Annotated in this window: 57 protein-coding genes (1 of these 57 running past the window's edge); 19 read left to right on the forward strand and 38 right to left on the reverse strand. The window is 65.5% G+C overall.

Going from position 1 to position 54128, the window contains the following annotated elements:
- Positions 1-104 precede the first annotated feature (104 nt).
- The 3 genes from KYK29_RS20005 (at position 105) to KYK29_RS20015 (ending at position 1882) form a co-directional block, all read left to right on the forward strand.
- On the forward strand, positions 105-1241 hold the full coding sequence (locus KYK29_RS20005) for a TraB/TrbI/VirB10 family type IV secretion system protein (RefSeq protein WP_208632925.1): 1137 nt from the start codon (positions 105-107) through the stop codon (positions 1239-1241).
- Positions 1242-1243: 2 nt separating this feature from the next.
- Complete coding sequence (locus KYK29_RS20010; RefSeq protein WP_254692668.1) at positions 1244-1465, forward strand: DUF2274 domain-containing protein; 222 nt, start codon at positions 1244-1246, stop codon at positions 1463-1465.
- A gap of 144 nt (positions 1466-1609) precedes the next feature.
- On the forward strand, positions 1610-1882 hold the full coding sequence (locus tag KYK29_RS20015) for a helix-turn-helix transcriptional regulator (protein WP_100652463.1): 273 nt from the start codon (positions 1610-1612) through the stop codon (positions 1880-1882).
- Here KYK29_RS20015 and KYK29_RS20020 read toward each other — a convergent pair.
- From KYK29_RS20020 to KYK29_RS20080, 13 genes are all read right to left on the reverse strand, one after another.
- A complete protein-coding gene (locus KYK29_RS20020; protein ID WP_254692669.1) occupies positions 1872-3128 on the reverse strand; it encodes a tyrosine-type recombinase/integrase in 1257 nt (418 codons plus the stop codon). The two genes, KYK29_RS20015 and KYK29_RS20020, sit on opposite strands and share 11 nt — an antisense overlap.
- Before the next feature lie 319 nt (positions 3129-3447).
- Positions 3448-5010, reverse strand: a complete 1563-nt coding sequence (gene guaA / locus KYK29_RS20025) for a glutamine-hydrolyzing GMP synthase (RefSeq protein ID WP_254692670.1) — start codon at positions 5008-5010, stop codon at positions 3448-3450.
- Between the two features lie 54 nt (positions 5011-5064).
- On the reverse strand, positions 5065-5709 hold the full coding sequence (locus KYK29_RS20030) for a 5'-methylthioadenosine/S-adenosylhomocysteine nucleosidase (RefSeq protein WP_254692671.1): 645 nt from the start codon (positions 5707-5709) through the stop codon (positions 5065-5067).
- The gene (locus KYK29_RS20035; protein WP_254692672.1) at positions 5706-6155 is read right to left on the reverse strand and encodes a PaaI family thioesterase; all 450 of its coding nucleotides are present in this window, start codon (positions 6153-6155) and stop codon (positions 5706-5708) included. The genes KYK29_RS20030 and KYK29_RS20035 overlap by 4 nt, the downstream gene beginning before the upstream one ends.
- A gap of 135 nt (positions 6156-6290) precedes the next feature.
- A complete protein-coding gene (locus KYK29_RS20040; RefSeq protein ID WP_254692673.1) occupies positions 6291-7439 on the reverse strand; it encodes a DUF1513 domain-containing protein in 1149 nt (382 codons plus the stop codon).
- Entirely contained in the window at positions 7439-8566 is a 1128-nt protein-coding gene (locus KYK29_RS20045; RefSeq protein WP_254692674.1) for an imelysin family protein, read from the reverse strand. The genes KYK29_RS20040 and KYK29_RS20045 overlap by 1 nt, the downstream gene beginning before the upstream one ends.
- The gene (locus KYK29_RS20050; RefSeq protein WP_254692675.1) at positions 8566-10101 is read right to left on the reverse strand and encodes a di-heme oxidoreductase family protein; all 1536 of its coding nucleotides are present in this window, start codon (positions 10099-10101) and stop codon (positions 8566-8568) included. Before KYK29_RS20050 ends, KYK29_RS20045 begins: the two co-directional genes overlap by 1 nt.
- 47 nt (positions 10102-10148) lie before the next feature.
- Entirely contained in the window at positions 10149-11429 is a 1281-nt protein-coding gene (locus tag KYK29_RS20055; RefSeq protein WP_254692676.1) for an imelysin family protein, read from the reverse strand.
- 196 nt (positions 11430-11625) lie between these two features.
- Entirely contained in the window at positions 11626-12915 is a 1290-nt protein-coding gene (locus KYK29_RS20060) for an RsmB/NOP family class I SAM-dependent RNA methyltransferase (RefSeq protein ID WP_254692677.1), read from the reverse strand.
- A gap of 75 nt (positions 12916-12990) precedes the next feature.
- Positions 12991-13353 carry a septal ring lytic transglycosylase RlpA family protein gene (locus KYK29_RS20065; RefSeq protein WP_254692678.1) on the reverse strand — a complete coding sequence of 121 codons (363 nt, stop codon included), beginning with the start codon at positions 13351-13353 and terminating at the stop codon, positions 12991-12993.
- Between the two features lie 360 nt (positions 13354-13713).
- Positions 13714-14589, reverse strand: a complete 876-nt coding sequence (locus tag KYK29_RS20070) for an SDR family oxidoreductase (RefSeq protein ID WP_254692679.1) — start codon at positions 14587-14589, stop codon at positions 13714-13716.
- Complete coding sequence (gene queG, locus KYK29_RS20075) at positions 14586-15734, reverse strand: tRNA epoxyqueuosine(34) reductase QueG (RefSeq protein WP_254692680.1); 1149 nt, start codon at positions 15732-15734, stop codon at positions 14586-14588. The genes KYK29_RS20070 and queG overlap by 4 nt, the downstream gene beginning before the upstream one ends.
- Before the next feature lie 9 nt (positions 15735-15743).
- Positions 15744-16436, reverse strand: a complete 693-nt coding sequence (locus KYK29_RS20080) for a glutathione S-transferase family protein (RefSeq protein WP_254692681.1) — start codon at positions 16434-16436, stop codon at positions 15744-15746.
- 185 nt (positions 16437-16621) lie between these two features.
- Between KYK29_RS20080 and KYK29_RS20085 the strand changes: the two genes are divergently transcribed.
- A complete protein-coding gene (locus KYK29_RS20085) occupies positions 16622-17428 on the forward strand; it encodes an undecaprenyl-diphosphate phosphatase (RefSeq protein ID WP_254692682.1) in 807 nt (268 codons plus the stop codon).
- 83 nt (positions 17429-17511) lie between these two features.
- On the opposite strand, the gene KYK29_RS20090 is transcribed toward KYK29_RS20085, so the two are convergent.
- The 7 genes from KYK29_RS20090 to dnaN form a co-directional block, all read right to left on the reverse strand.
- Positions 17512-17661: a hypothetical protein gene (locus KYK29_RS20090; protein ID WP_254692683.1), complete on the reverse strand. Its 150-nt coding sequence runs from the start codon at positions 17659-17661 to the stop codon at positions 17512-17514.
- A 236-nt stretch (positions 17662-17897) separates the two neighbouring features.
- Positions 17898-18878: a complex I NDUFA9 subunit family protein gene (locus tag KYK29_RS20095; protein ID WP_254692684.1), complete on the reverse strand. Its 981-nt coding sequence runs from the start codon at positions 18876-18878 to the stop codon at positions 17898-17900.
- 115 nt (positions 18879-18993) lie between these two features.
- Positions 18994-19281, reverse strand: a complete 288-nt coding sequence (locus tag KYK29_RS20100; protein ID WP_254692685.1) for a DUF1330 domain-containing protein — start codon at positions 19279-19281, stop codon at positions 18994-18996.
- 25 nt (positions 19282-19306) lie between these two features.
- Positions 19307-20008, reverse strand: a complete 702-nt coding sequence (gene pyrF / locus KYK29_RS20105) for an orotidine-5'-phosphate decarboxylase (protein ID WP_254692686.1) — start codon at positions 20006-20008, stop codon at positions 19307-19309.
- A gap of 1 nt (position 20009) precedes the next feature.
- Complete coding sequence (locus KYK29_RS20110) at positions 20010-20591, reverse strand: histidine phosphatase family protein (RefSeq protein ID WP_254692687.1); 582 nt, start codon at positions 20589-20591, stop codon at positions 20010-20012.
- A gap of 12 nt (positions 20592-20603) precedes the next feature.
- Positions 20604-21206: a phospholipid N-methyltransferase PmtA gene (pmtA, locus tag KYK29_RS20115; protein ID WP_254692688.1), complete on the reverse strand. Its 603-nt coding sequence runs from the start codon at positions 21204-21206 to the stop codon at positions 20604-20606.
- Between the two features lie 259 nt (positions 21207-21465).
- Entirely contained in the window at positions 21466-22584 is a 1119-nt protein-coding gene (dnaN, locus tag KYK29_RS20120; RefSeq protein ID WP_254692689.1) for a DNA polymerase III subunit beta, read from the reverse strand.
- Between the two features lie 238 nt (positions 22585-22822).
- Here dnaN and rsmI point away from each other — a divergent pair, with 238 nt between their 5' ends.
- The 5 genes from rsmI (at position 22823) to KYK29_RS20145 (ending at position 27499) form a co-directional block, all read left to right on the forward strand.
- Complete coding sequence (gene rsmI / locus KYK29_RS20125) at positions 22823-23746, forward strand: 16S rRNA (cytidine(1402)-2'-O)-methyltransferase (protein ID WP_254692690.1); 924 nt, start codon at positions 22823-22825, stop codon at positions 23744-23746.
- Positions 23739-24107 (forward strand): YraN family protein, encoded by a 369-nt coding sequence (locus KYK29_RS20130; RefSeq protein ID WP_254692691.1) that lies wholly within the window; start codon positions 23739-23741, stop codon positions 24105-24107. The genes rsmI and KYK29_RS20130 overlap by 8 nt, the downstream gene beginning before the upstream one ends.
- Positions 24108-24198: 91 nt before the next feature.
- Positions 24199-24705 (forward strand): cupin domain-containing protein, encoded by a 507-nt coding sequence (locus KYK29_RS20135; protein WP_254692692.1) that lies wholly within the window; start codon positions 24199-24201, stop codon positions 24703-24705.
- A gap of 101 nt (positions 24706-24806) precedes the next feature.
- Positions 24807-25751 (forward strand): glutathione synthase, encoded by a 945-nt coding sequence (gene gshB / locus KYK29_RS20140; RefSeq protein ID WP_254692693.1) that lies wholly within the window; start codon positions 24807-24809, stop codon positions 25749-25751.
- Positions 25752-25966: 215 nt separating this feature from the next.
- On the forward strand, positions 25967-27499 hold the full coding sequence (locus KYK29_RS20145; RefSeq protein ID WP_254692749.1) for a YifB family Mg chelatase-like AAA ATPase: 1533 nt from the start codon (positions 25967-25969) through the stop codon (positions 27497-27499).
- A gap of 72 nt (positions 27500-27571) precedes the next feature.
- Here the strand turns inward: KYK29_RS20145 and cysK are convergent, their stop codons facing one another.
- The 3 genes from cysK to dut form a co-directional block, all read right to left on the reverse strand.
- Positions 27572-28540: a cysteine synthase A gene (cysK, locus tag KYK29_RS20150; RefSeq protein WP_254692694.1), complete on the reverse strand. Its 969-nt coding sequence runs from the start codon at positions 28538-28540 to the stop codon at positions 27572-27574.
- A gap of 104 nt (positions 28541-28644) precedes the next feature.
- A complete protein-coding gene (locus KYK29_RS20155) occupies positions 28645-29532 on the reverse strand; it encodes a GNAT family N-acetyltransferase (protein ID WP_254692695.1) in 888 nt (295 codons plus the stop codon).
- Positions 29533-29535: 3 nt separating this feature from the next.
- Entirely contained in the window at positions 29536-29994 is a 459-nt protein-coding gene (dut, locus tag KYK29_RS20160; RefSeq protein ID WP_254692696.1) for a dUTP diphosphatase, read from the reverse strand.
- A 92-nt stretch (positions 29995-30086) separates the two neighbouring features.
- Here dut and KYK29_RS20165 point away from each other — a divergent pair, with 92 nt between their 5' ends.
- Positions 30087-31667 carry a peptide chain release factor 3 gene (locus KYK29_RS20165; RefSeq protein ID WP_254692697.1) on the forward strand — a complete coding sequence of 527 codons (1581 nt, stop codon included), beginning with the start codon at positions 30087-30089 and terminating at the stop codon, positions 31665-31667.
- A 13-nt stretch (positions 31668-31680) separates the two neighbouring features.
- Here the strand turns inward: KYK29_RS20165 and KYK29_RS20170 are convergent, their stop codons facing one another.
- On the reverse strand, positions 31681-32085 hold the full coding sequence (locus KYK29_RS20170) for a GFA family protein (protein WP_254692698.1): 405 nt from the start codon (positions 32083-32085) through the stop codon (positions 31681-31683).
- 137 nt (positions 32086-32222) lie between these two features.
- Here KYK29_RS20170 and KYK29_RS20175 point away from each other — a divergent pair, with 137 nt between their 5' ends.
- Entirely contained in the window at positions 32223-33041 is an 819-nt protein-coding gene (locus KYK29_RS20175) for a class II glutamine amidotransferase (RefSeq protein WP_254692699.1), read from the forward strand.
- Between the two features lie 21 nt (positions 33042-33062).
- Here KYK29_RS20175 and coaBC read toward each other — a convergent pair whose 3' ends face one another.
- The 4 genes from coaBC to ubiE form a co-directional block, all read right to left on the reverse strand.
- Complete coding sequence (coaBC, locus tag KYK29_RS20180) at positions 33063-34268, reverse strand: bifunctional phosphopantothenoylcysteine decarboxylase/phosphopantothenate--cysteine ligase CoaBC (RefSeq protein ID WP_254692700.1); 1206 nt, start codon at positions 34266-34268, stop codon at positions 33063-33065.
- Between the two features lie 74 nt (positions 34269-34342).
- Positions 34343-35152 (reverse strand): ion channel, encoded by an 810-nt coding sequence (locus KYK29_RS20185; protein ID WP_254692701.1) that lies wholly within the window; start codon positions 35150-35152, stop codon positions 34343-34345.
- Positions 35153-35208: 56 nt separating this feature from the next.
- Positions 35209-36783, reverse strand: coding sequence for a 2-polyprenylphenol 6-hydroxylase (ubiB, locus tag KYK29_RS20190; protein ID WP_254692702.1), 1575 nt, complete (start codon positions 36781-36783; stop codon positions 35209-35211).
- Between the two features lie 68 nt (positions 36784-36851).
- Positions 36852-37628: a bifunctional demethylmenaquinone methyltransferase/2-methoxy-6-polyprenyl-1,4-benzoquinol methylase UbiE gene (gene ubiE, locus KYK29_RS20195; RefSeq protein ID WP_254692703.1), complete on the reverse strand. Its 777-nt coding sequence runs from the start codon at positions 37626-37628 to the stop codon at positions 36852-36854.
- Between the two features lie 199 nt (positions 37629-37827).
- Here ubiE and mutM point away from each other — a divergent pair, with 199 nt between their 5' ends.
- The 5 genes from mutM to KYK29_RS20220 all read left to right on the forward strand — a co-directional run bounded on the left by mutM (position 37828) and on the right by KYK29_RS20220 (position 42961).
- Positions 37828-38721 carry a bifunctional DNA-formamidopyrimidine glycosylase/DNA-(apurinic or apyrimidinic site) lyase gene (gene mutM / locus KYK29_RS20200; protein WP_254692704.1) on the forward strand — a complete coding sequence of 298 codons (894 nt, stop codon included), beginning with the start codon at positions 37828-37830 and terminating at the stop codon, positions 38719-38721.
- A 20-nt stretch (positions 38722-38741) separates the two neighbouring features.
- On the forward strand, positions 38742-39515 hold the full coding sequence (locus KYK29_RS20205) for an enoyl-CoA hydratase (protein WP_254692705.1): 774 nt from the start codon (positions 38742-38744) through the stop codon (positions 39513-39515).
- 181 nt (positions 39516-39696) lie between these two features.
- Complete coding sequence (rpsT, locus tag KYK29_RS20210; protein ID WP_254692706.1) at positions 39697-39963, forward strand: 30S ribosomal protein S20; 267 nt, start codon at positions 39697-39699, stop codon at positions 39961-39963.
- Positions 39964-40893: 930 nt separating this feature from the next.
- Complete coding sequence (gene dnaA, locus KYK29_RS20215; protein ID WP_254692707.1) at positions 40894-42342, forward strand: chromosomal replication initiator protein DnaA; 1449 nt, start codon at positions 40894-40896, stop codon at positions 42340-42342.
- Between the two features lie 121 nt (positions 42343-42463).
- On the forward strand, positions 42464-42961 hold the full coding sequence (locus tag KYK29_RS20220) for a GNAT family N-acetyltransferase (RefSeq protein WP_254692708.1): 498 nt from the start codon (positions 42464-42466) through the stop codon (positions 42959-42961).
- 19 nt (positions 42962-42980) lie between these two features.
- Here the strand turns inward: KYK29_RS20220 and hemW are convergent, their stop codons facing one another.
- The 4 genes from hemW to rph are packed head-to-tail and all read right to left on the reverse strand — an operon-like array spanning position 42981 to position 45986.
- Entirely contained in the window at positions 42981-44174 is a 1194-nt protein-coding gene (hemW, locus tag KYK29_RS20225) for a radical SAM family heme chaperone HemW (RefSeq protein ID WP_254692709.1), read from the reverse strand.
- Between the two features lie 4 nt (positions 44175-44178).
- Positions 44179-44823, reverse strand: coding sequence for an RdgB/HAM1 family non-canonical purine NTP pyrophosphatase (gene rdgB, locus KYK29_RS20230; RefSeq protein ID WP_254692710.1), 645 nt, complete (start codon positions 44821-44823; stop codon positions 44179-44181).
- 17 nt (positions 44824-44840) lie between these two features.
- Entirely contained in the window at positions 44841-45257 is a 417-nt protein-coding gene (locus KYK29_RS20235) for a VOC family protein (protein ID WP_254692711.1), read from the reverse strand.
- Between the two features lie 12 nt (positions 45258-45269).
- A complete protein-coding gene (gene rph / locus KYK29_RS20240; RefSeq protein ID WP_254692712.1) occupies positions 45270-45986 on the reverse strand; it encodes a ribonuclease PH in 717 nt (238 codons plus the stop codon).
- Positions 45987-46138: 152 nt separating this feature from the next.
- Here rph and hrcA point away from each other — a divergent pair, with 152 nt between their 5' ends.
- Both hrcA and grpE read left to right on the forward strand, forming a co-directional pair.
- Positions 46139-47215 carry a heat-inducible transcriptional repressor HrcA gene (hrcA, locus tag KYK29_RS20245; protein ID WP_437437282.1) on the forward strand — a complete coding sequence of 359 codons (1077 nt, stop codon included), beginning with the start codon at positions 46139-46141 and terminating at the stop codon, positions 47213-47215.
- A gap of 99 nt (positions 47216-47314) precedes the next feature.
- Positions 47315-47932, forward strand: a complete 618-nt coding sequence (gene grpE, locus KYK29_RS20250; protein WP_254692714.1) for a nucleotide exchange factor GrpE — start codon at positions 47315-47317, stop codon at positions 47930-47932.
- Between the two features lie 81 nt (positions 47933-48013).
- On the opposite strand, the gene ptsN is transcribed toward grpE, so the two are convergent.
- The 6 genes from ptsN to lptC form a co-directional block, all read right to left on the reverse strand.
- Positions 48014-48475 carry a PTS IIA-like nitrogen regulatory protein PtsN gene (gene ptsN / locus KYK29_RS20255; RefSeq protein ID WP_254692715.1) on the reverse strand — a complete coding sequence of 154 codons (462 nt, stop codon included), beginning with the start codon at positions 48473-48475 and terminating at the stop codon, positions 48014-48016.
- A gap of 76 nt (positions 48476-48551) precedes the next feature.
- Positions 48552-49127, reverse strand: coding sequence for a ribosome hibernation-promoting factor, HPF/YfiA family (hpf, locus tag KYK29_RS20260; RefSeq protein WP_254692716.1), 576 nt, complete (start codon positions 49125-49127; stop codon positions 48552-48554).
- A 247-nt stretch (positions 49128-49374) separates the two neighbouring features.
- Positions 49375-50931 (reverse strand): RNA polymerase factor sigma-54, encoded by a 1557-nt coding sequence (gene rpoN, locus KYK29_RS20265; protein WP_254692717.1) that lies wholly within the window; start codon positions 50929-50931, stop codon positions 49375-49377.
- A gap of 176 nt (positions 50932-51107) precedes the next feature.
- Positions 51108-51896: an LPS export ABC transporter ATP-binding protein gene (gene lptB, locus KYK29_RS20270; protein ID WP_254692750.1), complete on the reverse strand. Its 789-nt coding sequence runs from the start codon at positions 51894-51896 to the stop codon at positions 51108-51110.
- 37 nt (positions 51897-51933) lie between these two features.
- Positions 51934-52425 (reverse strand): LptA/OstA family protein, encoded by a 492-nt coding sequence (locus KYK29_RS20275; protein WP_254692751.1) that lies wholly within the window; start codon positions 52423-52425, stop codon positions 51934-51936.
- Positions 52426-52497: 72 nt separating this feature from the next.
- Positions 52498-53157 carry an LPS export ABC transporter periplasmic protein LptC gene (gene lptC / locus KYK29_RS20280; RefSeq protein ID WP_254692718.1) on the reverse strand — a complete coding sequence of 220 codons (660 nt, stop codon included), beginning with the start codon at positions 53155-53157 and terminating at the stop codon, positions 52498-52500.
- 214 nt (positions 53158-53371) lie between these two features.
- On the opposite strand from lptC, the gene sppA reads away from it, so the two are divergent.
- A protein-coding gene (sppA, locus tag KYK29_RS20285) for a signal peptide peptidase SppA (RefSeq protein ID WP_254692719.1) crosses the window boundary here: on the forward strand, positions 53372-54128 show its 5' portion. It continues 182 nt past the right edge of the window; only the first 757 of its 939 coding nucleotides appear in the window; the start codon lies at positions 53372-53374; its stop codon lies off the right edge, out of view.

The following is a 54128-nucleotide window of genomic DNA, read 5'->3' on the forward strand; positions in this document are numbered from 1 at the left end:
CGCCTTGGCAGCGGCAACCGCCAGCAGGTCGTCAGGATCGTTCGCATCAACCCGACGCAGGCCGCCGCCGCGCGGCCCGCCAACGCGACCGGAGACTCCCCGTCATGACAGACAACACCATCACCGATACCGCCGCGCCCATGCGGCTGCGCGCCGAAACGCCCCGTGTCACGCGCCTATCGCGCAAGATGCTGGCAGGCGTCGGCGCTGTCGCCTTGCTCGGCATCGGCGGCGCGCTGATCTACGCACTCCAGACCCGCGACGCAGGGCCGGGAGGCGAAGAACTCTATTCGACCAACAACCGGCAAACTGCCGATGGGCTGGCGGGCCTGCCGAGCGACTATAGCGGGCCGGTCCTCGGGCCGGCATTGCCGGGCGACCTCGGCCGCCCGATCCTCGACGCGCAGAACCGGGGACAACCAGTCGTGCCGCCCGTCATGGCGACGCCCGCCGTCGATCCAGAGGAAGAACGCCGCCGCGCCGAGGAAGAAGCCGCGCGCTTGAGCAATGTGTTCTTCCAATCCGGCCCGCGCACGGGAGCGCCGGCAGGGACGGCCATCCCCAGCCTTGCCAGTCTCGGCCTCGGCGGACAGCCCGCGACGCAGGATCGGCACACGGCTTTCCTCAATGGACCCGTGGACCGGCAGACGGTCGCGGCGGATCGGGTGACGCCACCGGCCTCGCCCTGGATATTGCAAGCCGGAGCCGTGATCCCGGCCGCGCTCATCACCGGCATCCGCTCGGACCTGCCGGGCCAGATCACCGCGCAGGTGACGGAGAATGTCTATGACAGCCCCACCGGCAGCCTGCTCCTGATCCCGCAGGGAACGCGCATCATCGGCCAGTATGATGACGGCGTGACCTTCGGCCAGCGCCGCGTCCTGCTGGTGTGGAATCGCCTGATCCTGCCGGGCGGCCGTTCCATCGTCCTTGAGCGCCTGCCGGGTGCGGACGCCAGCGGCTACGCCGGGCTTGAGGATGGCGTCGATTATCATTGGTGGGATCTGATGAAGGCCGCAGGGCTGTCCACGCTGCTCGCGGTCGGAACCGAACTTGCCACCAGCGACGAGGACCGGCTTATCCGGGCTATCCGAGACGGGGCGCAGGATACCGTCAATCAGGCGGGCCAGCAGATCGTCCAGCGTCAGTTGCAGGTCGCGCCCACGCTGACCATCCGGCCGGGCTTCCCGGTCAGGATCATCGTTACCCGCGACCTTGTATTCGAGCCGGCAGGAGGTTGACCATGACCAAGCTGAAACTCGGCCCGCTGCCCGACGACAAGCCCGTGAAGATCACCATGGAGCTGCCCGCGCCGCTCCACCGCGATCTGGCCGCCTATGCCGAGGTGCTGGCCCGCCAGAGCGGCCAGCCCGTCGCCGATCCCGTCAGGCTCATCGTGCCCATGCTGGAGCGGTTCATCGCCACGGATCGCGGCTTCGCCAAGGCACGGCGAGCCGCCAACTGAATCCCATCCCGGCAGGGGTGCCGCCAGCGCATAGGCGCAAATGCGGCACGCTACAGGCCGGCGACCTCACTCCATGGTTCGCATAGTTTCGGGGACCTCCAGTTGCCCGGAATCCCGTCGAACATGGCAAGCGAGGTTATGAATATGAGTGATCCGACATACGCGCTGGGTAAACGGACGATTCGCAGGCATCAGCTTCGGGAACTCGTTCCCCTTGCCGACACGACAATCTACGACATGGAGCAACGGGGCGAATTTCCCCAGCGGTTCTATTTGACGGCCCGGTGTGTGGTTTGGGACCTCGCCGAAGTGGAGGCTTGGCTTGAAGAACGTCGCCAAGCTTCCAGAGAGAAAGCTATCAGGCGCGCGCCGTCGCCCGATGTGAAGCTCAGGAAATTCCGGCCCGTCAAACGCTAGGTTCAGGCACCAACAGGTCCATTGACGGCGGATACAGCGTCGGCGCGTATTTCTGGCCCGCCACCCAAGCGTCCACAAGGTTCGCCCATTCCTGCATCATATGGCGGCGCTGGTGCTCGTATTCCGCCTTGTTGTAGATGCCACGGGACGAGCGGCCATCCTCATGTGCCAAACACTTTTCGATCCAGTCACTATTGAAGCCCAGCTCGTTCAGGAGCGTAGAGCCTGTTCGGCGCAGATCGTGAACAGTGAAAGGTTCGAGCGGCAAGCCCTCCTTCTTCGCCCGCGCCACGACAGCGGTGGTTATACGGTTGAAGGTCGCCCTCGACATGGGAGCATCCGCATCGTAGCGCGATGGCAGCAGATATTTGGAATTGCCGGCGCAGGTCTTGAGCGCAATGAGAATGTCGATTGCTTGCTGCGCGAGATAGACGTTGTGCGCTTTGGATCGCTTCATCCGCTCCTTCGGGATCGACCAGACTGCGTTCTCGAAATCGACCTCATCCCAAGTCGCGTCCTGCAACTCGCTCTTTCTGACCATGGTGAGCAGGAACAGCTTCATTCCGAGCCGGATTGTCGGCAGCGTTGGCACATGCTCAAGCTGGCCCAACATGACCCGGATTTCAGCAGGCGATAGTGAGCGGTCTTTGGGAACAAAGGTTGCGATAGATGCAGGCCCGACCTCATCGGCCGGATTTGCCACCTTTTCCCCGTGCAGGATTGCGAAGGCATAAACGAGCTTCACAATGTCGCGGACGTGAACGGCGGTGGCCGGTGCTCCACGCCCCTTCACCTTTGCACACATCGCGCGCAGATCGTCGGAGCTGATTTCCGTCAGCAGCCGGTTCCGAAAGGTCGGCAGAATGTCCCGCTCATAGATCGAGCGACGCATCGCACGGGTGCTGTCCGCCATCCGCGCCTCCTGCAACCAGCGTTCGCCGAACTCGCCGAAGCTCTTTGCCTCCTTGATACGGCGCTTCTCACGTTGCTTCTCGCGCGCGGGCGACCGCCCTTCCGCGATAGCCCGCTGCGCATCGATCAACTGCTCGCGCGCCCGCGCCAGAGATAGGCCGGCTGCACCGTATCGACCCAGCGTCAACGTTTCCCGCCGCCCATTGAGGCGGTAGTCATACCGGAACACGACCGCCCCCGAGGGATTGACCGCGACATACATACCGTCACGGTCAGCGACCTTATACAATTTATCCTTTGGTTTCAGAGCTTTGATGCCCGCGTCAGTCAGCATTTTGACCCTCCAAGACCGTCCAAAAACGTCAGAGAGCAGCCAATTATACCGTCAGGCCAAAATCAGCCTTCCTGATCGGTAAATTCACCTTTATTCTCAATGGAATAAGGTCAAAAAATATACCGTCAGAAGCTCTCTTGCCCCTGACGGTATATGTGATTTCCGAATGTGACAAGTTTCGCCATACCGTCACCTATACCGTCATTTGCGAGGCTTACACGACAATAGACCGCGATAGATGGTGACAAAATTATATAATGATTTCAGTTGTTTGTGTGCGGGGATCGGCGGTAATCGGCGGCGTTCGGATAGGCCCGAATTATTCCCACTCGATCGTGCCCGGTGGTTTCGAAGTGACGTCGTAGACGACGCGGTTGATGCCGCGGACCTCGTTGATGATGCGGGTGGCGGCGCGGCCGAGGAAATTCATGTCGTAGTGGTAGAAATCGGCGGTCATCCCGTCGACGGAAGTGACGGCGCGCAGCGCGCAGACGAATTCGTAGGTGCGTCCGTCACCCATCACGCCGACCGTCTGCACCGGCAGCAGCACGGCGAAGGCCTGCCAGATCTTGTCGTAGAGGCCGGCCTTGCGAATCTCGTCGAGATAGATGGCGTCCGCTTCGCGCAGGATTTCGAGCTTGTCGCGGGAAATGCCGCCCGGGCAGCGGATGGCGAGCCCCGGTCCGGGGAAGGGATGGCGGCCGATGAAGCTGTCCGGCAGGCCGAGTTCGCGGCCGAGCACGCGCACCTCGTCCTTGAAGAGCTCGCGCAGGGGTTCCACGAGCTGCATGTTCATGCGTTCGGGCAGGCCGCCCACGTTGTGATGCGACTTGATGGTGACCGAAGGGCCGCCGGTAAACGAAACGCTTTCGATGACGTCGGGATAAAGCGTGCCCTGGGCGAGAAATTCCGCGCCGCCGAGCTTCTTCGCCTCTTCCTCGAACACCTCGATGAACAGCCGGCCGATGATCTTGCGCTTGGTTTCGGGATCGGAGACCCCTTCCAGCTCGCCGATGAAGCGGTCGACGGCGTCGACGTGGATGAGATGCAGGTTGTAGTGCTCGCGGAACATGGCGACGACGTCGGCCGCCTCGTTCTTGCGCATCAGCCCGTGGTCGACGAGGATGCAGGTGAGCTGCTCGCCGACGGCTTCGTGGATGAGAAGTGCGGCCACGGAACTGTCGACCCCGCCCGAAAGCGCGCAGATGACGCGCTTGTCGCCCACCTGCTCGCGGATGGCCTCCACGGCGCGGGCGCGATAGGCCGACATCGACCAGTCGCCGGCGATGCCGGTGATGTTCCGCACGAAATTGGAAATGAGCCGGGCTCCGTCGGGCGTGTGCACCACTTCCGGATGGAACATCGTGGTGTAGTAGCGCTTCGCCTCGTTGACGCAAATGGCGAAAGGCGCGTTCGGCGAGGTGCCGACGACCTCGAAGCCGTCCGGGGCGACGGTGACGCGGTCGCCATGGCTCATCCACACCGGATATTTGCCGCCGACCTCCCAGACGCCGTCAAAGAGCGGGCTGGCTTTCAGGATCTCGACGTCGGCGCGGCCGAATTCGCGGGCATGCCCGCCTTCGACCTTGCCGCCAAGCTGGAGGCTGAGCGTCTGCTGGCCGTAGCAGATGGCGAGGATCGGCAGGCCCGAATCGAAGACGACCTGCGGTGCGCGGGGGCTTTGCCTGTCCAGCACGGAGGCGGGGCCGCCGGAGAAGATGATCGCCTTCGGCCGCATGCGGTGAAAGGCTTCTTCCGCCGACTGGAAGGGGATGATCTCGCAATAGACGCCTGCTTCGCGCACGCGCCGGCCGATGAGCTGGGTCACCTGGCTGCCGAAATCGATGATGAGGACGCTGTCGGAATGGGCTGTCTGGGTCATGGCGAGCCTTTAATGAAAATCGCCGTGCGACGCAACGGGGGAAGTGCCGGAATCTCAGCCTTTCAACGGGATCGTGCCATCAGCCACGGCCATCTCCAGCCGATCGACCGCATCGGCCAGCTTCTCGTCGATGACATGCAGGTATTCCGTCCAGTCGTTGACATGGCTGATCTCCGCCCTGCCGTCGGAAATTCCGCGCAGGCCGATAAGCGGAATATCATGGACCTGACAGGCGCGCAGCACCGCGAAGGTCTCCATGTCGACCATATCCGCGCCGATCGCCGCATAGGCCGGACCGGAGACGACATTGGCGCCGGTGGAAAGCCGGGCCTCGGCAAGGCCGGGAACGCGCAGCGGCAGGGGAACCTCGACGGGCAAATCGAGAAGGGGGGTCGCGCCGCGGGCAAAACCCAGGGCAGAAGCGTCCATGTCTCGATAGGAGACGGCGGCGACCTGATAGACCGCCGTGTGCTCCAGCCTCGCCGAACCGGCGGAACCGAGCGATACGACAAGATCGGGAAGGTTGTCGGCGGCGGCGCGTTCCGCGAGCAGGCGGGTGAGCTGCACCGCCGCCTCGACGGGGCCGATGCCGGTCATCAGCGGTGTGAAGCGCCTCTTCAGGTGCGATCCGTATTCGGCCGGCGCCGCCATCACGTAGAGAATGCGGTGCGTGCCCACGGCCTTGAACCCGTCCTTCATCCGGCGATGCCTTCCCGGTCGCGCACGACCATCATGGTCCCGGTCATCGAGGCGATCAGCTTGGCCGGCCCGTCGCCGACCGCATAGGCGCGGCCATCGGCGACGATGATGGTGGAGCCGGGTTTCGTCACCTCGCCGCGGAAGAGGAAGCGCTCGCCGCGTCCCTGCGACAGGAGGTTGACCTTGAATTCGATGGTGAGGATCGAGGCGCAGGCATCGATCACCGAATAGGCGGCATAGCCGCAGGCCGTATCCAGGGCGGCCGAGATGATGCCAGCATGGAGAATGCCGTGCTGCTGTGTCAGTTTCTCGTCGAAGGGCAGTTCGATTTCCACCGTGCCGTGTTCGACACGGGTGAGTTCGGCCCCGATGAGCCGCATGGCGGCCTGCCGGGCGAAGCTTCGCGTGATGCGCCCGGAAAAATCCGGCGGGGGGAATTCGGTCATGGCTGCATACCGGATCTGCCGGTCGCGCCGGCCTTTTGTCAGACGCCGGCGAAGGTGGCACGGGCGTTGCCGCACTGCAAGGGCGCGATATTTCTATACGCAGCCAAGAGTGAAGCGCGTCCCGCAAACGGTGGGCTACCCGGCATCCGGCCGGCTGTCCGCTCCAAGCCTTGCGATATGCTGGTCCCAGGCGACCGCCTCGCGCCGGCCGGCCGGCGGTCTTCCGGGGGGAGCGGAGACCGTGAAACGGCCGTCATAGGCGGAAACGGCAAAGCCGCCCGGCGCGGCGGCGATGCCGGCGGCGTCCGTGATGCCCTCCTGTCGCAGCACGCGGCCGCTTGCCGCGTCGAGCACGACGAAGCTTGCGCCCCTGGGGGAGGTGAGGCCGACGAGGTGGTGATGCCGGTTGACGGCGATGGCGCCGACATAATTGGCAAGAGCGGCGGTCGTCTCCTCGGGCAGATCGATGAAGCGGAGGTCCTCGCCCCGTGAAAAATGGCCGACCAGCGGCGGCAGGTCGTTGCGCGCTCCCTCGTACTGGCAGGCAAACCAGATGCGGCCCTTCGCATCCAGATCGACATGGCGGGTGGAGAGCTGGCGAAGGTGGCCCGGCAGTCCGTGGCGCTCGACAAGCGCGCCGCTTGCCGCATCGATCAGCGCCAGCGACGGCTCCATGTGATCGAGATTGAGCTTGGTGCGGCCGAAATCCGGATGGGTCTCGATGCCGCCGTTGGCCGCGATCAGCAGGCGTCCGTCGTCGCTGACCGACAGGTCGTGCGTCCCGATGCCGTAGGTCGGATATTCGCCGACGCGGCGATAGCCGTCTCCGGCGTCGTAAAGGCCGATCACGCCGCGGTTGGCGTTGAAATCGTTCTCGCTGGCATAGAGCAGCCGGCCGTCCGGCGAAAAGCAGCCATGGCCGAAGAAGTGCCGGTCGTCTGCCGCGGCAAGGGTCAGGCAGGCGGTTTTCCCGGAACGGTCGATGACCAGCGCGAAGGTGCCGGGCCTTCTGGCGAAGGCGACGAGATGGCCGGTCGCCGGAGAAAAGGCCATGCCGTGGCTGCGTGCCGGCAGCGGCGTGCGGTCGATCACCGTGCCGTCCTCGGCAAGCACGGCGATGCCGAAGGCGCCGCTGCGGTCCATGAAACCGGATGCATAGACGGCCTCGGCGCGCGAAAGCGCAAAGGCGGAAGGCCCGCCGAGCGTCGCCGCCCAGGCGGCTCCGGCCATCCGCAGGAAGGCGCGGCGGTCGATGAGCGGGCTTGCTCCGGGCGCGCGCGTCATCAGTCGCCGTCCGCGAAGGAAAAGCCGGCATTGAGCCCGATCGCGCCGCCATATTCGCCGTCGAGGCGCGTGATCAGGTCGCGTGAATTGACGAGCAGGAAGTCGATCTTCTGCCGCTGGTCGGGATCGCTCACCGCCCGGGCGATGTCCGGATCGAGGGTCGGAAGAACGCGGCGCAGCGATTTCGTCACGAAATCGATATCGCCGGCGATGGACGCGAAGCCTGGATCGACGAAGGACGCCATGCCGGCCTTGTCGAACAGCGTCCTTAATCCTTCGATATTCGCGTCGATCGATGCCCAGGTGTTGCCGGACCGCCAGTAGATGGCGGATTTCGGCCTCGGCGTCTCGCCGTTGCGATAGAAGGTCTCGATGCGCTGGTCGCGCACCGTCTCCGCCCCATGCACGAGAATGCCGAGCAGTTCGGTCATGGCCTCCTTGCCGGTGCGGAAGACGGGATTGTCCGGGCCGGGCCTGATCCAGGCCTGCCGCAGTTCCGGCGCGTCCCAGGCGGCGGCGATTTCCGCGGCCGTTGCCTCTATATTGGCGGCGACCGCCGCGCCGTAGCGGCAGCGGAAACTGCCCGGCTGCGCAAGCAGCGCGTCGGCGCCGGTGCCGTAGAGCACATATTCGAGCGCGCCGAGGCCCTGCACCGCCACGCTCTTTCCGGGCATGGCGGCCGGGGATGCGTCGGCCTCGTCGTTGCGCTGCAGGACGGCCTGGACCTGTTTCAGGCCGGTGCCCTTGCGGTCGGGATAAAACAGCACGCGCTCGAAGCGGTTCTTCTCCAGAACCGAGCCGGTGCGGACGATTTCGATGCGGGACCAATCGGCGATGGCCTGCCGGAACGCGGCATCGACGGCGGTGCGTGTTTCCGTCGAGGGCGTATCGCAGAATTCGGCGGTTCTTTCGGCCAATGCGCCGGCGGATCGCCGGAACGCCTGGTAGCCGGGCCGGATGACCGCATCGACGGCGCGCGTCATGATGGGGGCGACGTCGTCGGTGGTCAGTTGCGGCGGGACGGGCGCGCTGCCTTCCTGCGCGACCGCTGCCGGCGCGGTGAGGCACAACAGGCCGGCGACGAGCAGGGCGGAAAGAGGCGGGAACGGTGGGGATAGTGGCAGCATCACAGGCTCTCCAGAAAGGCCAGAAGGGCGTCGCGTTCCGATTTCTCCAGCGCGGCGAAGCGGTCGCGGGCGTTTCTCGCCTCGCCGCCATGCCAGAGGATGGCCTCCGTCAGGTTGCGGGCGCGCCCGTCATGGAGGAAGAAGCTGTGGCCGCTGACGACCGGGGTCAGCCCTATGCCCCACAGCGGCGGCGTGCGCCATTCCCGCCCCGTCGCGGTGCCGACGGCCTGACCGTCGGCAAGCCCGTCGCCCATGTCGTGCAGCAGGAAGTCCGAATAGGGCCAGATGAGCTGGAAGGCGAGCGTCTCGTCGGCGGCGTCGCGCCGTGTCACGAATTTCGGGTGATGGCAGGCGGGGCAGCCCGTCTCGTAGAAGACGCGCTTGCCGGCAAGCGTCGTTGCGGCGTCGACATCGCGGCGGGCCGGCACGGCGAGATGAGCGGCGTAGAAGGCGACGAGATCGAGCACCGGGGCGGGGGCCTCGGTGTCGCCGAGACGCGGCTGCACGCCCGTCGCACGGGTCAGGCAATCGGCCTGCGCCATGGTGCAGTCGCCGTGATGCAGCGGCAGATCGGGCGTCGACAGGCCGAGGTCATGGGCGAAGGCGTCGGCGCTCTGCTGGCGGATCGTGGCATTCTGCGCCTTCCATCCGAAACGGCCCAGCACCAGCCGCCCGGTTGCGGGATCGCGCGTCAGGGCCGCCTTGCCGCTGATGCCGTCGCCGTCGGTATCCTGCGGATCGGCGAGCGCGTGGATATCCGCCTCATGGATCGCCTCGATCAGGCCGAGACCGATCATCGGCGAGGCGATGCGCGGCGACAGCGTCGTCGACGAACCGAGATCGCCATAGGCAAGAGCGACGGCGGAATAGGAGGGATGGCGAAGCCTGACGATCTCGCCGCCGGAAAGCGTCACGGTCTCCTCCCGGTAGACGATCCGCATGCGGCCCTCGGACGTGAGGCCGGGCACGGCGAGATCCTGAAGCTGCCGGCCGTAGACGGGATCGGGCAGGCTCATCTCCCGGAAGTCCGCAAGGGCTGCGGCCTCGTCGTCGTTGGCGGCCGGCCGCGCCAGACGCAGGAACATCGATGTGGCGTCGGTCCGGCTTTCCGGCGGACGGCCACGTCCGTCGCGTATATGGCAGGACTGGCAGGCGCGCGCGTTGTAGAGCGGCCCCAGTCCGTCGGACGCCTGCGTGGAGGAGGGAGACGAGACCCAGAGCTTCTGGAACAGCGCATTGCCCAGATGGAAGCGTTCTTGCGTCTCGAAGGGAAGATTGGCCGAGGCATGGGAAAAACTGTCGGCGCTGACGGGCCGCGACGAGGTGGCCGCGCCGCCGGGCATCGGCTCGTAGCGTTCCGCAGCGGAAAAATCCGTTGCCGGCCGCGTAACGGCGATCACGCGTTTGCGATCCCCGGCCGAAAGATCGTCGCGGCTGCTTTCGGCGGAAAAGGCTGCCCCGCAACAGATAAACGCCGCCGCCGCGACAAGCGCGGCGAAAGCCGCAGGCAGGCGACAGACGGGACGTTCGGTCATAGGCGGGATCGGGCCGCGCCGGTTCCCCGGCGCGGCCCGCCTTCTCATTACTGGAAGATCGCGCCGGGATTGTCGAGGCTGTCGGAGCCTTCGAGGTCGACCTGGCCGATGTCGAGCGCCGTGATGACCCGTTCGATGGTCTTCGTCTGGTCGATCAGGCTGTCGATGGCGGTCTGGACCACCTTGTTGCCGTCCTCGTTGCCCTCGCCGATCATCTGGTCGTAGGCCTCGCCGCCCTCGGCGCGCTTGACGAGCGCGGCAAAGGCCTCATGGCTGGCGTCGAGCTTGGTTTTCATTTCCGTGTCCAGCGCGGCGTCCTTTTCCGCCACCAGTTCGGAAAGCGAGGGGCCGGAAAGCGTCGAGCCGTCGGGCCGGACATATTCGCCACTATAGACGGTCTGGATGCCGACCACGTCGTAATAATGCGAATTGTGCGTATTGTCGGAGAAGCAATCGTGCTCTTCTTCCGGATCGTGCAGCAGGAGGCCGAGCTTCATCCGTTCGCCGGCAAGTTCACCGTAGGACAGCGAGCCCATGCCCGTCAGCATGGCGGCGATGCCGGCCTTCGGATCGTCCGTCACGTTCTTTGCGGCGTCCCCCTCCGGTGCCCAGGCCTCGACCATTTCCGCCAGATCGGTGACGAGCAGCGACGATGCCGCCTTCAGATAGGCGGCGCGGCGGTCGCAATGGTCGTGGGTGCAATTGGCCGTGTCGTAGTCCGTCGCCGGGCGATCGCCCGCGCCGGGGCCGGTGCCGTTCAGGTCCTGGCCCCAAAGCAGGAATTCGATGGCGTGATAGCCGGTGGCGACATTGGCCTCGACATCGCCGGCCTCATGGAGCGTGTCGGCGAGAAGTTCAGGCGTGATCGTCGTGGCGTCGATGGTCTCGCCGCCGATTTCCAGCTTCGCATTGGCGACGACATTGGCCAGGAACAGCGCGTTTTCATCGCTTTCCGTGCCGTAGCTGGCGTCGACATAGTCGATCAGGCCCTCATCGAGCGGCCAGGCGTTCACCTTGCCTTCCCATTCGTCGACGATCGGATTGCCGAAACGGTAGGCCTCGGTCTGCTGATAGGGCACGCGCGCCTTGAGCCAGGCCTCGCGCGCAGCCTTCAGCGTCTCGTCGTCCGGCTTGGCGATGAAGGCGTCTATGGCCGCATCCAGCGCCTTGGCTGCGTCAAGCGAGTCGGAATATTTGGCATGCGCGATCTCGGCATAATGCTTGACGATCGCCGCCGGATCGGCGGCGGCATGGGCGGTTGCGACAGCAAGGGTCGACGTCGCGGCGGCAAGCGCGAAGACGACCGGGCGAAGGAGGGAAATGGTCATGGCAGCTCCTGATGTCCTGTTCTGTATTGCCCCGGCCCGGACGGCCCGTCCCGCGGCGCAGGGCGTAACCCGGAAAACCCGGCTGGACGCCAGGCTCGAATTCCTGTCAGGCCCTTCTGTCATGAACCAAATGAAAACTGGTGTCAAAGAGTATAGTTTAGAACGATTTGAAGTTTAATCCCTCGTCTTTCAGGAATTAGCGCGTGCGTTGCATGGCGCAGAAGAAGAAACCGTCCGTGCCGGTCGAGACGGGCGTCAGCGTCGCCGTCTTTCCGTCCAAAGACCGGGGCTGCGGCGCGTCGACGCCGAACCGGTCATGCCACAGGGACGCGGCGGGAAGGATCTCGAAATCCGGATTTGCAGCACGGAAACCGGCGATCTGACCGTCGTTTTCCTCCGGCAGGACGGAGCAGGTGACGTAGAAAAGGACACCGCCGGGCCGCAGGAAGCGCGCGGCATCGGTGAGCACCGCCCGTTGCTGGGCGGTTCGCTCCTCCAGATTCTTTTCCGTCAGCCGCCATTTGGTGTCGGGCCGGCGCCGCCAGGTGCCGGTGCCGGTGCACGGCGCGTCGACCAGCACCCGGTCGAAGGTCCCGGCAAGCGGCGCAAGCGTCGCCCTGTCCATATGCACCTGGACATTGCGGGTGCCCGCCCGCCGCAGCCGTTCGACGATGGGCAGGAGCCGCTTGCGATCCGTGTCATAGGCGTGGATCTGCCCCTTGTTGTGCATGGCTGCGGCCATGGCCAGCGTCTTGCCGCCGCCGCCGGCGCAGAAGTCGAGCACCTGCTCGCCCTCGCGGGCGAACACGAGATCGGCGACGATCTGCGAGCCTTCGTCCTGAACCTCGAACCAGCCCTTTTCGAAAGCGGGATCGGCCGTCACATTGGGAAGCCGCGCGGAGCCTTCGCCGGCGGGAATACGGAGGCCGTCGGGGGCGATGGCGCAAGCAAGCGCGCCGTGGTCTGCGAGCGCCTCCAGGACTGTCCCTGGCGTCGCTTTCAGCCGGTTGACGCGCAGGTCCAGTGAGGGCCGCGCCGTCAGCCCTTTCGCCTCGTCGAGCCAGCTATCGCTGAACCCGGCCTCGAAAGAAGGACGAACCCATTCCGGGATGTCGCCCTGCACATGCGGCGCGGCATCTTCGAGCGTCCGGCCGCCAAAGGCGGCAAGAGCTGCGGGAGAAAGCGGAGCGGGGGCGAAACGGTCGTCCTGGAACGCGGCGGCGATCGCCTCCGGCGTCATGCCCCATTGCCGCAGGAGCACCGCGTGGGCGAGGGCATGGGGCGTATCGTCATCCATCAGCCAGCCATGGGAAAGCCGCATGCGCAGGGCGTCATAGACGATGTTGCCGATGGCCGCGCGGTCGCCCGAACCGGCGAAGCGATGGGACAGGCCCCAGTCCCTCAAGGCGTCGGCGACCGGTCGTCGCCGCGTTTCCATATCCGCCAGAACCTCGATGGCTCCCGTAAGCCTGCCGCCCAAGCGCATCCGTAAACTCCGTTTTGCGCCGTGGTAGCGGGCAAGCGCGCCGAGGGCAAGCCGGCGGTGGGCAATGTCCGGCCGTCAGCCGATGATCTGGTAACAGATTTTGGCGTGGCCGGAGCGGATCATGCCGATCTGCGAGGCGGCGGCTTTGGAAAGGTCGAGAATCCGGCCGCGGATAAAGGGTCCGCGATCGTTGATGCGCACCACCACGCTGCGTCCGTTGTTGGCGTTGGTGACCTTGACCTTCGTTCCGAAGCGCAGGCTGCGATGGGCGGCGGTCATGAGGTTCGGGTTCATGCGCTCGCCGGAGGCCGTGCGCGAGGTCAGCGCATACCAGGACGCGCCGCCGCAACCCGCCGCCTGGGCTTCGGAAAAGGAAATGAAGGAGCCTGAAAGGGCAAGGAGAGAAGCAAAAGCAAACTTCGAGAATCTACGCGTCATGAAGTGTCTGGCCTTCCGGGGAGTTGTGACGTCCGTCGTGAAAGGTTGCTCTATGATGAAGCAAAAGTGGCGAAACCGTGCCTCAACCCGTCACAATCACCGTCAACGGGTGCCGGGATATACAGTCCATTGCTTGCGATGGACTTCATGCGCGCCGCCGGGGATTCGAAAAACCGCTTTCGAATCAGTCGCTAATCTGGATGGCCCTGTAATGCAAAACAGGCGTGCGGGAAATGATGAAAATTCGGAAAAAATTTTCAATTTTCTTCGTTGTTCCGCCCGAATTCAGACGGCAAAATAAAGGCAGTTAATCTCAGGGTTGTATCGAGCGGCAGAAAACCGGCCGTCCCGACAGCCTGCTCATCCCCGCCAGCGGCCGGATGCGTGCAGTTCCGCCAGCGAGCGGCGATAGTCGGGGAAGCGGAGTTCGTAGCCGGCCGCCCGTATTTTCCGGTTCGAGACGCGTTTGTTCTCGCCATAGAAAGACCTGGCCATGGGAGAAAGTTCCGCCGTCTCGAAGGGAATGTCGGGCGGTGTGGGAACCGCCATCAGCCGGGCGGCTTCGGCCACCACATCCTGCGGCGGACCGGGCTCGTCGTCGGTGATGTTGTAGATGCCGCCGAGGTTGTGCTCCGCCAGATGAAGTGTTGCGCCGGCGATGTCCTCCACGCGGATGCGATTGAACACCTGGTCTTTCTTGATCAGGCGGCGCGCCGTGCCCTGCTCGATATTGCGCAAGGCGTTCCGGCCGGGGCCGTAGATGCCGGCAAGACGCAGCACGCCGACCGGCAGGCCGGCTGCGCGGCCGAATTCCAGCCAGCGGCCTTCCGCCTCCACGCGTTCAAGCGAGCGGGTCGAGACCGGATGCAGGGGCGTTTCCTCGTCGACCCAGGCCCCCTTGTGGTCGCCATAGACGCCGACCGTCGACAGGTAGCCTGCCCATCGAAGGTGCGGCATGAGGCTTTGTGGCGGCGTCACGCCCGGTCGGAAGAGCGGGTCGCCGTCCTTTCCGGGGGCGATCGATTGCACCAGATGGGTCGCCCGCGCCATGGCGTCGGCAAGCGCCGGCGAGACATCGTGACCGTCGTAAAGGATCGGCTCGATGCCGAGGGCGGCGAGCGTCGGCATCCTGTCCTCGCCACGCGTGGTGCCAGACACGGAAAAGCCGGCGGCGCGAAAGGCCGCGCCGATCGCCGTGCCGGAAAAGCCGGCCCCAAGGATCAGGAGATGGTTCATGGTCGGTCGGCCTCCCCGGCTGCTTCATATTCCGCGCGGACGTCCGTATCCGCGTCCGGTTGTCTTCCTGCCGCAAAATCCCGGAATTCGCCAGCCGTCATGAGACGCGAGAGCGCCCATGCGACCATGGCGCGCACCTCGGGAGCGGGGTCGTCGGCAAGGGCGCGGCAAGGGGCGATGAGGGTGCGGTCGCCGGAATTGCCGGCGGCGATCAGCAGGTTGCGCACAAAACGGTTGCGGCCGATGCGCTTGACCGGCGAGCCGGAAAAGAACGTGCGGAAGCCGGGATCGTCGAGTGTCAGCAGGTCGGCGATCTGGGGCGCCTTCAGGTCCTCGCGCGCGGCCAGCTTCATTTCCGATGCGGTAGCGGCGAACTTGTTCCAGGGACAGGCGGCCAGACAATCGTCGCAGCCATAGATCCGGTTGCCGATCAGCGGTCGCAGTTCCCGGTCGATCGGGCCTTTGTGCTCGATCGTCAGATAGGAGATGCAGCGTCGTGCGTCGAGTTGATAGAGCGCGGGAAAGGCCGCCGTCGGACAGGCGTCGAGACAGGCGCGGCAGGAGCCGCAATGATCGCGTTCGGCCTCGTCGAAAATGAGCTCGGCCGTCGTGAAGAGGCTGCCGAGGAATAGCCAGGAGCCATATTCGCGGCTGACGAGATTGGTATGCTTGCCCTGCCAGCCGAGTCCGGCGGCGGCGGCGAGCGGCTTTTCCATCACCGGCGCGGTGTCGACGAAGACCTTGACGTCGGCGCCGCCGCGCGCGGCGAAGCGCGTGGCGACCTCCTTCAGCCGTCCCTTGATGAGATCGTGATAGTCGCGGTTCTGCGCGTAGACGGAAATGGCGGCGCGGTCGGTCTGCGCGAGCACGGCGCGCGGATCGTGGTCCGGCCCGTAGTTCATGCCGAACAGGACGATGGAGCGGACCTCGCTCCACAATACGCGCGGGTCGGCGCGGCGGGCTTGCGTCTCTTCCATCCAGGCCATGGAGCCGTGATGGCCGGCGGTGATGAATTCCGCAAGCCGTGCGGGGGCTTGCGGTATGGCGTCGGGTCTGGCGATGCGACAGAGGTCGAAACCCTTGTCGGCCGCTTCCGCCTTGACGAAATCGGTCAGGCGGCGACGGAGCCTTTCGTTCCCCGACACCGGCCTGCCTCAGAAATCCAGGTCGGCGTAATGGGAGACGGGTGTCACGCCGCGCACCCGCTCGGCCAGGAGCGGCCGGAAGGAGGGGCGCGATTTCAGCCGCTGATACCATTCCTTGGCCTGGGGCGCCTCCGTCCAGTTGATCTCGCCCATGTAGTCGAGCACCGAGACGGCGGCGGCGGCGGCAAGGTCGGCATAGCTTAGCCGGTCGCCGGCCAGATAGGTGCGCGAGGCGGCGAGCCAGGAGAGATATTTCATGTGCTGGCGGATATTGGCGCGGGAGTTGCGCAGGATCTTGCTGTCGGGCGGGCCGCCACCCTGTTCGGCCGTCATCTGCAACTTGAAGATCCGCTCGCGCACCAGCGGCCGGGTGACGTCCTGTTCGAGCTTTTGCAGGAACCACTCGCAGAGCCGGCGGATTTCCGCGCGCTGGAACGGGTCTTCCGCCAGAAGCCGGCGCTCACGCTTCAGCACGCCGTGCGTTTCGTCGAGATATTCGGAGATGATCGTCGCGCCGCAAAGCGCCCGCATGCTGTCATCGACATAGACCGGAAGCGTCCCGGCGGGATTGAGCGCAAGAAAATCACGCCGGTTCTCCCAGGGCTGCTCTTCGGCAAGAGCGGTCTGAAAGCCGTATTCCGTGAGGATCAGGCGGACGAAGCGGGAAGCCGGCGACAGGGGCTGATGATAGAGTGTGGGCATGAACGCGCTGCTTTACTGGTCTGGCGGATGGGAGCGGACAGCCGGCCGCATGCGGATACAAGCGATTTGACCGCGGCCGATATGAGGAAGCTATAGAAATTTGATGCTACAAACACAAGCGAATCGCGCATCCGGCACGGCGCACCGCCTTTTCCGCTTTCCGACCATTGCCTCAAGGAACCCTCATGGCCGACCAGTCCATCGTCAGCGCTCTCATCCTCGGTCTCATCGAGGGGCTGACCGAGTTCATCCCCGTGTCCTCCACGGCCCATATCCTGCTCGCCGGCCATTTCCTCGGCTTCAATTCGCCGGGAAATACCTTTGCCGTGTTGATACAACTCGGCGCGATCCTGGCTATTCTCTCCGTTTATGCGGCGAAGCTGATGCAGGTCGCCGTGGCGATGCCGACAAGCCCCGAGGCGCGCCGCTTCGTGCTCAGCGTGCTCATCGCCTTCCTTCCGGCCGCCGTCATCGGCGCGCTGGCGCATGGCTTCATCAAGAGCGTGCTCTTCGAGACCCCGGTGCTGATCTGCGTCGTGCTGATCGTCGGCGGGGTGATCCTCTATGTCATCGACCGGCTGCCGCTGCGCCCGCGCTATACGGACGCGATGCGCTATCCGCCGTCGCTCGCCTTCAAGATCGGCCTTTGCCAGTGCCTCGCGATGATCCCCGGAACCTCGCGCTCGGGCGCGACCATCGCCGGGGCGCTGCTGATGGGCACGGACAAGCGCTCGGCGGCGGAGTTTTCCTTCTTCCTCGCCATGCCGACGATGCTCGGGGCCTTCACCCTCGATCTCTACAAGAATCGCGACGCGCTTGCCGCCGACGATATCCTGCTGATCGGCGTCGGCTTCATCGCCGCCTTCGTCGCGGGACTGTTCGTGGTGCGCTCGCTGCTCGATTACGTATCGCGCAGGGGCTTTGCGCTTTTCGCCGTATGGCGGATCGTGGTGGGCGCGCTGGGGCTTGTCGGCCTCTGGCTGTTCGGCTGACGCCGGACGGCCTTGCGCCGGTATTGTTCGCATGGCGGGGCAGGGCGGCGGTATTCACCGGCCCGCCTGCCCGGCGCTGCGGCTTACTTGACCGAGGCGGTCGTGCAGGGGTCGACGCCATAGGCCGACGAGCAGCCCTGGCGGCTGGCGGAAACGGTGCCGGGCGCGACGAAGGAACCGGCGAGGATCACCAGAGCCGAGAACCCGAAGAAGATTGCAATTGCCTTGCCCATTGCCGCAGAAGCCTCTCAAATGCTGAAAATGCGCCGCTGACCCTTTGCGGTCGTTGCGGCGGAGCGGTCTTTATTCGCTGGCCTGGCGACAAGCAATAACCGTTCATGCTGAATCGGACGTAAACGCGGCATAGCTTTTCCCGGCGCTGCATAAGTGCAACAGCTTGCCGCAAGGCAGGATGGCGGGCGGACGGGCGGAAGCCCGCGCCCTGGCCGTTCCGGGGATGGCGCGTCTCTCAGGCCGTTTTGTCGAGGCGTGTGAACTGGCCCTGACGGCGGTAGCGCACGAGATAGCTCGGCACGATGGCCTCGATCAGCGCAGGCTGGATTCCGAGGCCCTCCAGCGTCCGGCCTTCGGCGCTCGCGGCTTCGGAGACGATATTGTCCGAGCGCAGCAGCGTCACCTGATCGGCGGTGATCGGCGGCTTCACGAAGGGGATCAGCGAGGCGATGCTGCCGATCAGCGAGGCGATGGTAAACGGCAGGGTCACCAGCGGCCGCTCGCGGCCGACGATGCGCAGCATCGTTTCGAGACACTGGCGGAAGGTGAGGACCTCGGGGCCGCCGAGTTCATAGACGCGGCCGTGCGCGATGACGCCGTCGACCGAGCGGGCGATCGCCTCGGCCACATCCGCGACATAGACGGGCTGGAACTTCGTGTGGCCGCCGCCGATCAGCGGCAGGGCAGGGGCCATGCGCGCCATGGCGGCGAATTTGTTGAAGAAATCGTCTTCCGGTCCGAAGACGACGGAAGGCCGGAAGATCACCGCGTCCGGCATGGCCTTGAGGACCGCCGTTTCACCACGGCCCTTGCTGCTGGCGTAGGCGGACGGGGAATTCGGGTTCGCGCCGATCGCGGAGACATGGGTGAGCGTCGCGCCGGCCGAACGGGCGGCCTCCGCGACGGCGCGCGCGCCGAAGTCCTGCAAGGCGTCGAACGTGTTGCGTCCCGATTCGGCGAGGATGCCGACGCAGTTGACGACATGGTCGGAACCGGCCGCCGCGCGGTCGACCGACTGGCGGTAGCGCAGGTTCGCCTGCACGAAGGAGATCTGGCCGACGCCGCCGATCGGCTGGAGGAAGCCGGCGAGATCGGGCCGGCGGACGGCCACGCGGATGCGATAGCCGCGACGCGCCAGCGCCCGCACCACATGACGCCCGACGAAGCCGGAGCCGCCGAAAACGGTGACAAGCGGCGGAAGGTTGGACAAGGTCATGAGGGGCTCCTGAAAAAGCGTTCTGTCGATAGGGTCTACATAGACCAAAGCGCGCAGGAGGTGAAGCGCGTCGCGTGTCGCCAAACGCCGCGCCCGACGCTTGGCGGCAAGCGGATCATACGCCTTCCACCACCACCATTTCGGCCTCCGCCACCTCCTGGCGGATGGCGGCGGCAATCTGGTATTCGGGCGAATTGTAACAGTCGACGGCGGCCTGTAGCGAGGGGAACTCGATCACCACGTTGCGGGCGCGAGCCTTGCCTTCCAGCGCCTCGAAAGGTCCGCCGCGCGCAAGGAAGGTCGCGCCGTATTTCTCGAACGCCGGCCGGGCGGCGGCGACATAGTTCTTGTAGCGCTCCGCGTCGCGGATATCCACGCGTGCGATCCAGTAGCCCCTGGGCATGATGGTTCCTCCTCCTTGGCTTCGGTCAGGTCTTCAGGACGCCGTCCATCTCGGCGAGGATGGATCGCGCGGCGGCAAGCGGATCCTCGGCCGTGACGATGGGGCGGGCGACGACGAGATGGCTGGCGCCGGCGGCAAGCGCGTCGCCCGGCGTCATCACCCGCTTCTGGTCACCGCGTTCGGCCCCCGCGGGGCGGATCCCCGGTGTGACGACCGCCATTCCCGGACCGACGATGGCGCGCACGGCCGCCGCTTCCTCGGCCGAGCAGACGATACCGCCCATCCCGGCGGCCCGGGCCTGACCGGCACGCTCCAGCACCAGTGTTCCCGGATCGTCCCGGTAGCCGGCGTCGGCGACGTCCCGCGCATCCATGGAGGTGAGGACGGTGACGCCGAGCAGGCAGAGATCCGAACCCCTTGCGGCTTCCACCGCCGCGGCCATCGCCTTGGGATAGGCATGCAGCGTCAGCATGGACATGCCCATCTTCACGATGTTCTCGACGCCCTTGGCGACCGTATTGTCGATGTCGAGCAGCTTCATGTCGAGGAAGATCCTCTTGCCGTCGGCTGCAAGGTCGCGGGCGAACTCCAGTCCGCCGGCGAAGACGAGCTGATAGCCGATCTTGTAGAAAAGCACGTCGTCGCCGAGTGTCGCGACCGTCCGTTCGGCCGCGTCGATGGTGGGAACGTCGAGGCCGACGATCAGGCGGTCGCGCGCGGAGGACATGTCAAAACCCTTTCCAAGCTTCCATTGCCGTCCAGTCGCATGTGATCGTGCGGTCTGCAAGACGGAATGCGAAAAGATTGCCGCCGCCGGGCGGCTGGTCGCGCTGCCGGTGGATGGGCGCGCCGGCGAGGTGGCATTTCAGCAGCGTTCCGACGCCGCCGTGACCGACGAAGGCGATCGGTCGCGCCGGATCGTGCCCGGCAAGGGCGCCGTCGATCGCCGCGACGATCCGCGCCTGCGCGTCGACCGCCCGCTCCCAGCCGGAGAAACTCTTTTCCGGTTCGGCGAAGAAGGCGTCCGCCGCCGCCTCGAAGGCGTCGGGCGGAAGATAGCCGGTGGCCGAACGGTCGTTCTCGCCCATGGCGGGATCCGTCTCGACGGCCAGCCGGTCGCCGGCAAGGATTTTCGCCGTCTCGACCGCCTTGCGCTCGGTGCTCGCGACGATGCGGGAAAGTGCGGCGATCCAGGGTGCGGCCGCGGCGCTGCGGGCTCTTTCGCGCCCGAGCGCGGAAAGGCCCCATTCGGGAACGGGCACGGCCGGATCGATCTCGACCTGCGGATGACTGATATAGACGGCGAACATCGCCGCACCCTATCAATGGGTGCGGGTATAGGTCCACAGTTGCGCCGGGGGAATGTTGCGCACGACGAAGTCGAGATGGCTGACGCGATAGCGTTCGGGCATGGCGACGACGGGCGACATCGGGCCATAGGAGATCTGCACCACGGGCCGGCCGGCCGGAACCCGCGACAGCAGGTCCTCGATCAGCGCCACCCGGCGGTGCATGGGGAAATTGAGGAGCGGCACGGCGGAGATGATGCTGTCGAACGTCGCTCCGGCCATCTCGCCCAGCGACCGGTCGAGGTCGAAGGCGTCGCCGTTGATGAAATTCACCTTCGGGAAGCGTTCGACGAGATGATTGTAGAAATCCGTCGAATATTCGATGGAGACGAGCTTGTCCGGTTCAAGGCCGGTCGCCAGGATCGCCTTGGTGATGACCCCCGTTCCGGGGCCGAGTTCGAGCACCGGCAGGCTTGAGCGGGGCGTCACCACACTCGCCATGCGCCGCGCCGTCACCGAGGATGTCGGGATGATCGCGCCGACCGCCTTCGTATTGTTCATCCACCCCTTGAAGAAGCGGATTTCCTCGTCGAATTTGCGGCCGAGCCGTTCCTTCACCTTCACGCGCAACGTCATGTGACCTCCCTGTCTGGCGATAATGGCGGCCGCCGAGAAGGAGTGCTCACGATTCGACTGGTCGCTGACCCCATATGTGTTGTGGATTACGTCAAAAACAAGCCTGATTGCGCCGTTTTTCTCAAGGAACCGGACGGCCTGAAACAGGAAACCCGCCGGGGGCCGGCGGGTTCCGGAAAGATCGCGCTAAAGCATTTCCAGCAAAAGTGTGAAACGGTTTTGCGTCCGGAAATGCGGCCAGAAAAAGAGACCGGGCCGTTCACACGCGCATCGGCATCAGAACGTAGAGGGCGTCGTCGCCGGCCAGGTCGCGCACCAGCGTCGGCGAACCGGGATCGGCAAGCAGGAACACCGCTTCGGCTCCGGCGAGCTGCGCCGTGATATCGAGCAGGTATTTCGCGTTGAAGCCGATTTCCAGCGGGTCGTTGTCGTAGCCGACGGGCAGCTCTTCCGTCGCGCTGCCGGAATCCGGATTGTTGACGGTGAGCGTCAGCTGGCCATCGGAAAGCGCAAGCTTCACCGCGCGGCCGCGTTCGGAAGAGATGGTGGAGACACGGTCGACCGCCTGCGCGAAGGATTGGCAGTCGATCCGCAGTTCCTTGTCGTTGCCGGTCGGGATCACCCGCTGATAGTCTGGGAACGTGCCGTCGATCAGCTTGGAGGTCATGACGATGGTGCCGATGGTGAAGCGGATCTTGGCGTCCGATACCTCGACGGTGACCACCATGTCCGGATTGTCGACCAGCTTCTGCAACTCGCCGACCGTCTTGCGTGGAATGATGATGCCCGGCATGCCTTCCGATCCCGACGGCGCTTCCACATCGGCGCGGGCGAGGCGGTGGCCGTCGGTGGCCACGGCGCGCAGCTTCAGCGCGCCCTTGTCCTCGATGGTATGGATGAAGATGCCGTTCAGATAGTAGCGGGTCTCTTCCGTCGAGATCGCGAACTGCGTGCGGTCGATCAGCATTTTCAGATCGGTCGCCTTGAGGCGGAACGTATGGGTGAAGCTGCCGGCCGTCAGGTCGGGGAAATCGGATTGCGGCAGGCATTGCAGCGAGAATTTCGAGCGGCCGGAGGCCACCGTCATGCTTGAGCCGTCGGCATTGGTGGCCAGCAGCACCTCGGAACCGTCGGGAAGCTTGCGCACGATGTCGTAGAGGAGATGTGCGGGAACGGTCGTCGCACCGGCCTCTTCGACCTGGGCCGGCGTCGCTTCGGTGATTTCGAGATCGAGGTCGGTGGCCTTCATCTCGAGGCTTGCGCCTTCGCAGCGCAGCAGCACGTTCGAGAGGATCGGGATCGTGTTGCGCCGCTCGACCACGCGATGGACGTGGTTCAGCGATTTCAGGAGGTTGGACCGCTCGAGGGTAATGCGCATGGAATGTTCCGCTTTCGACTGCTTGCGCGCCGGGTGGCGCGCCATTGCCTTGGCTTCCGGCAGCCGCCGGACAGATGTGGACGGGCAAAATGGCAGAAATCCCGCTGTAAATGCAAGACCCAAGGGCAGGTCTTGCACTGTCCTTTGCCGGAAGCCCTTGCGGGGACCTTCGCCCTCGCCCATAAGGGCGGCAAGGGCGGCAAGGGCGGCAGCGCGCCTGGAAGGGATCGAGGGACGGATGCGGCTCAGCCAGACCGGAGACAGGGATGCAGCCGGCGGCCGCAGCTACCGGCTGCACGATGCGGTCATACCCGCCCGGCCGCTCGAAAGCGCGCTCTATCTGGTCGCCACGCCGATCGGCAATCTTGCCGACATTACGCTGCGGGCGCTGGAGACGCTTGCCGGTGCGGATGTGCTGGCCTGCGAGGATACGCGCGTCACCCGCGTCCTTCTCGACCGTTACGGCATCGCCAACCGGCCGTTCGCCTATCACGAGCACAATGCGGGCGAGGCTGGTCCCCGCCTGCTTGCCGCGCTCGATGCCGGAAAATCCGTGGCGCTGGTGTCGGACGCGGGCACGCCGCTCGTGTCCGATCCGGGCTATCGCCTGGCGCTGGCGGCGATCGAGGCCGGCCACCGGGTCGTGCCGATCCCCGGCGCCTCCGCGCCGCTGGCGGCGCTTGTCGGCGCGGGGCTTCCCAATGACGCCTTTCTCTTCGCCGGTTTCCTGCCCTCGAAAGACAAGGCGCGGCGCGATCGCCTCGCCGCGCTGTCCGCCATTCCCGCCACGCTCGTGTTCTTCGAATCACCCCATCGCATCGCGGCTACCGTCGCCGCCGCCGCCGACGTCCTGGGTGCGGAGCGGCCCGCCTGCGTCTGCCGCGAACTCACGAAGACCTTCGAGGAATTCCGTCGCGGCACGCTTGCCGAGCTTTCGGCCTTCTATGGCGATGGCCATGGGGTGAAGGGCGAGATCGTCTTCGTGGTCGGGCCTCCGGGCGAGGCGCCCGCCCCCGACGACGCCGATGTCGAGCGTCTGCTGGCGACGCTTTCGCGCGACATGCCGGCCGGCAAGGCGGCGACCGAGGCGGCGCGGCGGACGGGACTGCCGCGCAGGGACCTCTACCGGCGGCTGGTCGAGCGGAAGGCCGGCGATGCGTGACGGCCCGGCGGATCCGCGGCGGCTCAGGGCCTTTCGCCGGGGGCGCGTCTCGGAATATGCCGCAGCACTCTATCTTGTCGCCAAGGGGTATCGGATCAGCGCTCTGCGGTATCGCACCAGCCTCGGGGAAATCGATATCGTCGCGCGTCGTGGCGATCTCGTCGTCTGCGTCGAGGTGAAGGCGCGCGGCGACGTGGAGAGCGCTCTTTTCGCCGTGACTGCTGAAGCGCAGCGCCGGATCCGCGCGGCAAGCGACCTGTGGCTTTCGCGCCAGCCGGATGCGACCCGCCTGTCGCTGCGCTGTGATATCGTGGCGGTCACGCCCTGGCGGCTGCCGACGCATGTCGAGAACGCCTTCTGAGGCGGATCCGTTAAAATTCGAGCTTTCCTCTGAACCGGGCCGTTACGCTTCGCCGCTATTTTGGAGCGGAACAACGATCCCGGGGGATGACATGGTTTTGAAACTGATGCTGGCGGGCATGGTGGCGATCGCCGCCCGCTCGCGGCCGCCGCAGGCTCCAACGAAGGCGTCGAAACCTCTCGTCGCCGCAGCGGTCGACGATCTCGAACTGGAAGCCGCGCCGATCAATCCGGCCTGGATTCTGGAGGGCGCCCCAAGGGCGCGCGCGTCGTCTCATTCGAGCGCCGCCGATGATCAGGCGATGACGGCGGTCTGGGATTGCACGGCCGGGGCCTTCCGCTGGTATTTCGACTGGGACGAGACGGTGGCGATCGTCGAGGGGGAAGTGCATGTCACCTCCGAGGACGGCGGCCAGCGCACGCTTTCGGCGGGCGACCTTGCCTATTTCCCGGCCGGAACCTGGGCCGTGTGGCGCGTGGACAGCTATGTCCGCAAGATCGCTTTCTGCCGGCGCCAGATTCCGGCGCCCGTCACGCTCGCTCTGAAGATGGGCGACAAGGTGCGCCGCAAGCTTGCCGGTGGCGGTCTGGCCGCCTGATCGGCCGCCACCGCTTCCCTCGGGTGCGCGTAAGCGCGACGCCCGTTGCCTTCGCGCCGGCGGCACCCTAAATGTGTCGGGCAATCCTGAGGGGACACTTCATGGCAAAGATCACGAATGTCGCGGTCCAGATGGACCACGTCTCGACCATCAATATCGCCGGCGATTCGACCTTCGCCATGAGCCTCGAGGCGCAGGCCCGCGGCTATCGCCTGTTTCATTATACGCCCGACCGCCTGAGCCTTCGCGACGGCAAGGTCTATGCCACCGTCGAGCCGATGGAACTGCGCGACGTCAGGGGCGATCACGTCACGCTCGGCCCGCCGGAACGCGTCGATCTTTCGACCATGGACGTCGTGCTGCTGCGGCAGGATCCGCCCTTCGACATGGCCTATATCACCTCGACGCATCTTCTGGAGCGCATCCACCCGAAAACGCTCGTCGTCAACGATCCGGCCTGGGTGCGCAATTCGCCGGAGAAGATCTTCGTCACCGAATTCGCAGATCTGATGCCCGCGACGCTGATCACCCGCGATCCGGTGGAAATCCGCCGTTTCCGCGACGAGATGGGCGACATCATCCTCAAGCCGCTCTACGGCAACGGCGGGGCCGGGGTCTTTCATTCCACGCGCGACGACCGCAACCTCTCCTCGCTTCTCGAAATGTTCGGCCAGATGTTCCGCGAGCCCTTCATCGCCCAGCAATATCTGCCCGACGTGCGCAAGGGCGACAAGCGCATTCTGCTGATCGACGGCGAGCCGGCCGGTGCGATCAACCGCGTGCCGGCGGAACATGACAGCCGCTCCAACATGCATGCCGGCGGCCGCGCGGAGGCGGCGGAACTGACGGCGCGCGAAAAGGAGATCTGCGCCCGCATCGGCCCGGCGCTGCGCGAGCGCGGCTTCCTGCTCGTCGGTATCGACGTCATCGGCGATTATATGACGGAGATCAATGTGACCTCGCCGACGGGCCTCCGCGAGGTCCGCAATTTCGGCGGCGCCGACATCGCCGCCCTCCTCTGGGACGCGATCGAACGCAAGCGCTGACGGCGCTCCCCTCCGGCCCCCCCCTCGGACGGCGGGCGCATGCGAATGCGTCCCGCTTTCGTTCTCCAAATACAACCTCGTGCAACCGGAACGGGGCGCTGCGGAATCTTTGTTCCATATTTGTTCTTGTCTTATCCGGAATCTCGTGCCAAGGTTGCTGCAATGGTCAGGGGCGGTTGCATGCGGTGCCGGTAGCGGTACGGGCGGGGGCGATCATGGTGGCGCGGGTCAATACGATTGCATTTCAGGGCATCGAAGGCGTGCCTGTCGACGTCCAGGTGATGGTCGCACCCGGCAAGGTCGGCATGCAGATCGTCGGCCTGCCGGACAAGGCGGTGGCCGAAAGCCGTGAGCGGGTGCATGCGGCGCTTCATGCCTCCGGCCTGTCGCTGCCACCGAAGCGGGTCACCGTCAACCTCGCGCCTGCCGACCTGCCGAAGGAGGGAAGCCATTACGATCTTGCCATTGCGCTCGGCCTGATGGTGGCGCTGGGCGCGGTCCCGGCCGATGCGGTGGCGGGCTATGTCGTCATCGGCGAACTCAATCTCGATGGGACGATCGCACCCGTCGCGGGCGCGCTGCCGGCCGCCATCGGCGCCAACGCGCTCGGCAAGGGCCTGATCTGTTCGGCGGAAAACGGTGCGGAGGCCGCCTGGGCGGGCGGTGATCTTTCCATCCTCGCGCCCCGCAGCCTGATTGCGCTCGCCAATCATTTCAAGGGGACGCAGGTTCTGCCCCGCCCCGAGGCCGCCGTCCGCGCCGCCGCCGGGAACCTGCCGGATCTGGCCGATATCCGCGGACAGGAAAGCGCCCGGCGGGCGCTGGAGGTGGCGGCGGCGGGAAATCACAATCTGCTGATGATCGGTCCGCCCGGCTCGGGAAAATCCATGCTCGCCGCGCGGCTCGCCTCGATCCTGCCGCCACTGGCTCCGGCCGAACTGCTCGAAGTCTCGATGATTCATTCCATCGGCGGAGCCCTTTCGGGCGGACGGCTTTCCGATCGCCGCCCGTTTCGCGCGCCGCATCATTCGGCGACCATGGCCGCACTCGTCGGCGGCGGTCCGCGCGCGCGCCCGGGCGAGGTCTCGCTGGCCCATCATGGCGTGCTGTTTCTCGATGAATTGCCGGAATTCTCGCCCCAGGCGCTGGATGCGCTGCGCCAGCCGCTCGAAACCGGAGAATGCGTGATCGCGCGCGCCAGCCATCGGGTGAGCTATCCGGCCGCCGTGCAACTGGTGGCGGCGATGAACCCCTGCCGTTGCGGCATGGCGGGCGAACCCGGGCGAAGCTGCGCCCGCGGGCCGCGCTGCGCCGCCGACTATCAGGCGCGGGTCTCCGGACCGTTGATGGACCGCATCGACATCCGTATCGATGTTCCGGCCGTCGCGGCGACGGACCTGATCCGCCCGGCGGCGGCGGAGACGAGTGCGGCGGTGGCGCGCCGCGTGGCGCAGGCGCGGGTCCTCCAGGCCGAGCGTTTCGCGCGGCTCGGCGTGCCGGCGGTCACCAGCAACGCCCGCGCCGCCACGGCGCTGGTGGAGCGGATCGCCGAACCCGATGCCGCCGGCCTTCAGCTTCTGCGCGATGCCGCAGAGAAGATGCGCTTCTCGGCGCGCGCCTATCACCGGGTGCTCAAGGTCGCCCGCACGCTCGCCGATCTCGATGGCGCGGCGCAGGTCGGGCGTATCCATCTGGCCGAGGCGATCTCCTATCGCATGGCCGGCGACAGGCTGGCCGCCGCGGCCTGAGCGCGCGTCCCCGGAAAGCCGGGGTTCCCGGAGGCGAGGGGAAGAAGACGCAGGGCCTTCCTCCCGACGGGTTCAGTTTCCAAGACCCTCGAAGAGCGCGGTGGAGAGATAGCGCTCGGCGAAGGACGGAATGATGACGACCAGGGTCTTGCCGGCGTTTTCCGGCCGGCTGCCCACCTTGACGGCGGCGGCAAGCGCTGCGCCGGAGGAAATGCCGACGGGTACGCCCTCCAGCCGCGCCACGAGCCGCGCGGTCTCGAAAGCCTCGTCATTGGTGACCGTCACCACCTCGTCATAGACGGAGCGGTCGAGCACCGCCGGCGCGAAGCCTGCGCCGATGCCCTGGATCTTGTGCGGGCCGGGATCGCCGCCCGACAGGACGGGGCTGTCGGTCGGTTCGACCGCCACGACCCTCACGCCCGGCTTGCGCGCCTTCAGCATCTGCCCCGCGCCGGTGATCGTGCCGCCGGTGCCGATGCCGGAGATCAGGATATCGACCTTGCCTTCCGTGTCGTTCCAGATCTCCTCGCCGGTCGTGCGGCGATGAATATCGGGATTGGCGGGGTTTTCGAACTGCTGCGGGATCACTGCGTCCGGAATGCTGGCGGCCAGTTCCTCGGCCTTGGCGATCGCGCCCTTCATGCCCTTGGGGCCTTCCGTCAGCACCAGTTCGGCCCCCAGCAGCGCCAGCATCTTGCGCCGTTCGATCGACATGGTTTCCGGCATGGTGAGGATCAGCCGATAGCCCTTGGCGGCGGCGGCGAAGGCAAGCGCGATGCCCGTATTGCCGGACGTCGGCTCCACCAGCGTCGATTTGCCGGGCGTGATCCGGCCCGCCGCCTCCAGCGCCTCGATCATCGCCACGCCGATCCGGTCCTTGACCGAGGCGATCGGGTTGAAGAATTCAAGCTTGGCGAGAATGTCGGCCTCGACGCCTTTCTCCCTGGCGAATTTTTCGAGGCGGACAAGGGGCGTATCGCCGATCGTCTCGGTAATCGAGCCATAGATGCGGCCACGGCCAGGCTTGCGGTTGTCGGTCATCGCAGTCTCCCTCTTTGCGGTTGGGAGGAAGATAGAATGGAAATCCCGCTCCGGCGAGTCCGGATATCGGGCGTCACTTTGACGCGCGCCTGCCGCAGGCGGCGTCAGAATTCCGCAAGCGGTGAAAGCCCGAAGGGATGCGGCGGGATCAGCGCCTCCGCGCCTCTCATCATCAAGGTGAGACGGTCGCTTTCGGCCACCGCCTTTCCCTGCCAGTCGAGGTGATCGGGAGAAAACCGGGTGACGATACGGGTGGGGGAAAGGTCGAGCGCGGCAAGAATATCGGCAAGCGGCGGGATGGTGGGGCCGGCGATATCGACGAGGTCGAAGAGGCCGCCGTCCCCGGTGCGCCAGGCGATCGCGGCGGTGCTGTCCTCCATGAACGCAAGCCGGATATCGGGCGAAAGCGCGGCGTTGAACAAGAACATCTCCACCTGCCGCAGCGGTGCGAAACGGTCGGCGACCGGGCGGCGGGCGTCGAGAAGCCGCCGTAGCAGCGTGATGTCGGCATCGTTGCGCAGATCAAGAGGACGGGCTCCGGCGGTAGCGCCCCTTGATGGCGGCGGTCCCTCGAAACGGTATAGCGGCAGCGGGCGGAAGCCGAAGGGCGTATAAAGCGCCGGCGTGTCGGTGAGCAGGGTCACGGCCTCGAAGCCTTCCGCCGCGCAATGGTTAAGGGCGGCTCCGATGAGATCGCGGAAGAGCCCCTGTCGCCGCCATTGCGGCCGCACCGCGCCCGATTGCAGGCCGGCGCCGCGCACGAACGTCCCGCCGATGACAAGCGGTATCGAGAAGGCGCAGAGGCTGGCGACGCAGGTCCCCGCCGCATCGAACCAGCCGAAAGGCGCAAGCGTCGGATCCGGTCCGCCGAGCGCGTCGAGGATGGTGATATCGATACCGAACGTATCGTGAAGAAGATCGGCGAAGGCCCGCCATGCGGCGGGATCGCCGCCATGGTCCGAACGGAAGGTCAGGCGGTGACGCGCCTGCACGGCTTATCGCACACCCGTCGAGCCGAAACCGCCGGTCCCGCGCGCGGTCCGGCTTGCCGCGGCCACTTCCACCACCGCAGCCTGCACGACCGGGGTGACGACCATCTGGGCGATGCGCATGCCGCGCTCGATGGTGAAGGCTTCCGCGCCGAGGTTGACGAGCAGCACCTTGACCTCGCCGCGATAATCGCTGTCGACGGTGCCGGGCGTGTTGAGGCAGGTGAGGCCATGCCGCAAGGCCAGCCCCGAGCGCGGCCGCACCTGCCCCTCGAAACCGTGCGGGATCTCGAAGACGAACCCCGTCGGCACCAGCGTGCGCTCGCCCGGCGCAAGCGTCAGGGCGGCGTCAGCGGCGACGGCGGCGCGCAGGTCCATGCCGGCGGCGCCGGCGGTCTCGTAGGAGGGCAGATCCATGCCCTCGCCGTGCGGCAGGCGGATGATTTGGAGAGAGGGTGCGATCATGGCTCCATAAGCCGGCGGCGGTCTCCCGTCGTCAATTGCACTTTTCCGGCGGAGACTGTAAAGACCGCGCAACTCACAGGAAAATGACAAGAATGGCCGAAACCCTCGCCAAGGCGGTCTCCCGCCGCCGCACCTTCGCGATCATCGCGCACCCCGACGCCGGCAAGACCACGCTCACCGAGAAACTGCTGCTTTTCGGCGGCGCGATCCAGCTTGCCGGCGAGGTGAAAGCCAAGAAGGACCGCGTCCAGACCCGGTCGGACTGGATGAAGATCGAGCGCGAGCGCGGTATCTCCGTGGTCACCTCCGTCATGACCTTCGAATATGGCGGCAACGTCTTCAATATCCTCGATACGCCCGGCCACGAGGACTTTGCCGACGACACCTACCGCACGCTGACGGCGGTGGACGCCGCCGTGATGGTGATTGATGCGGCCAAGGGCATCGAGCCGCGAACGCTGAAGCTTTTCGAGGTCTGCCGGCTGCGCGACATTCCGATCCTCACGTTCGTCAACAAGATGGACCGCGAAAGCCGCGATCCTTTCGAGATCCTCGACGAGGTGGAGGAAAAGCTGGCGCTCGACACCGCGCCTGTCACCTGGCCCGTCGGCCGGTCGAAGACATTCTGCGGTTCGTTCCATCTTGCCGACGGTACGTTCCGCGGCTCCGATACGCAGGTCGAGCCGTTGAAGGTGGACGATCCGGCGGAGATCGCCGCGCGCCTGCCGGAAAACGAAAGACAGGCTTTCCTGGAGGAGATGGAACTGGCCCGCGGGGCCTGTCGCCCGTTCGAGCACCAAGCCTTTCTCGAAGGGCATATGACGCCGGTCTTCTTCGGCTCGGCGCTCAAGAATTTCGGCGTGCGCGACCTGATAGAGGCGCTCGGCGCCTTCGCGCCGCCCCCGCGCGATCAGGTGGCGGATGTGCGCACGGTCCACGCTGCGGAAGACAGGATGACGGCCTTCGTCTTCAAGATCCAGGCCAATATGGACCCGAACCATCGCGACCGCATCGCCTTCGCCCGGGTTTGCTCGGGCATGCTGGAGCGCGGCATGAAGGTGCGCCTGGCGCGCACCGGCAAGCAGATCGGCCTGACGGCGCCACAGTTCTTTTTCGCATCCCAGCGCCAGCTTGCCGATACGGCCTATGCCGGTGACGTGGTCGGCATCCCGAACCACGGCACGTTGCGCATCGGCGATACGCTGACGGAGGGCGAGGCGCTGGTCTTCGAGGGCGTACCGAATTTCGCGCCGGAAATCCTGCGCCGCGTGCGGCTTGAAGATGCGATGAAGGCCAAGAAGCTCAGGGAGGCGCTGCACCAGATGGCGGAGGAGGGCGTCGTCCAGCTATTCACGCCGGAGGACGGCTCGCCGGCCATCGTGGGTGTCGTCGGCGCGCTGCAACTCGACGTGCTGAAGGAGCGGCTTCAGGTGGAATACGGCCTGCCGGTCTCCTTCGAAGTCTCGCGTTTTTCCGTCTGCCGCTGGATTTCCGCCGACAAGGCGGCCGATCTTGAGACGTTCATCACCGAGCGGCGCGGCGACATCGCGCGGGACCTCGATGGCGACCCGGTGTTCATGGCGCAGGATGCGTTTTCCCTGCGTTACGAGTCGGAACGTTACCCGGCTATCGGAATGGTCGCGATCAAGGAATATCACGTCGTCAAGGCGTGATGGCGCCGGACCTTCAGTCGCCCGGCCGGCCCGGCAGCGCGGACAGTTCGTCGAACCAGTCCATTGCGTATGCACACCAGATCTGGTGTTGCGGCTTGAGACTGGCGCGCTGGTTGATGCTTCCCCATCGGATGCCCCAGGTCTCATCGTCTTCGCCGGTGCCGCTGGTAAAGAGGGGAGAGCCGCATTTCGGGCAGAAATGTTGCAGACGCTTGCGCTCGCTGTCGCCGGTTCTGATGTAGACCTGCGGCCTATCGGCGGTCAGGCGGATGGCGTCGCGCCGGGCGGTCACCGTTACCCGATAGACGGAACCGGTCAGCCGCTGGCAGGCCGTGCAATGGCAGATCAAAACGGACCCCGGATCGATCTCGGCCTCATAGGTCACGAAACCGCAATGACATTGCCCGTCGATATGCATATCCGCATTCCCCACGCCACAGGATGATCCGTTAACGCATTGTTACCTATTTGTGCGGAAACTTGCGACAGCATCATGGTTAACGAAACGCGAATGCCGCCGGCCCCGCCTTCGGCTTCGCATGCGGGATGGACGTCATGTGCCGTTGGGCAGCCTATCGCGGTGAGCCGCTTTATCTGGAGGAACTGGTTTCCTCCCCCGCCCATTCGCTGATCGAGCAGTCCCATTGCGCATCCCGCGCGAAGACGGCCACCAATGGCGATGGCTTCGGCATCGCCTGGTACGCGGAGCGCCCGCAACCGGGCCTTTATCGCGACGTCCTGCCCGCCTGGTCCGACTGCAACCTCAAGAGCATCGCCCGCCAGGTCCGCTCCCCGCTCTTTCTCGCCCACGTCCGGGCAGCCACCGGCGGCGGCACCCGCCGCGACAATTGCCATCCCTTCGTGCATGGCGTCTGGTCCTTCATGCACAATGGCCAGATCGCCGATTTCGAGCATCTTCGCCGCCCGCTCGACACCATGCTCGACAATGATCTCTATGCCGCGCGCATGGGCTCGACGGATTCCGAGCTTATCTTCCTGCTGGCCCTTCAGTTCGGGCTGGAGCACGATCCGCTTGGCGCGATGGCCGAGACCGTGGCCTTCATCGAGCGCCTTGCCGACCATATGGAGCGGCGTGTTCTCGTCCGCCTGACCGCCGCCTTTTCCAACGGGCGCGAGCTTTATGCGGTCCGTTATGCGACGGACGATGCCGCCCCGACCCTTTACGCCGCGCCGATGGGCGGCGAGGGCGGCTATTGCCTCGTCTCCGAGCCGCTCGACGACGACAGCGACGCCTGGCTGGAAATCCCCGGTGGCAGCGCCATCGTTCTCGGGGAGAACGGTGTCGATATCCGCCTCTTCGCACCGGCCGGACGCCCGGCCGGGACAATGGAGCGGAAAGCCGCCGCGGTCTGAAACGGGCGAGGCTTCCGGCTTTCAGCGCAGCCGGTCGACGATCCAGTCCACGAGCCGGTCCGCGACCTCGTCCTTGGAAAGATCCGGCCATTGCACCGTGCCGGTCGGGGCGATCAGCTTCACGCTGTTGCGGGTTCCGCCCATGATGCCGGTTTTCGGCGAGACGTCGTTGGCGACGATGAGGTCCGCGCCCTTGCGCTCCAGCTTGAGGCGGCCGTTTTCCTCGATGTCGCGGGTTTCCGCTGCAAATCCCACCACGACCTCCGGACGGTCTGCATGATGCCCGACGGTTTTCAGGATGTCGGGGTTTTCCGCAAGCATCAGCGGCGGCGGGCCTTCGCCGGGCCGCTTCTTCATCTTCTCGCCCGCAGCCGTCGCCGCGCGCCAGTCCGCGACCGCCGCGACCATGACGGCGATGTCGGCCGGCAGCGCCGAAAGAACGGCCTGGAGCATGTCCTCTGCCCGCTCGACCCGGACCGTCGTGACGCCGGGGGGATCGGGCAGGGTGACCGGCCCGGAGACAAGCGTCACCTGTGCGCCGCGGCGCGCAAGCGCGGCGGCGATGGCATGGCCCTGCCGGCCGGAAGAGCGGTTGGCGATATAGCGGACGGGGTCGATCGGCTCATGGGTCGGCCCGGAGGTGACGATGGCGCTGCGTCCGGCAAGCGGCTTGGGGCCGCCGTAAACGAGCGCTTCCGCCGCCGCCACGATTTCCAGCGGCTCCGCCATGCGGCCGGTGCCCGCCTCGCCGCCTTCGGCCATTTCGCCGGCGTTCGGCCCGACGAAGACGATACCGTCGCCGCGAAGGGTCGTGACGTTGCGGCTTGTCGCCGGATGTGTCCACATCTTCGGGTTCATCGCCGGGGCGACCAGTATCGGCCGGTCGCTCGCCAGCAGCACGGCGGAGGCAAGGTCGTCGGCCAGGCCGTTGGCCATTTTCGCCATGAGGTCGGCGGTCGCCGGCGCGACGATGACGAGATCGCAGTCGCGCGCCAGCCGGATATGGCCGACGTCCTGCTCGTCCTCGCGCGAGAAAAGATCGGTATAGACATGGCCGGAGGAGAGGGCGCCGACGGCGAGCGGCGTCACGAATTGCTGCGCGCCGGCGGTCATGACGGGCCGGACCTCGCCGCCGCGCTCGCGCAGCCGGCGGATGAGATCGAGGCTCTTGTAGGCCGCGATGCCGCCCGAGATGATGAGGAGGATGCGTTTTCCGGCGAGCGACATGGCGGTGTCCCGACGTTGAGGCGATCGTTCCGTCCTATCGTGTCGGGCGGTGTTTTCCAAGCCGCCTTGAAGGCTCAATGCCCTTCGTCGCGGATGTTGAGGATGTGGCCGCAGGCCTTGCAGTGCACCGCGTCGGCGTCGTGGCGTTGCAACCCGCATTGCGGACAGGGATAGGTCACCTTGTAGGGCCGGACGATCGCCCGGGCGAGACGCACGAAGAGCGAAATGCCGATGATCATCGTGATGATCGACGTGAGCTTGCCGAGCGGTCCCGGCAGGACGAGGTCGCCGAAGCCCGTCGTCGTGACGGTCGCCACCGTATAGTAAAGCGCGTCGATAAAGCCGGCGACGCCCGGCACGCCGTAAAAGAAGTTGCTGTAGACGAAGCCGGTGACGAGGAAGAGGAAGACGACGAAATTGACGCAGGCCTGGAAGATGTCCTCCACATGGCCGTAGCCGATGCGGTGGAGGAGGAGCGTCACCAGCTTGCTCTGGCTGATCGCCCAGATGCGCAGCACCCGCAGGAAGGCGAAATTATGGAGCTGGTTTGGAAAGAGCAACGTTCCCAGGATGACGATATCGACCCAGGTCATCGGCCGCATCAGCCAGTATTTCAGCGTCGGGGCGACCAGCCGGCGCGCACCCAGCTCGAAGGCGATGATGAGGGCGATCACATAGTCGATGGCGATATAGGCCGTCGCGCCGTGACCGCGCAGATAGGGGCCGGCCACGAAGAAGGCGAGGATCGCCATGTCAAGGCTGAGCATGGCGAACTGGAAACGGATCGCCTCGCGGTCGCGGCCGTAATAGAGGCCGCGCAACTGCCGGCGAAGCCGCTCCGGCGTGGAGGATGGGGAAGGGGCGCTTTGCGGCTCGTCGGTCATGGCGAAAAGAGTAGCGTCCGGCCGCCGCGGGTCAAGCGCGCCCGCCTGTCGTTTCGTCAGCTGATCGACCAGGCGATATAGACGAGCGTTGCTGCGATGATCCAGAGCGCGACGCGGCCGGTGCGTCCATGCCGCGCCTCGGAGCGGCCGATGGCCTCTGCGGTCTCGGCGTCGAAGCGCAGCCCGTTCTCCGCCATGGCGGCAAGCTCGAGCGACAGCTTTTCCGCGCGGATGGCGATGTCCGGCGCGGCTTCGGCGAGGCGCAGCGCCGCGTGCGCGCCGTCGCGCAGATCGCCAAGCAGCCGCTTGGGTCCGAGATTGTCCCGGATCCAGTCGCCGACAACCCCCTCCGAGGCCTTCCACATGTTGAAGCGCGGGTTGAGCGTGCGCGCCACGCCCTCGACCACCACCATGGTCTTTTGCAGCATGACCAGTTCGGTCCGGGTCTCCATGTCGAAGAGTTCCGTCACCTCGAAGAGCAGGGTCAGCAGCTTCGCCATGGAGATGGTCTCCGCCGGCTGACCGTGGATCGGCTCGCCGATCGCCCGGATCGCCTGCGCGAAGCTTGCGGTATTGTGGTGGGAGGGCACATAGCCCGCCTCGAAATGCACATCGGCGACGCGCTGGTAATCCCGGGTGATGAAGCCGTAGAGGATTTCGGCGAGGAAGCGGCGCTCCTTCTTGCCGAGCCGCCCGACGATCCCCATGTCGACGGCGACGACGACGCCCTGCGGATCGACGAAGAGATTGCCCTGATGCATGTCGGCGTGGAAGAAGCCGTCGCGCAGCGTGTGGCGCAGGAAGGACTGGATCAGCGTGTCGGCGATCGCGTCGAGATCGTGGCCGGCGGCCCGCAGGCCGTCGAGATCCGACATCTTGACGCCGTCGATCCATTCCATGGTGACGACGTCGCGCCCCGTCCGTTCCCAGTCCACCGCCGGCACGCGGAAGCCCGGATCGGTCCGGGTGTTTTCGGCAAGCTCCGAAAGGGCCGCCGCCTCCAGCCGCAGGTCCATCTCGATCTTCGTCGTCTGCTCCAGCGTATGGGTCACTTCGACCGGCTTCAGCCGCCGGGTGTGGGGCAGGAAGGTCTCCTGAAGATGAGCGGCTGCATACATCGCCTGAAGGTCGTGGGCAAAACGCTGGCGCACGCCGGGGCGGATGACTTTGACGGCGACGCGCCGGTCGCCGGCCGCGTCGCGCACCGTCGCGGGGTGGACCTGGGCGATGGAGGCGGCGGCGATCGGCTCGCCGAAATCCACGTAAAGTTCATCGATCGGCCGGCCGAGCGAACCTTCCACCGTGGCGGCCGCCGCAGCGCGCGGAAAGGTCGCCATGCGGTCTTGCAGCGCGGAGAGGTCGATGGCGATGTCCGCGCCGACGACGTCGGGGCGGGTCGCCAGGAATTGCCCCATCTTCACATAGGAGGGGCCGAGCCGTTCGACGGCCCGGGCGAGCCTGTCGCTGCGATCCTCGCCGCGCCGCCGACGGCGGGCGAAAAGACCGGCAAGCCTGCGGCCTGCGCGGGCAAGCGGCGGCAGGCCGTCGGCAGGCAGGCTGGACACGACGCCCTCGCGCAGCAGCACCCAGCCGACACGGGCGAGGCGGAGGTAGGCGCCGGGCGTACTCATAGGCCGCCGCCGCCGGAGAGGACGCAAGAAAGGTGGCGCATCGTCGTCTCGTCAGCCAAAGCCATGCCTTAAAGCTTCCAGCCGGAATGCAGCGCGGCGATGCCGCCGGTATAATTCGTATAGGTCACGCGCGAAAAACCCGCGTCGCGGATCATCGCGGCGAAGTCCTCCTGGTTGGGGAACTTGCGGATCGATTCGACGAGATACTGATAGGGCTCGGCTTCTCCGGTGATCATCCGGCCGAACTGCGGGATCGCCTTGAACGACCAGGTGTCGTAGAACCGGTCGAGCAGCGGCATCTCCACTTCGGAAAACTCCAGCACCAGCAGCCTGCCGCCCCGCTTGAGGACGCGGTGGGCTTCCGCGAGCGCCACCGGAATGCGCGGCACGTTGCGGATGCCGAAGGCGATCGTATAGGCGTCGAAAGAGCCGTCGTCGAACGGCAGGTCCTCGGCATTCGCCTCGACGAATTCGAGATTGGCCGAAAGTCCTTTCTTTGCCGCGCGATCGGCGCCGACGGCCAGCATCGAGCCGTTGATGTCGAGCACGGTCGCCCGGGCCTGCCTGCCGGAAGCCTCCACGATGCGGAAGGCGATGTCGCCGGTGCCGCCGGCCACGTCCAGCACGTGGTAGTCGGGGCTGCGGCGCGGATTGAGGCTCGCCACCGCCGCGTCCTTCCAGGCCCGGTGGAGGCCGGCCGACATGATGTCGTTCATGATGTCGTAGCGCTTGGCGACCTTGTGGAACACGTCGTTGACGAGCACCTGCTTTTCGCCCTCGGCGACCTGCCGGAAGCCGTAGGAGGTTTCCATTCCGCCTTCCGCGGACGTGCGCCGTTCGGTCATCGTAAACTCCGTGGGCCGGTCTGTCGCGGCTTTGCGGCCGCAAGAACCATGGCGATCTGGCTGATCCCGCGCTATCTGACGCAGGCGCCCCGCTTTCGCGCAAGGGCGTGCCGCGTATATAGGACATAGATTGACGATAGGGAAATGCCGGCGGCGGCAAAAATGCCGCGCGGGCCTTGCCCTTCCGAGGAGCAGCACGATGCCGGAATTGCCGGAAGTGGAAACAGTCAGGCGCGGCCTTGCGCCGGTCATGGAGGGTGCGGTGATCCGTCGCGCCGAATTGCGCCGGCCGGACCTGCGCTTTCCCTTTCCGGAAGGGTTCGCACAGACGCTTTCCGGCCGCCGCATCGTATCGCTCGGCCGCCGCGCGAAATATCTGCTGGTCGATCTGGAGGGCGGAGACGTGGTGATCGCCCATCTCGGCATGTCCGGCTCCTTCCGGGTGGAACAGCCGGCCGGCCCACAGGATGTGCCCGGCGATTTCCATGTTCCGCGCGGCAAGGACCCGCGCCATGACCATGTGGTGCTGCATCTCGATACGCAGGCGGGCGCGCGGCGGGTGGTCTATAACGATCCGCGCCGCTTCGGCTTCATGGATATGACGCGCCGCGAGGGGATCGACGGCCATGCCTTCTTCCGCGACCTCGGTGCGGAGCCCACCGGCAATATGCTCGATGCGGATTATGTCGCTGCGAAGTTCCGGGGGCGCCGGACGCCGCTGAAGGCGGCGCTGCTCGATCAGAAGAACATCGCCGGGCTCGGCAATATCTATGTGTGCGAGGCGTTGTGGCGCGCCGGCCTTTCGCCGGAACGGCCCGCCGGTGCGCTGGTGACGGCGACAGGCCGGCCGAAGAAGGAGCTGGCGGTGCTGACCGGGGCGATCCGCGCCGTGATCGCCGAGGCGATCGAAGCCGGCGGCTCGACCCTGCGCGACCATATCCGCGCGGACGGCTCGCTCGGCTACTTCCAGCATTCCTTTTCCGTTTATGGCCGCGAGAAGGAGCCTTGCCGCACGCCCGGTTGCAGCGGCGTCGTAACCCGCATGATCCAGGCTGGCCGGTCGACCTTCCTGTGCCCGGCCTGCCAGAAATGAACGAAGAGAGGAGACGGACAATGGCCTATGAGACCTTGCTGGTGGAAACGCGGGACCGTGTCGGCGTGGTGACGCTCAACCGGCCGCAGGCGCTGAACGCGCTGAACCGCCAGCTGCTTGGCGAACTGAAGGTGGCGCTGGCGGACTTTTCTGCGGATCCTGCCGTCGGTGCGATCGTCATCGCCGGCTCGGAAAAGGCCTTCGCCGCCGGCGCCGACATCAAGGAAATGCAGGCCTATGGCTTCGCCGACGCCTTCCTCGACGATCTGGTCGGCGGCTGGGAGGATATCGCCCGCTGCCGCAAGCCGATGATCGCGGCGGTCAGCGGTTTCGCGCTCGGCGGAGGCTGCGAGCTTGCCATGATGTGCGATATCGTCATCGCCGCCGAGACGGCGAAGTTCGGCCAGCCGGAAATCACCCTCGGGATCATTCCCGGCATGGGTGGCACCCAGCGCCTGATCCGGGCCGTCGGCAAGGCCAAGGCCATGGATCTGTGCCTGACGGGGCGGATGATGGATGCGGCGGAGGCGGAACGTTCGGGGCTTGTCGCGCGCGTCGTTGCGCCGGAGCGGCTCATGGAGGAGGCGCTTGCCGCCGCCGCCAGGATTGCCGGCTTCCCGCTTCCCGCCGTCATGATGGCCAAGGAGGCGGTCGGCCGCGCCGAGGAAACCGTGCTTTCGGAAGGCTTGCGTGCCGAACGGCGGCTATTCCAGGCGCTTTTTGCAACCGACGACCAGAAGGAGGGCATGGCGGCCTTCGTGGAGAAACGCAAGCCGGCCTTCCGCCATCGCTGAGGGCTGCGGTGCGAGAATCCGCGTTGACGTCCGCGCGGTTTCCGGCTATACGCCGCCCACAGTTTGGAAAGCCGGTCTCCAAGGTTTTCCGATATTGCCCCCGAATTGCCTGAATGACAGGTCGGAAGGACCCGGCACGGCGAGGGTGGGGTTTGTGTCAGATTTCTGAAGAGAGGCATATATGGCCAATACAACGTCGGCAAAGAAGGCGACCCGTAAGATCGCCACGCGTACCGCAGTGAACAAGTCGCGCCGTTCGCGCGTCCGCAATTTCCTCCGCAAGGTCGAGGAGGCAATCGCCTCCGGCGATCAGGCGCTTGCGGCCGCCGCCCTCAAGGCGGCTCAGCCGGAGCTGATGCGGGCGGCCACCCGCGGCGTCTTCCATTCCAATACGGCGGCCCGCAAGGTGTCCCGTCTGGCTGGACGCGTCAACGCGATGCAGGCCTGAGCGCCTTCGAGCTATGCAATTTCAGGGAGAGCCCGGCGCTTGCGCCGGGCTTTTTCTTTGCTTTTTCGGCCTTGCCATGGTTAATGCGCAAGGCTCCGACATGTCAGGAAAATGACGTAAAAAATCCTTTAAAATCAACTGGTTGTGCGAGGATATCGGTTCCTGTCCGCCGGCCTGTGGCGGGAATTTGACGGGACCGGGAGTCAAGCGATTTTTTATTTTTCACGTTTTCCTACGGTCCGAAAAAAAGCCGGAAATCAAAGCCATTGATTCCTAAGCGATTCTGTCTGAAATGCGGCTTTCCGAGTCAGGAAGCGGCGTGTGAGTCAACGGCCGGCCCTTAATTTTACGTAAAATTCGCGATTGATCTTGCCGTCCGATCCTGCCTAAATGCCTTCCACAGGGGGCGCGGATACGAGCCCGCAACGAGTGTTTGGCGCTGTCTTGATAAGAGGCAGGATCAGGCGTTTGTTCCTGTAACGGAGCGGCTCCGCTTCGTAAAATCATCAAACCGGCGACGCTTGTCCCAGACGCCTGCGGTCCTCTGGACCTGGACGTTTGCGAGCGCTGTTGAGCCGGTACGGTCGACGAGGAAGACCGGATGACAACGAGCCGGTCGGCTCGCGCCCGACGAGGGGGTGGCGAGCCGATTCTGTAATCGGGAAGCGGCTTCGCCGGTTCTTTCCGGTTACGCCTGAGCCAGGGCTTGCCGCGGAGGGAACGGCCGGTCTGACGACACCGGCAGCCGGAGAGATCCGGTCACGGTGCAACACAGAAGGGGTGGCGGCAGAATTGCCGTCACAGCGAATGAGAATGAAAGGCGGCACGATGCAGACGAATACGGCCCGGACGGCTGATGCATTTGCAAAAGGGGAAGACGCAGGACAGACGCTCCCGCAAGAAGGGGCTCAAGCGGGGACGACATCACAAATGAAGCATGATGCGCTTTTCGAACGGGTCAGCGCGCGCCTCAAGGCGCAGGTCGGGCCCGACGTCTTTGCGAGCTGGTTCGGCCGGCTCAAGATCCATTCCGTTTCCAGGAGCGTCGTCCGTCTTTCGGTCCCGACCACCTTCCTCAAGTCCTGGATCAACAATCGCTATCTCGATCTCATCACCAGTCTTTTCCAGCAGGAAGACGCGGAAATCCTGAAGGTGGAGATTCTGGTCCGCAGCGCCATGCGCGGCACCCGCATCGCCGTCTCCGACGAGGCCGCCATCGAGCCGCCCGTTCAGCAGCCGTCGTCGCGCCGCGCGACCGGCGCCGCCCAGGTCGTTTCCCATGTGGCTGCGTCGCTCGCCGGCGCGGGCCAGCCGCGCCCGCAGCCGTCCGGCCCGCTCTTCGGCTCGCCGCTCGACCAGCGCTATACGTTCGACGCCTTCGTCGAGGGCACGTCGAACCGCGTTGCGCTCGCCGCGGCCCGCACCATCGCCGAAGCCGGCGCGGGAGCCGTGCGCTTCAATCCCCTCTTCATCCATTCGAGCGTCGGCCTCGGCAAGACGCATCTCCTTCAGGCGATCGCGATTGCGGCCCTCGCCAGCGCGCGCAATCCCCGCGTCGTCTATCTGACGGCGGAGTATTTCATGTGGCGCTTCGCGACCGCCATCAGGGACAATGATGCGCTGTCCCTGAAGGAGTCGCTGCGCAACATCGATCTGCTGGTCATCGACGACATGCAGTTCCTGCAAGGCAATTCCATCCAGAACGAATTCTGCCATTTGCTGAACATGCTGCTCGATTCCGCCAAGCAGGTGGTGGTCGCCGCCGACCGGGCGCCCTGGGAACTGGAATCGCTCGATCCGCGCGTTCGTTCGCGTCTCCAGGGCGGCGTCGCCATCGAGATGGAAGCGCCGGATTACGAGATGCGGCTTGAAATCCTCAAGCGCCGGCTCACGGTCGCGCAACAGGAGGACCACACGCTCGATATCCCCGTGGAAATCCTGAGCCATGTCGCGCGCAACATCACGGCAAGCGGACGCGAACTGGAGGGAGCCTTCAACCAGCTGCTGTTCCGACGGTCCTTCGAGCCCAATCTCACCATCGAACGGGTCGACGAATTGCTCGGCCACCTGGTGGCCGCCGGCGAGCCGCGCCGTGTGCGCATCGAGGACATCCAGCGCGTCGTCGCCAAGCATTACAACGTCTCGCGCCAGGAACTCGTATCGAACCGTCGCACCCGCGTCATCGTCAAGCCGCGCCAGATCGCCATGTATCTGTCGAAGACGCTGACGCCGCGCTCCTTTCCAGAGATTGGCCGGCGTTTCGGCGGGCGCGACCACACGACGGTCCTGCATGCCGTGCGCAAGATCGAGGACCTGATCTCCGGCGATACCAAACTGAGCCATGAGATCGAGCTTCTGAAGCGGCTGATCAACGAATAGCCCCGTACCGCCGGGGTCGACGCTGTCCCGAAACGCCGTGCCGGACTTTCGTTCGCGCGCGGCGTTTCGTCTTTCGGGGGAAGGGGCCGAGGCAGGCACAGAGGGAAGGAAGAGACAGGCCGTGAAGCTTCTCGTCACCTATATGGAACTGCGGGCCGCGCCTGCGCCGCCGCCGCTGCGGCAGCCGGAGGGTGCGCTGCAACTCGCCCCCGAACGGCTTTCATACCAAGCCTATCTGTCGCTTTACCGCGACATCGGCGGCCCCTATTCGTGGGACCAGCGGCTGCGGATGCCCGCGGCGGCGCTTGCGGATATCCTGTCGCGGCCGACAACCGTCGCCTTCGTCATGCGCGAGGCGGGGCGTCCTGTCGGTCTGTGCGAATTCGATGCGGCGGATCCGGAAACGATCGAACTGACCCATTTCGGCCTTGTCCCGGAGGTTTACGGCCGGCGGCTCGGCCCCTTCCTGCTCGACAGCGGCTTGCGGGCGATGTGGACGTCCGGCGTGGGCCGTATCTGGCTCCGCACCGACACCAACGATCATCCCCGCGCGCAGAAAACCTACGAGCGGGCGGGCTTCCGGCCCTATCTGCGGCAGGTCGAGGAGTTGCCCGACTGATCGTCCGGGACGGCCGCCGTCAGCAGGCGAGATCGGCAACCACCGCGTCGAGGATGAGCATGCCGGCGGGTGTGCAGCGCAGCCGCGCGTTGCCGAGCCGCTCGATGAAGCCGTGCTCGATGAGGAACCGCTCCCGCTCCGGGTCGGGATCGCGCCCTGAAAGCATCTGCCAGCGGGCAAGGTCCACGCCCTCCTTGAGGCGAAGGCCCATCAGCAGCAGTTCGTCCGCCTGCTCTTCCGGTTGCAGGCGCTCCTGCTCGATCATGCCGTGGCCCGCCGTTTCGACGAGATGCAGCCAGCCCTCGGGATTGCGCTCGGTGGCCGTGGCGATCTTGCCGCCGGGGATCGTCAGCCGGCCGTGCGCTCCCGGACCGATGCCGGCATAGTCGCCATAGCGCCAGTAGGTGAGGTTATGCCGGCTTTCCGCGCCCGGCCGGGCATGGTTGGAAACCTCATAGGCCGGCATGCCTTCGCGTTCGGTGATCGCCTGCGTCGCCTCATAGAGCAGGGCCGACTGGTCGCCGTCGGGAAGCACCAGCTTGCCGGCCTTGTGCAGGCCGTAGAAGGGGGTGCCTTCCTCCAGCGTCAGCTGGTAGAGCGACAGATGATCGACCGCGTAGGAGATCGCTTCCGTCAGTTCGCGGTCCCAGGCCTCGACGGTCTGGTTCGGCCGCGCGTAGATGAGGTCGAAGGACATCCGCGGGAAGATCTCGCGCGCCAGCCGGATTGCTTTCAGCGCATCCTCGACGTCGTGCAGCCGGCCGAGGAACTTCAGGTCCGTGTCGTTCAGCGCCTGCACGCCGAGCGAAACCCGGTTGACGCCGGCGGCGCGATAGCCGCGGAACCGTTCCGCCTCGACGCTGGAGGGGTTGGCCTCCATGGTGATCTCGATGCCGTCGGGCACATGCCAATGGCGGGAAATCCCGTCGAGAACCGCGCCGACGGTCTCAGGGGCCATCAGCGACGGCGTGCCGCCGCCCATGAAGACGCTGGTGACGGTGCGGGGTCCCGAAAGCCGTCGCGCCACCGCCATTTCCCGGAGAAAGGCCTCGATGAAGCGCGGCTGGTCCACCGGCTGATGACGGACATGGCTGTTGAAATCGCAATAGGGGCACTTGGCGGCGCAGAACGGCCAGTGAATATAGACGCCGAAGCCGGGATCGAGCGGGTCGATCGCCAGGCTCCGGCGGATATCGAAGGGCGTCGCCGCCATGTCCTCAGGCCTTCAGGCAGGTTTCGACGAAAAGCCGGAAGGCCCGGGCGCGATGCGACAGGGCCGTCGGATCGCCGGGTTTCCAGCCGTGCTTTTCCTCCGCGCTCATTTCTCCGAAGGTCGTTTCGTGACCGTCCGGCTGGAAGACCGGATCGTAACCGAAGCCCCGGGCGCCGCGCGGCGGCCAGACGACCTGTCCCTCCACCTCGCCGCGGAACATCTCGGTATGCCCGTCCGGCCAGGCAAGGCAGAGCACCGAGACGAAGCGGGCGGTGCGGTCCTTCGCCGCGACGGCTCCCTTTTCGGCCAGCGCCTTTTCCACCTTCTCCATCGCCATGGAGAAATCACGTGTGCCATCCGCCTTCTCCGCCCAGTTCGCCGTATAGACGCCGGGGGCGCCGCCGAGGGCGTCGATGACGATGCCGGAATCGTCGGAAAGGGCCGGCAGGCCGGCGGCGCGGGCGGAGGCGAGCGCCTTGATCGCCGCATTTTCCTCGAAGGTCGTGCCGGTTTCCTCGGGTTCGTCGAACTTCAGATCGGCCGCCGAGCGGGCGGAAAAGCCGAAGGGGGCGATGAGATCCTCGATTTCGCGGATCTTGCCGGCATTGTGGCTGGCGACCACGATCGTCTTGGTTTCGAGCTTGCGCATGGCTTGGATGTCGTCTTTCAGGTGGTGGCCCAGAGGGCGGGTTCCGCACATTCGATACTATTGCCGGCGGGATCGCGGAAATAGATGGAGCGCGCGCCGTTCGGCCAGCGGAAATCCGCTTCGATGGCGATGCCCGCTTCTACGAGCTTTTTCGCCCAGAAATCAAGATCGGCGGCGGCGACGCGGAAACAGACGTGCCCCGGGCCGCGCGCGCCATGCGGGGGAACGGGCAACCCCCCGGGCGATGGCGGCACGACCGTCGCCTGCGGGTTGAAGACCAGCAACACACCGGCCCCGCACCGGAAGAACACGTGCCGGCCCTCGACCCGGACGATCCGCTCGAGTCCGAGCAGATCGCCGTAGAAGGCTTCCGCCGCATCGAGGTCCTTGGCGTAAAGCGCGGTTTCGAGGATGCCTTCGATTGCGGGGGGCATCGGTGTCTCCCGTCAGGCGATCGCCTGTTTCTGGAGGTCGACCAGTTCGGCGATGCCGGCGCGGGCAAGCGACAGCAGGCCGGCGAATTCCTCTTCGCTGAAGGGCTTGCCCTCGGCGGTGCCCTGGATCTCGACGATTCCGCCCGTTCCGGTCATCACGAAATTGGCGTCGGTCTCGGCGGCGGAATCCTCCAGATAGTCGAGGTCGATGATCGTCTGATTGGCGAAAATGCCGCAGGAAATGGCGGCGATATGATCCTTCAGCACCTTGTCGGCCTTGATCATGCTACGCGTTTCCATCCATTTCAGGCAGTCGTGCAGCGCTACCCATGCCCCGGTGATCGCGGCGGTGCGCGTGCCGCCATCGGCCTGGATCACATCGCAATCGATGGTGATCTGCCGCTCGCCGAGCGCTTCCAGATCGACCACCGCACGAAGCGACCGGCCGATCAGGCGCTGGATTTCCTGCGTGCGCCCGCCCTGCTTGCCGGCGGCCGCCTCGCGGCGCATGCGCTCGCCGGTGGCGCGCGGCAGCATGCCGTATTCGGCGGTCACCCAGCCCTTGCCGCTGTTGCGCAGCCATGGCGGCGTTTTCTCCTCCAGGCTCGCCGTCACCAGCACATGGGTATCGCCGAAGCGGATGAGGCATGAGCCTTCGGCGTGCTTTGAAATGTTGCGCTCGAAGGAAATCTTGCGCATTTGATCGGTTTTTCTGCCGGACGGCCGCATGGCGAACTCCTGATGTCAGTATCCGGATGGTGCTTTAGACCAGAACGGCGCTCGTGGGAATGCAATGGCGGCGCATGCCGGCAGAATCCCTTTCACGGCGGGGGCGAAATCACTATATTCCCTTTCGATATGAGGCATGTGGAGCAGTGGTTGTGAAAAGATCTTCCGGAGAGGACCGACAGGCGGCGCTCGATGAGCGCTCCGGTGAGATCTTCCGCCGGATTGTCGAAAGCTATCTGGAAAGCGGCGAGCCGCTCGGCTCGCGGAACCTGTCGCGTATCCTGCCGATGTCGTTGTCGCCCGCCTCCGTGCGCAATGTGATGAGCGACCTGGAAGACCTCGGCCTGATCTATTCGCCGCATGTCAGCGCCGGCCGCCTTCCCACCCAGATGGGGTTGCGCTTCTTCGTCGACGCCTTCATGCAGGTGGGCAATATTTCCGCCGAGGACCGGGCCTCCATCGAGCGGCACGTCCGCCCCCGTTCCGAAAAGCACGATGCCGTCGAGACGATGATGAACGAGGCGAGCCGGGCGCTGTCCGGCATGTCGCGCGGCGCGGGCCTGGTCATCACCACCAAGAACGACGCGGTGCTGAAACATGTCGAATTCATCCGGCTGGAGCCGACCAAGGCGCTGGTCGTTCTTGTCGGCGATCACGATCAGGTGGAAAACCGGATCATCGAACTGCCAGCCGGGGTGACCGGTTCGCAACTGACGGAGGCAGCCAATTTTCTTAACGCGCATCTTTCCGGCAGCACGCTGGTGGAGGCGCGCGCCCAGCTGGAGACGCTGCGTGGCGAGATCAGCCGCGAACTCGACCAGCTTTCGCGCGACCTGGTGGAGAGCGGCCTTGCGCTGTGGTCCGGTGGACTTGATGACGGCAAGCCGACACGGCTTATCGTGCGCGGCCGGGCCAACCTGCTGGAAGGGCTTGCCGGCGAGGAGGATATCGATCGGCTGCGTATGCTTTTTGACGACCTCGAGCGCAAGGACAGCCTGATCGAACTGCTCAATCTCGCCGAAAGCGGTCCGGGCGTGCGCATTTTCATCGGCTCTGAAAACAAGCTCTTCTCGCTGTCCGGCTCCTCGCTCATCGTTGCGCCCTATCGCGACGGCGACGAGAAGATCGTCGGCGCCGTCGGCGTCATCGGGCCGACGCGGCTCAATTATTCGCGGATCGTGCCGATGGTCGATTATACCGCGCAACTGATGTCGCGATTGTCGCGATAGAGCGGGCGCCCGGCCGTAATCCGCCACGCCACCCTTGATTTTTCAGGATCAAAGCTCGATATCGGGCCTAATCAAAGATCATGCAACTCGGAGTACGTCATGACCGACGAGACTAGGAAACCCGGACCTGACGAAGTTACGGAAAACGCGGCAGCGGAAGAAGCCGCCGCAATGGAGCCGGCTGAGGCAAGCGAGGCCTCGCCCGATCCGCTGGAGACGCTGCGCGCGGAAAATGCCGACCTCAGGGACAAGTATCTTCGCCTTGCCGCTGAGATGGAAAACCTGCGCCGCCGCACCGAGCGGGACGTGAAGGATGCGAAATCCTATTCGATCGCCGCCTTCGCGCGCGACATGCTGGCGGTGTCGGACGACCTGCGACGTGCGCTGGACGCGATTCCGGCCGAGACGCGGGAAGGCGGAGAGATCGGCTTCAAGGCGCTGGCGGAAGGCGTGGAGCTGACCGAACGCTCCATGCTGACGGCGCTCGAGCGCCACGGCGTCACTCGGATCGATCCGACCGGCGAGAAATTCGACCCCCATTTCCATCAGGCCATGTTCGAGGTGCCGAACCCGGATGTGGCCAGCGGCACGGTCGTGCAGGTCGTTCAGGCAGGCTATGTCATCGGGGAGCGCGTTCTGCGCCCGGCGATGGTCGGCGTGTCGAAGGGCGGGCCGAAGGCGCCTGCCGCCCAGGTCGACGCATCCGCTCAGGCCTGAGTCGACCCCTGCCGGGAATATGAAAACGGCGGCCCGCAGGCCGCCGTTTTCATGTCTGCCGTATCTTTCATTCCGCGCGGCTCAGGCGGCGGAGGCGTGCTCCTCGCTGAGGCATGCGTAAATGGCGCTTTCGCTTTCCGACGTGCGCAGCTTGGCCACCATGGCGGGATCGCGCAGCACGCGGGCGATGCGCGACAACGCCTTCAGGTGATCGGCTCCGGCGCCTTCAGGCGCAAGGAGGAGGAAGACGAGGTCGACCGGCTGGTCGTCCAGCGCCTCGAAGTCGACCGGGGTTTCCAGCCGTGCGAAGATGCCGGTGATCTGCGACAGTTCCTTCAGCTTGCCGTGCGGGATGGCGATGCCGTTTCCCACCCCGGTCGAGCCGAGCCGTTCGCGCTGGAGAATGACGTCGAAAATCTCGCGTTCCGCAATGCCGGTGATCTTCGCCGCCTTTGCCGCCAGTTCCTGAAGCAATTGCTTCTTGGAACTGACCTTCATCGCTGGGATAATCGCACTCTGCTGTAGCAAACCTGCCAATGCCATGCTTCTGTCCTCGTGAGCCTTGTGAAGGAATCGAAGAGGCATGACGCCGGCGTCGCCGGCCTCATGCCTCCCTCACTCAGCCTTTGATACTGGCCGTGTCGATCCAGCCAATATTGCCGTCGTTGCGTCGGAAGACGACGTTCAGTTGCTCCGTCCCGGCGTTGCGGAAGAGAAGAACCGGCTCGTCCGTCATGTCGAGCGCCATGACGGCGCCGGCGACGGACAGGGTGCGCAGCTGCTTCGTGCTTTCCGCCACGATGGTCGGGGCGTAGTCTGCCGGAAGCTCTTCAGCCTCGTCCGGAGTGGAATCGGTTACCGAATAGGCGACTTCCGCGAAGGCGTGGTAACCGTTGGTGCCGTAATGGTCCTTCAGCTTGCGCTTGTAACGGCGCAGGCGCTTCTCGATTCGTTCGGAGGCGGCCTGGAAAGCGGCCAGCGGCTCGTTGGCCTCACCATTCGCCTGGAGGGTCGTGCCCGTGTCGAGGTGCAGCCGGCAGTCCGCGACGAAGCGGGATCCGGCTTTCTCCACGATGACCTGGCTTGAATATCCCCCGTCGAAATATTTGGTTACGGCTTCCCCGATCTGGTCCTCGATACGCTGACGGAATGCATCGCCGATTTCCATATGCTTACCGGATACACGCACACTCATGGAGTTTCCTCTCTTGTTGTGGTCTGCGCGTAGCAGTCTATTCCAACCGCTCCCGCGTTCCAAGCTCTTGACACATGCGACGGATCATTCGGCGCATGGTTTCAAAAAGCCGGATATGTCAGGGAATGGTTCGCCTTCTCTTCGAATTTGCGGGGGCCATTAGACCGTTCGGGGGGCAAAGTCAATCCGCTGGCAAACCGCGCCCGCCTGCCTTGCTTGCGGCGATTCGCGGTTTTGGCCCCGTTTTTCAGGGATTGCCCGCCCTGGCTCGCGCCTTCTTCTCCCGCCGGCGCTCCACGGAAGAGGGGATGTTCATCGTATCGCGATATTTCGCGACGGTGCGGCGGGCGAGCTTGATGCCCTCCTCGCCAAGCCGGGTGACGATGTCGTCGTCGGAAAGAACCGAATCGGCGGTCTCCGCTGCGATGAGGGTGCGGATATGGTGGCGCACCGATTCGGCGGAATGGGTGTCGCCGCCTTCCGCCGAGCCGATTGAAACCGTGAAAAAATACTTGAGTTCGAACAGGCCGCGCGGCGTCAGCATGTATTTGTTGGCGGTCACGCGGCTGATGGTTGATTCGTGCATGCCGATGGCGTCGGCGACCGCCTTGAGGGTGAGGGGCCGGAGGTGCCGGATCCCGTCGATCAGGAAAGCATCCTGCCGGCGGACGATTTCGCTTGCCACCTTCAGGATCGTGCGCGCCCTCTGGTCGAGGCTGCGCGTCAGCCAGTTCGCCGTCTGGAGGCATTCGTCGAGGAAGGCCTTGTCCCGGCCGTCCCGGCCGTCGCGGCTGGCGCGGCTCGATACGGCAGCGTAGTAATCGCGGTTGACGAGCACCCGCGGCAGGGCGTCGGGATTGAGTTCCACCTGCCAGCTTCCGTCGGCTGCGGCGCTGACGAGAACGTCCGGCACGACCGTCTCGCTGCTCGCCGTCTCGAAGCGCAGGCCGGGACGGGGATCGAGCGCGCGGATTTCCGCCAGCATGTCGATGAGATCTTCCTCGTCCACGCCGCACAGCTTCCCGAGGGTCGTGAAGTCGCGCCGGGCGAGGAGGTCCAGATTGTCGATCAGCGTCGCCATCGCCGGATCGAGCCGGTCGCGGGCCCTGAGCTGAAGGGCGAGGCATTCGCCGAGCGAGCGGGCGAAGACGCCGGTAGGCTCCGCTTCCTGCAGGCGCGCAAGAACGCGTTCGGCGGCGGTTTCCGCCACGCCGAGCCGCAAGGCCGCTTCCGCCGGCGTGCCGCGCAGGTAGCCGGCGTCGTCGAGGTGGTCGAGGAAGTGAAGGGCGACGAGACGGTCGGCCGGATTGTCGAAAAGGAAGGCGATCTGCTCTTCGATCACGTCCCGCAGCGTCTTGCGGTAGGCGAGGAAGGTGTCGAGATCGGCCGCCTCGCCGCCTTCGCCGCCGGGCATGGATTTCCACTGTCCGAGCAGTTCCGGCGCATCTGCGGCGCGGGGTCCCGCATCGTCGGGAAAGATGTTGTCGAGCCCCCCGTCGAAACTGTCGCCGGGCCGGTCGGCGTCGCCGGACGTCGCGGAATCGTAAAGATCGGCCTGCTCGTCGCCATCGCCCCGCGGCGCGCGCTCCTCATCCGGCGTCGGATAATCCGTCGCCGCCGGGAGCCTGTCCTGTCCATCCTCGTCGTCGGCAGGTTCAAGCAGGGGGTTGCGCTCGATTTCCTGTTCGATGAAACGGGCAAGTTCCAGATGGGTCATCTGCAACAGCCGGATCGACTGCATCAGTTGCGGCGTCATGACCAGCGACTGGCTTTGCCTCAGGATGAGGCCGGGGGCGAGGGTCATGGCCGCGTTTCTCTCCGGCGGTTTCCCGGCGCAGCCACCGTGGCGGCGCGGAAGATCTAACTGGCCCGGAAATTGCTTGTTTTGACGGTTCAGGTCAAGATGGACGCACGTGTGCATCGCCACGCCGCCCCGGGGCGGCCGGACCGGCATGAGACGATGTCGCCGGTTACAAGATGCTAGAGGCTGAAATTATCGCCGAGGTAAAGCCGCCGCACGTCCGGATTGCTGACGATGTCGTTGGCGCGACCGTGGGTCAGCACCTCGCCGGCATGGATGATATAGGCCCGGTCGATGAGGCCGAGGGTCTCGCGGACATTGTGGTCGGTGATCAGCACGCCGATGCCGCGCGAGGTGAGGTGGCGCACCAGCGCCTGGATATCGGCGACGGAGATCGGATCGACGCCGGCGAAGGGTTCGTCGAGCAGCATGAACGTCGGATCGGTCGCAAGCGCCCGGGCGATTTCCAGCCGCCGCCGCTCGCCGCCCGAAAGCGCGATGGCCGCGGACTTGCGCAGGTGGGAGATCGAGAATTCGGCAAGCAGGCTGTCGAGCTTCTCCTCGCGGCGCGCCCTGTTCTTGTCATGCACTTCGAGCACCGCGCGGATATTGTCCTCGACCGTCAGGCCGCGGAAGATCGAGGCTTCCTGCGGCAGGTAGCCGACGCCGAGCCGGGCGCGACGGTACATCGGCATCGAGGTCACATCGTTGCCGTTGATCTCGATTGTGCCCTCGTCCACCGGCACGAGGCCGGTGATCATGTAGAAGCATGTCGTCTTGCCGGCGCCGTTCGGGCCGAGCAGTCCGACCGCCTCGCCGCGCCGCACGACGAGCGACACGCCGTTGACCACGCGCCGGTCGTGATAGGATTTCGTCAGGCCGCGTGCGATCAGCGTGCCTTCGTAGCGCGACCGGTCGACGGCGCTGCGAGAGGGCTCCCCCGCGGGCTTGCGGGGACGGCGCGTCAGGCGGGAAAGAAAGGGAACTGGCACGGCGGCTACTGGATCAGTTGGAGGGTTTGCGCGACTTGGGGTCGAGCTGGATCATCACCCGCCCGCCGCAGGCGTCGAGCTTGGCTTCGCCGGTCCGCATCGTCACGGTCAGCTTGCAGCCGACGAAGACGTTCTTGCCTTCCGACAGCACCACCTTGTCGCCTTCCAGCACGAGGGTTTCGTTGACGAGGTTGAAGGTGCCGGTGTCGGAGGTCGCCTCCTGCGTTCCTGACTTGAGATAAACCTTTTCGGACACGTCGATCTTTTCGATGTCGGCGTTGCCGCCGGCCACCGAGCCGCCGGCGCTGTACTGCACGATCATCCTGCCGGCCTGCAACGTCGTGGTGCCCTGCACTACCTTCACGTTGCCGGTGAATTCCGCCTTGCTTTCCTGGTCGCGGATTTCCAGCTTGTCGCTCTGGATCTGGATCGGCGCGTCGTTGGACAGCCGCAGGCCGTCCATGCGGCTGCTGGTCTCCTGTGCGATGGCCTGGCCGGCGGCCATGATCAGGCCCGCAGCGATGACAAAACGAGGTACGGCCCGGAAGTGGGCGGAAAGGATGGCGGGCATGGCGCTCTACTTTTCTCGGTTGCGTATGGCTGCGGGGTCGACGTCGACGACGACATTGCCTTCGAAGACGGTGACCTTGCCCTTATCCGTCATTCGCAGCGACTGCGCAACAATCGATGCTTCGCGGGAGCGGATCGAGACCGGCTGATCGGTCGACATGCGCCCGCCGTCGATGTCGAGATGGCCGGAGCGGAAGCGCGCCTCGAGGCCGGTGTTCAGGCGGATGACGAAGGGAGCGGTCATGTCGAGCAGATTGCGCCCCCGGTCGTAGACGCCGACGGCGGCCTCGACCTCGGCGATGGTGCTTTCGTTGACCGGCATCTTGGCGCGGATGTTCTCCAGCGTGATGACGTCCGGTTCCTTCATGTCCTGAAGCGCGCGCTCGGCCTTCATCGAATAGCTGATGTCGTCCTTGTTGCGTCCGGAGATCGCCGGATTGAGCATGACGATCTTGCCGTCCTCGATCGATGCGCTTTCGACCTGGAGGTCGGCGGGCATATAGGTGCGAAGGATTGAGACGACCACGAAAATCAGCCCGATGAGGACGGCGGCGGCGGGAAGCGCGATCTTCAGCGTCCGCACGCGCGAGGAATGGCGCGCGGCGCGCCGATAGGCGGAGGCCGTGCCTTGTCCGTGCGGTTGCGCATCTTGAAGCGTGTTCAGCATGCTGTCTGTCGGTTCCGGTCGGTCGTTTCGGCGGGTCAAGCCGCCCTCTGTCTGGCGGGTCCCATATGGATATTATACGCAGACAAACAATGGCGCTTCGGGAAACCTGCCCGCCGAATTGCCATTTCGGTAGCGAATGCCATATCGATAGGGGGTCCGGCAAGCCGTCTGCGTGACGGCTGCGCCGGCAGGACAATGTTTTTGAGGATGGATCATGGATCACTCGGCAATCGCCGACCGGCGGCAACTGCGCCGCAAGCTGACCTTCTGGCGCGTGGCGGCGATCGTCATCGTGCTCGCCGCCCTGTTTTTTGCAGCCCTCGCGCAGTGGCCGGGCATGGGAGCGCGCGATCATATCGCGCGGATCAGCATCACCGGCCTGATCCAGGACGATCGTGAACTGCTGGAGCGGCTGGACGCCATCGCCCGCAACGATCGCGCAAAGGCTCTGATCGTGGCGATTTCCTCGCCCGGCGGCACGACCTATGGCGGCGAGGTCGTCTTCAAGGCCCTGCGCAAGGTGGCGGAAAAGAAGCCGGTCGTCTCCGACGTGCGGACGCTTGCGGCATCGGCCGGCTATATGATCGCGACCGCCGGCGACACGATCGTCGCCGGGGAAAGCTCGATCACCGGCTCGATCGGCGTGATCTTCCAGTATCCGCAGTTCAGGGAACTGATGGACAAGCTCGGCGTCTCGCTGGAGGAGATCAAGTCCGCACCGCTCAAGGCGGAGCCCTCGCCCTTCCATCCGGCAAGCGAGGAGGCCAGGGCGATGATCCGATCCATGGTCATGGACAGCTATGGCTGGTTCGTCGATCTCGTCGCCGAGCGGCGCAAGCTCCCGCGTGACAAGGCGCTGCTGCTTGCCGACGGCAGCATCTTCACCGGCCGGCAGGCGCTGGCCGCCGGTCTCGTCGACCAGCTCGGCGGATCCGTGGAGATCCGGGCCTACCTGACGGAGCGCAAGGTCG

The organism is Shinella daejeonensis (assembly GCF_024281235.1).
Taxonomy (GTDB): Bacteria; Pseudomonadota; Alphaproteobacteria; order Rhizobiales; family Rhizobiaceae; genus Shinella; species Shinella daejeonensis.

What these genes read in the sequence shown, in the direction of transcription:
- lptC (WP_254692718.1), bottom strand. Translation starts at nt 53,157, where the DNA reads ATGCTGAACACGCTTCAAGATGCGCAACCGCACGGACAAGGCACGGCC.
- KYK29_RS20065 (WP_254692678.1), bottom strand. Translation starts at nt 13,353, where the DNA reads ATGACGCGTAGATTCTCGAAGTTTGCTTTTGCTTCTCTCCTTGCCCTT.
- KYK29_RS20010 (WP_254692668.1), top strand. Translation starts at nt 1,244, where the DNA reads ATGACCAAGCTGAAACTCGGCCCGCTGCCCGACGACAAGCCCGTGAAG.
- KYK29_RS20070 (WP_254692679.1), bottom strand. Translation starts at nt 14,589, where the DNA reads ATGAACCATCTCCTGATCCTTGGGGCCGGCTTTTCCGGCACGGCGATC.
- cysK (WP_254692694.1), bottom strand. Translation starts at nt 28,540, where the DNA reads ATGACCGACAACCGCAAGCCTGGCCGTGGCCGCATCTATGGCTCGATT.
- KYK29_RS20170 (WP_254692698.1), bottom strand. Translation starts at nt 32,085, where the DNA reads ATGCATATCGACGGGCAATGTCATTGCGGTTTCGTGACCTATGAGGCC.
- hpf (WP_254692716.1), bottom strand. Translation starts at nt 49,127, where the DNA reads ATGAGTGTGCGTGTATCCGGTAAGCATATGGAAATCGGCGATGCATTC.
- KYK29_RS20030 (WP_254692671.1), bottom strand. Translation starts at nt 5,709, where the DNA reads ATGAAGGACGGGTTCAAGGCCGTGGGCACGCACCGCATTCTCTACGTG.
- KYK29_RS20060 (WP_254692677.1), bottom strand. Translation starts at nt 12,915, where the DNA reads ATGCGCTTGGGCGGCAGGCTTACGGGAGCCATCGAGGTTCTGGCGGAT.
- KYK29_RS20100 (WP_254692685.1), bottom strand. Translation starts at nt 19,281, where the DNA reads ATGCCCAGGGGCTACTGGATCGCACGCGTGGATATCCGCGACGCGGAG.
- coaBC (WP_254692700.1), bottom strand. Translation starts at nt 34,268, where the DNA reads ATGTCGCTCGCCGGAAAACGCATCCTCCTCATCATCTCGGGCGGCATC.
- rph (WP_254692712.1), bottom strand. Translation starts at nt 45,986, where the DNA reads ATGCGGCCGTCCGGCAGAAAAACCGATCAAATGCGCAAGATTTCCTTC.
- rdgB (WP_254692710.1), bottom strand. Translation starts at nt 44,823, where the DNA reads ATGCGCAAGCTCGAAACCAAGACGATCGTGGTCGCCAGCCACAATGCC.
- dnaA (WP_254692707.1), top strand. Translation starts at nt 40,894, where the DNA reads ATGAAGCATGATGCGCTTTTCGAACGGGTCAGCGCGCGCCTCAAGGCG.
- KYK29_RS20275 (WP_254692751.1), bottom strand. Translation starts at nt 52,425, where the DNA reads ATGGCCGCCGGCCAGGCCATCGCACAGGAGACCAGCAGCCGCATGGAC.
- dut (WP_254692696.1), bottom strand. Translation starts at nt 29,994, where the DNA reads ATGATCGCACCCTCTCTCCAAATCATCCGCCTGCCGCACGGCGAGGGC.
- KYK29_RS20095 (WP_254692684.1), bottom strand. Translation starts at nt 18,878, where the DNA reads ATGACCTTGTCCAACCTTCCGCCGCTTGTCACCGTTTTCGGCGGCTCC.
- rpsT (WP_254692706.1), top strand. Translation starts at nt 39,697, where the DNA reads ATGGCCAATACAACGTCGGCAAAGAAGGCGACCCGTAAGATCGCCACG.
- ptsN (WP_254692715.1), bottom strand. Translation starts at nt 48,475, where the DNA reads ATGGCATTGGCAGGTTTGCTACAGCAGAGTGCGATTATCCCAGCGATG.
- dnaN (WP_254692689.1), bottom strand. Translation starts at nt 22,584, where the DNA reads ATGCGCATTACCCTCGAGCGGTCCAACCTCCTGAAATCGCTGAACCAC.
- KYK29_RS20005 (WP_208632925.1), top strand. Translation starts at nt 105, where the DNA reads ATGACAGACAACACCATCACCGATACCGCCGCGCCCATGCGGCTGCGC.
- pmtA (WP_254692688.1), bottom strand. Translation starts at nt 21,206, where the DNA reads ATGACGTTGCGCGTGAAGGTGAAGGAACGGCTCGGCCGCAAATTCGAC.
- guaA (WP_254692670.1), bottom strand. Translation starts at nt 5,010, where the DNA reads ATGACCCAGACAGCCCATTCCGACAGCGTCCTCATCATCGATTTCGGC.
- rpoN (WP_254692717.1), bottom strand. Translation starts at nt 50,931, where the DNA reads ATGACCCTCGCCCCCGGCCTCATCCTGAGGCAAAGCCAGTCGCTGGTC.
- KYK29_RS20050 (WP_254692675.1), bottom strand. Translation starts at nt 10,101, where the DNA reads ATGACCGAACGTCCCGTCTGTCGCCTGCCTGCGGCTTTCGCCGCGCTT.
- KYK29_RS20205 (WP_254692705.1), top strand. Translation starts at nt 38,742, where the DNA reads ATGGCCTATGAGACCTTGCTGGTGGAAACGCGGGACCGTGTCGGCGTG.
- pyrF (WP_254692686.1), bottom strand. Translation starts at nt 20,008, where the DNA reads ATGTCCTCCGCGCGCGACCGCCTGATCGTCGGCCTCGACGTTCCCACC.
- KYK29_RS20080 (WP_254692681.1), bottom strand. Translation starts at nt 16,436, where the DNA reads ATGCCCACACTCTATCATCAGCCCCTGTCGCCGGCTTCCCGCTTCGTC.
- KYK29_RS20185 (WP_254692701.1), bottom strand. Translation starts at nt 35,152, where the DNA reads ATGACCGACGAGCCGCAAAGCGCCCCTTCCCCATCCTCCACGCCGGAG.
- gshB (WP_254692693.1), top strand. Translation starts at nt 24,807, where the DNA reads ATGGCAAAGATCACGAATGTCGCGGTCCAGATGGACCACGTCTCGACC.
- hemW (WP_254692709.1), bottom strand. Translation starts at nt 44,174, where the DNA reads ATGGCGGCGACGCCCTTCGATATCCGCCGGAGCCTGGCGATCGACCCG.
- KYK29_RS20055 (WP_254692676.1), bottom strand. Translation starts at nt 11,429, where the DNA reads ATGACCATTTCCCTCCTTCGCCCGGTCGTCTTCGCGCTTGCCGCCGCG.
- KYK29_RS20175 (WP_254692699.1), top strand. Translation starts at nt 32,223, where the DNA reads ATGTGCCGTTGGGCAGCCTATCGCGGTGAGCCGCTTTATCTGGAGGAA.
- KYK29_RS20145 (WP_254692749.1), top strand. Translation starts at nt 25,967, where the DNA reads ATGGTGGCGCGGGTCAATACGATTGCATTTCAGGGCATCGAAGGCGTG.
- grpE (WP_254692714.1), top strand. Translation starts at nt 47,315, where the DNA reads ATGACCGACGAGACTAGGAAACCCGGACCTGACGAAGTTACGGAAAAC.
- KYK29_RS20035 (WP_254692672.1), bottom strand. Translation starts at nt 6,155, where the DNA reads ATGACCGAATTCCCCCCGCCGGATTTTTCCGGGCGCATCACGCGAAGC.
- ubiB (WP_254692702.1), bottom strand. Translation starts at nt 36,783, where the DNA reads ATGAGTACGCCCGGCGCCTACCTCCGCCTCGCCCGTGTCGGCTGGGTG.
- mutM (WP_254692704.1), top strand. Translation starts at nt 37,828, where the DNA reads ATGCCGGAATTGCCGGAAGTGGAAACAGTCAGGCGCGGCCTTGCGCCG.
- KYK29_RS20040 (WP_254692673.1), bottom strand. Translation starts at nt 7,439, where the DNA reads ATGACGCGCGCGCCCGGAGCAAGCCCGCTCATCGACCGCCGCGCCTTC.
- KYK29_RS20130 (WP_254692691.1), top strand. Translation starts at nt 23,739, where the DNA reads ATGCGTGACGGCCCGGCGGATCCGCGGCGGCTCAGGGCCTTTCGCCGG.
- KYK29_RS20165 (WP_254692697.1), top strand. Translation starts at nt 30,087, where the DNA reads ATGGCCGAAACCCTCGCCAAGGCGGTCTCCCGCCGCCGCACCTTCGCG.
- KYK29_RS20135 (WP_254692692.1), top strand. Translation starts at nt 24,199, where the DNA reads ATGGTTTTGAAACTGATGCTGGCGGGCATGGTGGCGATCGCCGCCCGC.
- KYK29_RS20020 (WP_254692669.1), bottom strand. Translation starts at nt 3,128, where the DNA reads ATGCTGACTGACGCGGGCATCAAAGCTCTGAAACCAAAGGATAAATTG.
- KYK29_RS20235 (WP_254692711.1), bottom strand. Translation starts at nt 45,257, where the DNA reads ATGCCCCCCGCAATCGAAGGCATCCTCGAAACCGCGCTTTACGCCAAG.
- rsmI (WP_254692690.1), top strand. Translation starts at nt 22,823, where the DNA reads ATGCGGCTCAGCCAGACCGGAGACAGGGATGCAGCCGGCGGCCGCAGC.
- ubiE (WP_254692703.1), bottom strand. Translation starts at nt 37,628, where the DNA reads ATGACCGAACGGCGCACGTCCGCGGAAGGCGGAATGGAAACCTCCTAC.
- KYK29_RS20015 (WP_100652463.1), top strand. Translation starts at nt 1,610, where the DNA reads ATGAGTGATCCGACATACGCGCTGGGTAAACGGACGATTCGCAGGCAT.
- KYK29_RS20085 (WP_254692682.1), top strand. Translation starts at nt 16,622, where the DNA reads ATGGCCGACCAGTCCATCGTCAGCGCTCTCATCCTCGGTCTCATCGAG.
- KYK29_RS20090 (WP_254692683.1), bottom strand. Translation starts at nt 17,661, where the DNA reads ATGGGCAAGGCAATTGCAATCTTCTTCGGGTTCTCGGCTCTGGTGATC.
- KYK29_RS20110 (WP_254692687.1), bottom strand. Translation starts at nt 20,591, where the DNA reads ATGTTCGCCGTCTATATCAGTCATCCGCAGGTCGAGATCGATCCGGCC.
- KYK29_RS20045 (WP_254692674.1), bottom strand. Translation starts at nt 8,566, where the DNA reads ATGCTGCCACTATCCCCACCGTTCCCGCCTCTTTCCGCCCTGCTCGTC.